A 57,671-nucleotide genomic window follows, 5' to 3' on the forward strand; every position below is an offset into this window, starting at 1 on the left:
GTATTGTAAGTAGAATATATTCATAATAAAAAACTCATAAGTGAACCAATGCGCCCCACTCTCCGCCAAATTGAATGTTTCCAGGCCGTGGTCGAACTAGGCAACTTTTCTCGCGCAGCCGAGCGTGTCAGAACGACCCAGGCTAATCTTTCACATACAATCCGGGATCTAGAGGCCGTGCTGGATGCGCGGCTTTTCGACAGGACGACACGGCGCGTCAGTCTGACGGATGCGGGCCGTGCCTTTGCCGAAGGCGCGCTCGCCGGTCTCGCAGAAATTGATCGCGCCGCCGAAACAGTGCGCGATTTGGGAAAGTTACGGCGGGGCCAGGTCAGTATCGCAGCTCCACCTTTGCTGTGCACAACAGTGCTTCCACGTCTCGTTCGCCGGGTGGCTGATGAATATCCCAATCTCGTTATCAAGATTGACGATGTGGGGCCAGAAACCGTCATAAAACAGGTGCGCAATGGGCGTTGCGATCTTGGCATAGGCACATTTTCTGGTGAAGACTCGGATGTCGAGAGCCAGACTGCGCTTCGGGATCAGTTGATGGTTTTTGTATCTCCAGAGCATGATTTTGCTGGATATAAGCAGGTCGGCTGGTCCGAACTCGACAATCAGCCAATCATCACGCTCACCCAGAAGAGCAATATTCGACTTTTGACCGAACTTGGCTTTGAACAGGCGAAACTGGCACTGCGGCCCCATATAGAAGTCAACCAGATTCATACGGTTCTCTCGCTGGTCGAGGTCAATGCCGGTATCGCCGTTCTGCCCGCCTACGCTTTTACTGCTTTGCGCGGTCGTGGCATTGTAGCTCGCCCTTTGACGGATCCGGCTGTTGTACGTGAAGTTCGTCTCATCGCTCCCCGAGATCGTGAACAATCTGCGGCCACTATCGCAGTTCGTGCGATCTTGCGGAACCTTCTTCGTCAGATGATTCCCGAAATTCCCGGACCTGACTCAAAGACCAAGAAGATTTGACCGAACGGCGGCGCTTTCTAAACCCATTGTGCTGCTGGTCATTCGTTGGACTGTGTCGCTGCAGCTTTGGGCTGAGTAGGGACGGCGAAACTGCCGGGGCGTCGCCGATGGGTCGCAGCGTTCCGTGCTGCTTGCGCAAAAATACCCGTCATCAGTTCCAGCGTGCGCGCCGCGCCTTCCAGGCGCTGACCCAGTTCCGGTACGTGCTGCACCGCATCTATCAGCAGGGCCGACCGCACTTCGGCATATCTGTCGGTAACGTCCTTTCCCAGCGCGGTAGCTTCATAGGTCACGCCCGCGCGACCACTTCCATTGCGCTCGACCAGTCCGCTCTTGATCAGCTTGCGCAGACTATATTGGATGTTCGGGATATCCTCGCGATTGGTCATATATGCAAGATCATGTATGCTCTTGGGCCGGTCGTTCATTCTGATCGTGTGGAGTAGAGCATTCTCCGGCCCGCTCGCTGCAAAATCTATAACCGAGGAAAGGCATTCGGTCTGCCAACGGCCAAAAGCCTCGAATGTGCGCATCAAGGCGTATTCAAATTCTACGACGTCGATTTCCAGTGGGGTATGGGCCAAGTGCCAGGTGCGGTCGAATTTGTCCATGCTCTTGTTCTTGCTTCTGCGCGCCATGTGAATCTCCCTTCCAGGAGGATGCAGCAGCGTTCCTCTTGCGTCTACATAAAATATCAAATAGATTTTCTATTATAAAATTCATCGTAAGGAGGAGAACGATGACAAATTCCCAAAACCGCATGTTTAATTCGGATACGTTCCTACTTGGGACTTTTGCCACCAACTGTTCCAGCGGGTTGACGGTTTCGAAACTACCGGAGCGTTGGAATAATTCCTGGGACAACAATCTGCGATTGGCGCGGATGCTCGATGACGCCGGTATCGACTTTATGCTGCCGATCGCCCGCTGGGTTGGTTACGGCGGTGAAACGAATTTTCATGGCGGCGTTCTTGAAACCATGACCTGGGCAGCGGGATTGCTTGCCATGACGCGCAACATCACGATTTTTGCGACGGTCCACACCACCGCCAACCACCCGATGGTGGTGGCGAAGCAACTCGCCACGATCGACCAAATTGGCAATGGTCGTGTCGGTCTCAACATCGTCGCGGGATGGAACAAGCCCGAATATGAGGCGCTGGGACTGACACTGCCCGACGACCACGCGACCCGGTATGGGTATGCGCAGGAATGGTATGATATCGTCAAGGCGCTCTGGACCCGCACCGAAGCTTTCGACTGGGATGGCACCCATTTCAAATTGAAGAATATTCTGGGCGACCCTCGTCCATCGCGGCAACTGCCGATTCTGAATGCCGCGGGTTCCGGAGAAGGGCGAGCCTTTGCGGTCCGCAATGCCGATTTCCTGTTCACTCCAGCTATAGACCTGTCCCGTTCCGCGGAAGAGATTGCCGCACTGAAGCAGCAAGGCAGTGATGCTGGCCGTGACGTTAATGTGTTGACCTTCTCCCATGTCGTCTGTCGCCCGACTGAAAAAGAAGCTAGGGAGTTTTTGGAATACACCGGTAAGAACAACATTGACTGGGCGGCTGTGGACAACCTCGTGCGACTGTTGTTTAGCCATGCGCAGTCCTTCCCGCATGATCTGCTCGCACTCATTCGCGACCGCATGGCGGCCGGTCACGGAGGGTTTCCTCTCGTCGGTACGCCGGAGCAGGTTGCGGACGGCATCACCGCGCTGCATCAGGCGGGTTTTCGCGGAACCACGCTTTCCTTCTTCGATTACGCTGAAGAGTTTCCTTATTTCCGCGACAACGTCCTGCCGATGCTCGAGGCGCGCGGTATTCGCCCGGCGCACCGTTCGGTCGAAGCGGCTGCGTAACGCGATGGGGAGACATATCATGTCGGATGGACTTACCTTCCACGACATGTCCGGCGAACAGAGTGTGGCTGCGTTTCGCGCTGCCATGCGGCTGGTCGTTGGCAATGTCAGCCTTATCACCGCTGGTGTGGGGACAGACCGGTCGGGCCTTGTCGTCATCTCGATGGTGTCCTTGTCGGCACAACCGCCGAAAGTCATTGCCTGTATCAACCGATCGTCCTCGACATGGCCGATCATCGAGCGCTTCGGTCATTTCGGCGTGAGCGCGCTCGGACCGGAACATCAGGCATTGGCGGAACGTTTTTCGGGCTTCGGCGGCGTCAAGGGCGCTGATCGCTACGAGGGCGCGGAGTGGATGACTATGGCCACCGGCGCGTCGCTGCTCAAGGATGCGGTCGTGGTGTTCGACTGTAAGCTCGATGAAATGATCGATCGCGGTTCACATTCGATCATTATCGGCTCGGTCAAAGCTGTGGGCACCAAAGATGAGGGCGGGACTTTAGCCTATTGGCGGGGCAATTACAGACCGCTGCATGTTGCGGCCTGACGCCGATGTACGGTGCGGTTCTGGCCGCACCGTCCGTTATGGCCGCGCCATGTCTTTCCCACCAGTTTAGTCTCAGCAAAAACCGACGATCATGGAACCCGGTTCATACTTTTGTTGATGCTCTGGTCCGCATTCTACGGGTTGCGGCTGTGCGGGGCACAGGCGAGGCGTTTCCAGGTCCCTCTTGTGGGGAACTTTCGGTAGACGGTTCTTGATCGGCAAAGGTGCGGATGTCGAGATTACTCAGGACACGGCGCAACAAACTGAAGAGTTGCGCCGTTTCTGCTTCGTCAAAATCCGCAGTGATGGCCTTCGCATGGCTAGCCGCTGCCGGAGCGAGCTGGTGGTAGATATGTCGTCCACCTTGGGTCAGTTCGACCTGGACCACGCGGCTGTCGTGATCAGAAATGCGACGGACAACGAGTCCATCCCTCTCCATCTGATCAATCAGCCGGCTGAGGGCCGATTGTGGAATCAAGGTCAGCTGCACAAGTTCGCCCATATTGCGAGCGCCTTTGTTCATGATGACCATCAACACTCGCCAGCGCTGAACGGTTACGCCGAAGGGGCGCAGTCGCTCCAAAAACTGTTGGTTGAGACCCGCCGTTATCAGATTAAAAAGTGAGGGAAGGAACTCTTCCAGTTCCAGCGTGCGCGATACTGGCCGGGCGGAAATCTTGGAGTCTTTCTCAACCATGGTGCCTTGCCTCACTTCCTACTTTCTATGTCTGTTCGTAGCGAAGCCGTCTTTCGTCCGCAACCGATGCATTGCTTCCACCGTCAACAATGGGGCGTCTGTTCCCACAACCAGGGTCTCATGCAAAACGGTCACAATTCCCCGGTCGGGTTTGGAACGCGACAATGTCTTATCTATAACGGTAGCGCGTATTCTCATCGTGTTGCCAGAAAGCAGAGGTTTGTGCCAGCGAATCTTGTCAAGGCCCGGTGAAGGCATGACTGCATTGTCAGCCGTGTGGTTCTGCCACCCGTCTCTATCTACCATGACAAGGAGAAGCTCGAGCAGCGTTGGCCGAACGCAGTGGACTTCATCCGAACGCGCAAGCTCAACGAGTTCCTGGGACCTGCCGACGGTGACGTCGGCATCATCCTGCAGGGAGGCATGTACAACAGTGTCATGCGCGCGCTGCAATTCCTTGTGCTCGCAGACGTTTATGGCGGATCGCTCATTCCGCTCTACGTTATGAATGTCACCTATCCGATGATCGATGACGAAGTGGCCGAATTCTGCGTCGATAAGAAGGCAGTCATCATGATCGAAGAAGGCCATCCCGCTTTCATCGAGCAGGCGCTCATCACCGCGCTCCATCGCAAGGACATCAACACCAAGGTCCACGGTAAGGATATACTGCCACTCGGCGGCGACTACACTGCGTCAGTGATTGAAAAAGGGCTGCGCAGATTCCTCAATACCCACGCGCATAAGCTTTTGGGTAACCGTTCTGAAGCGCCGGACGCAACTCTGATACTCGAAAACGAGAAGGTAAAGGCTCTCCAAGAGATCGTTCCGCCTCGCCCGGCTGGTTTCTGCACCGGTTGCCCCGAACGCCCAATCTTTGCCGCCATGAAGCTGACTGAGCGAGAGCTCGGCCAGCATCATGTGTCAGGCGACATAGGGTGCCATATCTTCTCCGTCCTGCCTCCGTTCAATATAGGCGGCAATACGATGGGTTACGGCCTATCCGGCGCGGGTGCTTCCGCCTTCAATGTTGAGGCGGACAAGTGTTCGATCGCTGTTATGGGTGACGGCGGCTTCTGGCACAACGGTCTCTCGACCAGTATCGGCAACGCCGTCTTCAATAAGCATGATGGCGTCATCCTAATAGTCGACAACCACTATTCAGCGGCCACCGGCGGCCAGGACATCCTGTCGTCGCGCGCTCAAAATCCCGATCGCTCTACCAACAACGCCATCACCGATGCCGTGAAGGGTGTGGGCGTGAAATGGGTGCGCCAGATTGATCGCACTTACGATGTTGCCAAGATGCGCGACACGTTGAAGGAAGCTCTGACGACTGACGAAAAGGGTCCGAAAGTTATTATCGCTTCTTCCGAATGCATGCTGAACAAGCAGCGCCGCGTGAAGCCGCAGTTCAATAAGGCGGTGAAAGACGGCAAGCGCATGGTCAAGGAGCGCTTCGGCGTCGACGAAGATGTGTGCACCGGCGATCACGCCTGTATCCGCCTTTCCGGCTGTCCCTCGCTCTCCGTCAAGCACACTGACGATCCATTGAAGGACGATCCGGTGGCAGCGATCGACAACAGCTGCGTCGGCTGTGGCAATTGCGGCGAGGTTTCCGAAGCCGCTGTGCTTTGCCCCTCCTTCTACCGCGCCGATGTCATTCACAACCCGACCCGTCGCGACCGGTTTATGGCTAAGATTCGGAATGCAGTGATCGGCTTCTTTCAACGTCGCGCCGACCGTCGGCGTGTAACCTTTGCGTGAGATCATCATGATTGACGTAACCTCTCCGAAACTTACTGGAGTTCCATTCAAGCGACCGATCTCGATCGCGATCCTTGCCATGGGCGGTCAAGGCGGGGGCGTACTCGCCGACTGGATCGTCAACATGGCAGAGACCCAAGGCTGGGCGGCGCAATCCACTTCGGTGCCAGGCGTAGCACAGCGCACTGGTGCGACGATCTACTACATCGAAATGCTTCCTGATTTTGAGGGAAAGCGGCCAATCTTCTCGCTGATGCCGACCCCCGGTGACGTCGACGTAGTGCTGGCGTCCGAGTTCATGGAGGCCGGGCGTGCCATGCTCCGTGGCATTGTCACGCCGGATCGCACGACGCTGATAGCTTCGAGCCATCGCTCTTACGCGGTTGTCGAGAAGCAAACTCCTGGCGATGGAACTGGCGATCCGGTCGCCGTCGTCGAAGCAGCCGGTATCGCGGCCAAGAAAATCATTGCGTTCGATATGCAAACACTTGCCGAAAAGAGCGGCAGCGTCGTTTCCTCGGCTATGCTCGGAGCGCTCGCAGCGGCCGAGGTTCTACCGTTTCCGCGCTCGGCTTTCGAAGATACAGTCCGCGCTGGTGGCAAAGGGGTTGAGTCGAGCCTTAAGGCGTTTTCAGCCGCCTACAATCGCGCGCGCGAAGATCGTCGTGATCCGATTACCCGTTCGCCCGAAAAGAATTTCTTGCCGCTACCGGTAACAACCGCAAACACCGAGCTAGACGCTATCGTGGCGCGCATTCGCTGTAGATTCCCAGAGCATGCGCAGGGGATACTGTTTGCGGGCGTATGTCGGCTGGTAGACTATCAGGATCCTGCCTACGCGATGCAATATCTTGATCGGATGGAACAGATTCTTGGCGAGGATATCGCCAATAGCGGATCAGTACAGAATTTTGGCTTCACCTGTGAAGTGGCAAAATATCTCGCGGTCGCGATGACCTATGATGACGTCGTGCGCGTTGCCGATCTTAAGACACGCAGCAGTCGTTTCGAGCGTGTGCGCAAGGAGATCGGTGCCAAGGATGACCAAATCCTTTATATGACGGAATACATGCATCCGCGCATGGAGGAAGTCGCGGGCACCCTGCCAGCCTGGCTCGGCGGGATGATTGAACGCCGACCACGGCTTTATCAGGCGCTGGACCGCATATTCAACAAAGGCCGTCGCGTGCAGACCGGCACCGTCTGGTGGTTCCTGACGCTTTACGCGGTGGCCGCGACGAAGCGCTTTCGTCGCGGCAGCCTGCGATATAAGCGGGAAATGGCGCACATTGATACCTGGTTGGGTGTCGCTCTGCCGCTTCTGTCGATCAACTATCAACTTGCCTGTGAGGCTGTGACATGCCGCCGTCTGGTAAAGGGCTATTCCGACACGCATGCGCGCGGGAACTCCAAATTGGACCGGATTATGGCCTTGGTTCCGCAGCTTGTGCAGAAGCCCGACGGTGCCATTTGGCTTAGCCGCATTAGGCAGGCTGCGATGCTCGACGAAAATGGTGAGGCGCTTGAAGGCGCGATCAAGACTTTCGAGAGCGCCTACGCACCTTGAGAAACGGCGCTGGGCTCGCTTCGGCCCATTCCCAACGAATGGACCCGCACAGCAGACAGCTGGGGCGGGTCTTCCGTTGTGTTCGCGCTTTTCGCCGCGATCCCAATATTTGAGGCATATGCGAAGGAAAAGGGGCGCGGTTTCCACGCCCCTTTCAGGTCGGTCATCCAATTGTTCCCGGAGGACCACTCGCTTACATGTTGACCCCATATCGCTTCAGCGTTTTTGTCGCCACCGCACGCAAGATACGATCGAAGAGAAACCTGAGGCAGCCAAGGACGATGATGCCCACAAAAACCCAGTCCGTCCGTCCATAGTTTCGTGCGTTCCAGATTAGGGCGCCGAGCCCTTCCTGGGCCGCGACGATTTCCGCAGAGACGATGGTGAGGAACGAGTTGCCCATCGCGATCCGCGCACCGGTGATCATAAAGGGCACCGTGGAGGGAACGACGACGGTCAGGAGCGTCTGAACCCTGGTCGCGCCGAGGCTGGCAGCCGCCTTGATGCGCAGATCGGAAACCGCCATAGAGCCCGCGAGCGCATTGAGTGTCACGGTGAAGACGGTCGTGTAGAAGATCAGCGCAATCTTTGAAGCTTCGCCCGGTCCGAGCCAGATCACGCTTAGAGTGACGAATGCAATCGGTGGAATGAAGCGGAAAAATTCGATGTAGGGATCGAATATTTGCCGAACAAGGCGAAAATAGCCCATAGTCATACCGAGGGGGATGCCTACCGCAACGCCTGCCGCCCAGCCGCAGAAAATCCGGAAGCTGGAGGCGGTGATAGAGGTCCACAACGTTCCATCTTCAACCAGCTCCCAGAAGGCGATTGTTGTGAGGGCCGGTGAGGAAAAAAGAGAGGCGACATCCTGAGACTGAGGATTTGCCACACAAGCAGGCCGCCGAGGATCGAAAGAGCAACGATTACTCCATGTGAAAGGCGGGCGCGCGCCGATTGCGCCCCGAGGACCTTGGGGGCCCTGTCGGCCACAGAACGTGAGACTTCGTTCAAGCTCATGCCGCCGCTTCCGTCAAAAATCCTTGCGCGATCAATGTACGGTTGACCTCCGCTGCAATGTCCTGTCTCAAGCTCTCGATAAGTTCAGCCGCGCGGGGATGCGACAGGTCGCGAGGATGCGGGAGATCGATATTCAAGATCGTTTTCACCTTAGCCGCTGGTCCTGCCGTCATTGTCACTACCCGGTCGGCGAGAAGAATGGCCTCGCCAATGTCATGCGTGACAAAGATGATTGTCGCGCCTGTCTCACGCCAGATTTTATCCACTTCCCGTTGCAGCACCTCGCGTGTTTGGGCGTCGAGGGCGCCAAATGGTTCATCCATCAGGATCACCGACGGTTCGTTTGCAAGTACGCGCGCAATCTGGGCGCGTTGTCGCATTCCCCCCGAAAGTTCACTTGGGAATTTTTGTGCAGCATGCGAGAGCCCGACCATGCGGATATAAGCTTCGGCCTTGGCGGCTCGTTCGGTCTTTGATACGCCGCGCAGGCGCGCGCCATATTCGACGTTTTCCTGGACCGTGAGCCAGGGAAAGAGCGCTTCCGAACTCTGAAAGACGACACCCCGATCAATGCCGGGGCCGTGTACAGGTTGACTATCGACGAGCAGCCGACCGGTGACAGGAGCAAAGCCGGCGATAGCGTTCAGCAAGGTCGACTTGCCGCAGCCGGAGGGGCCAAGCAGACAGACGAATTCGCCAGGCTTGATCACGAGGTCGACACCGCTGGTAACAATGTTATCACCGATTTGAATGCCAACGCCCTCGATAGTGACGGAATTTCCTCTCGACATCGCGGTCATTCCTTAAAAAATCCCTTTTGAACGTAGTTTTCGATGTTGACGCGTTGCGGTGTGCGCTTCTGCTCATAAAGGAAATCGGCGATGCCAGCGAAGCTGACGAGGTCGGCTTCGGAGAAGTCTCGCGTCTGGAAGGACAGGCGTTCAATCAGAGGCACCGTGTCAGTAGCGCGCATTCTGGTCGCTTTCTGGAAGTCGATGGCAGCGGCGTTCCGATCAGCGGTGATATCGCGATTGACTTCGGCCACGACAGCCAGGAACTTCTTGGCTTCTTCTTGATGCGTCTTTAGCCACTCGCCCTGAGCACTAAGCCACATAGTATAGACGTATCCTACGTCGCCACTTGTCAGAAGTGTCTTGCCGCCTTGCTGCCTTCCCTGCTCGTTGAAGGGCGGCCAGCCGAAGAATGCGTCCACATCCCCGCGCTGGAGCAGGGCCGGAAGATCGGGAGCGCCGGCGGGCACAAGTGTTACAGCGGAGGGATCGAGTTGATACTTCTTAAGTAACATGACGGCAGCATATTCGCTCACCGTTCCCTTGATCACGCCGAGCTTCTTAATTTGGCTGGGGTCGCCAATGTCAGGACGGCTGATGAGTTCCAGATGGGTCCCTGACTCGCTGACGACAGCGAGCGGCTTGATGTCGGCACGGGCCAGCCGTATCATCACAGTCTGGTCGGCTGCGATCCCAAAGGTCGCCTGACCGGCGACAACGGCGTCCATTGCGTCGCCTAACGCCTTAGCGCTGTGCAAATGGCGATAGACCGGACTATCAGGTGTAAGGCTGTTTTTGTAACGGAGTTGGGTGTTTGGTTCCGTCATGTGATGGTGTGGTTTGACGATAAAGGCCTCTGGCTTTAAGTTGTTTGATAAAGTTTATGGGGTCAGCCAATCACGCACAGGCCGCCCGGAACGATTAAAACTTCGCCGGGACAGGAGCTTCAAAGCGATGTTGAATTTCCAGCTATTCAGATGGACTTTGCGATACTGCGGATGGCCATTGGTTTTCTTCTCCGGGCTGATTGGCGCGAGGTTCGCCTTCGACAGCGAACACCCTATGGCATTGTTCACCGTAGTGTACGCTGTCGCTGTCGCTATGCTGTTTATTATGGAACGCATTATTCCGCATGAAGGTAGCTGGCTTGAGGCGGATGGTGAGACATTCAACGATATCGCTCATACGTTGTTGACTAAGGGACTTGTTCAACTCGCCGCACTTGCTGCGGCGCTGTTCCCTATGATAGCTGCCAGCTTCCTGCAGCCGCTGGCTACGCTTCAGTTCAGCTTTTGGCCGACCACATTGCCTTTTTTTCTACAGGTGGCACTAGCAGTCATAATTGCAGAGCTCGGCCTGTATTGGTCGCATCGGATCGCGCACGAACGGCTGCTCTTTTGGCGCTTCCACGCCCTGCACCACTCCGTCACCCGGCTTTGGGTCGTCAACACCGGGCGGTTTCATGTCATCGATTCCCTGTTCAAGGTCGGGCTAAGTCAAGCTCCGCTTTATTTCTTGGGCGCACCACTAAAGATATTTTGGTGGTTAGGTGCCGTCACCGCCTTTGCAGGCATTCTCACCCATTGCAATGTCGACATGAGGACGGGGATATTTGACTATGTCTTTAGTACGCCTCGCCTCCATCGCTGGCATCACTCAAAGGACATTCGCGAAGGAAACACCAATTACGGCGAGAACATTGTCTTGTTCGACCAGATTTTCAGGACCTATCACAATCCTGATCGCCCCTCATCCGCAGACATCGGCATCAAAGGACAGGTCGCAAAGGGATTCCTTGCTCAATTGGCACAACCTTTTTCGAAGGATGGTGTTCGTCAAATCCTTGGTTTGCCTTCAAAAAATTGATGGCGTGGCATTATTAATGCCGTTCAGGATGGAATATATGTCAGCGTTGCTTGCGGCACGCCAAACTGGCGGCAAATATTGCTTGAATCAACCCCGCCAAGTCAGGAAGCGCTTCTCGATCTGTCCGATGATGAAGTTGACGATCAGTCCCATCACAGAAAGGATTGTGACGCCGGCAAACAGCTTTTCAAGATCATAGAGCGATCCGGCTTCAAGGATATATGAACCGACGCCGAACTGGGCACCGAGCATTTCGGCTGCGACCAGCAGAATGATGGCGATGGAGATCGATACTCGCAATCCGGACAGGATTGCCGGAAAGGCAGCGGGCAGGATGATCTTGCGCACGATAGACCACCATCCAAGTCCGAAGCTTTGCCCCATACGCACAAGCGAACGATCCACATTATCGACTGCGCCGTACGTGGCAACCACGGTTGGCGTAAAGGTGCCAAATGCGATGAGCATATATTTCGACATTTCGTCGATGCCGAACCAGATTACGAAGAGCGGCAAAAGCGCGATCTTCGGGATCGGAAAAAGAGCGGCGACGAGCGGCACGAGGCCTGCGCGTATATAGCTGAATAAGCCGATCATTACGCCCAGACTGACACCGATTGCGATGCCAAGGCTCGCACCGATGACAAGCCGCCGCAGCGATGGCAGCAGATGCTGCCATAGAAGGCCGGTCTGCCAGAGCTGGAAGAAGGTTTCCAGCACAGCAGATGGGCGCGGCAGTGTCAGATTGGATATGAAGCCGCTGCGAGTTCCGATTTCTGCCAGTGCGAGCAGCGTTATGAAGAGGATCAATGCCATATGGCGCACCGGCTGGGGTGCGAAGCCGCCACCCCGGAAGGGAACCGGGCGTACACTTTGGTCGGGCTGCTTTATCTTTGCGACTTCAACCATTGATCAACTCCTGATCCGCTGCCTGCGCTTCAGCCCGCATCAACTCCCAGAGCTGTTTCTGCTTTTCCTCAAGGACGGGATCACCGAGATGGCGCTCCGAAAGGGGGATATCGATATCGACAATCTCTCTTATCCGTCCTGGCCTTCGTGAAAGTACCACGACCCGATGGCCGAGCCGCACCGCCTCGTTAAGATTGTGCGTGACATAAACGGAGGTGAAAGGCTGGCGTGTCCAAAGCGCAACCAAGTCGTCCATCAACAGTTCCCGTGTCTGGCTGTCGAGCGCGGACAAAGGTTCATCCATCAACATGACGGCGGGGCGCACCGATAAGGCGCGTGCAATTGCCACGCGCTGACGCATACCACCCGACAATTGCTTCGGCAAAGCCTGCCAGAAATCTGAAAGCCGGGTGCGTTCCAGTACATTGGTTATGATCCGGTCCATCTCTGCTCGGCCAAGTCCATGGTCCTCCAGCACGAGTTTGATGTTTCCTTCCACGGTGCGCCATGGCAGAAGCGCAAAATGCTGGAAAACATAGGTGAGCGGATTGAGTGAATCCTTCGGCGGCGAACCGATCTGCAGCACCTCACCCGAAGATGGTCGTTCAAGACCGCCCAGAAAACGCAGAAGAGTGGACTTTCCGCAACCTGACGGGCCGATCAGGCAGACGATCTGTCCCTGCGGGATGGTGAGCGAGACATCTTTTAGAACTTCGACCGGACCATAAGAATGGCTGATGTTCTTAAGCTGCAAATCCATTTCAACTCCAGTCGGAAAGTCCGCCCTCCGATAATAGCATCCCGGTTTGAGATGCCTGTCTTCGGGCTTGGTGCCCGACCAACCGCCGGGCACTGAATGTTCGGTCTCGCCCGATCTCAGATCGTCTTGACGTAGGATGTGTCGAACAGCTTTTCCTGCGTGACCGCTTCCTTCACCATGCCTTCAGATCGGAACCAGTCCAACTGCTCCACGCAGCTGTTGAGCGACAGGGCCAAACCCTTGTTGATGCGCATCGCGCCATCGATCAGGTTCTGTTTTGCGGTCTCGAACGGACTGTCGCTTTCGACATATTTGTGCACGATCTTCGCAATATCGTCGCGTGCTGCATCGTCTGCCGTATTGTCTACGAAGGCGGCATTATAATCATCGATTGCCTTGGAATAGGCTTTGACGAAGGCTTCCGTCATGGCGCGCTCGTCACTCGCATTCTTTGTGGATGTGAATGCCGTTGTGACCTGATAATCCGGTGCATAATCGGAGACGAGGCCGATCTGCTTTGCCGCGCCTTCGCGGATGAGCTTTTTGGCGATATTGGGCTGGATTGCCCAGGAATCGATCTGCCCGGTCGACAGAGCACCAACAACAGCGCCGAGCTTCTGCAAGGGGCGGAGCTGGATTTCAGAAAGCGGAATATTGTTGGCCTTGGCGATCTTGTGTGCCATGAAATGGAATGACGATCCCGCCGTGGTGATCCCGAAACTGTGTCCTGCCAGCTTGGACGGTTCAGTCAGTCCGCCTTCGTAGGCCTTGTTGGAGGCCAGAATGACGTTTCCGGTGATGCCTTTTTCTTCTGCAAGCGCGCCGCCGATCACCTTGATCGCGCCTTTGTCGGCGAGACTGATCAGTCCGCCACTCATCGCGGTCACACCGAAATCGGCATCGCCAGATGCGATGGCGACGGCCATCGGCTGCGCGGCTTCGAAGAACTTCAATTCGATATCGAGACCGGCATCTTTAAAATAGCCTCGCTCATACGCGATATAGCTCGGCGCGTGGCTCGCGAGATGGAGCACCGCCAGATTACGTGCCGCGGCGCGGGCAGACGACCCGAAAGCCGTGCTGACGCCCAATGCACCAAGTCCCATCAATGTCTGACGGCGTGTCAGGGTGAAACCCATTCTGGCTCTCCTCCAATGCGAATGTTAGCCCGGCACAATAGATTTCCCGCTAAGCCCGACAAACAAAATTTCATTACGTCTCTACCATGAAAAATATGGAAGATTGCTTCGCATAAAGTCACGTGGGGGGATTTTCAATAATATTAACGACTAACTTCCTTCGCGATAATCGATGCACCGGCATCGATTTTAAGCAGAAATGGAGCTAATCGTGCCAATATGGGAGCCGATGCGGTCTCGGGCAGCAAATGACCGCCCGCCAGAGCTTCGCCGTCAACATCGCTGGCCCAATCCGCCCAGATATCGAGCGGTTCACGCCCGCCGCCATAGCGTCGGCCCTCTTCCCAGAAGACCAGCGCCGGCACGTGAATACGCCGACCTGCTACCCGATCCGCAAGATCGTCGGTTTCATCCACGCCAGCGCCGGCACGGTAGTCCTCGCATATCCAATGCCGGACGTCAGCGTTGTCAAAGGCTTTTCGATAATCTTCAAGTGCAAGTGGATGCAGCTTGTCGAGACCGTGCGCCATTTTCTGTAGGGTGGTATCGATCATAAAGCGCGGATTGCCACACAATAGCATTTCAGGCAGTGGCTCGGGCTGGGCCAACATGAACCAATGCCAGGCACCCATACCGAATGCTTTGCTCGCACCTTCCCACATTTCGGGTGTCGGTACGACCGTGACAGATACGAGCCCAAGCACCTTGCCCGGATGGTCCAGTGCCATACGATAGGCGACCCGACCGCCGCGATCATGCCCGACCACAACAAACCGGTCCTGGCCGAGCGTCTGCATCAACTCGACCAGACTTGCGGCCATGCGTCGCTTGGATCCTCCACCAGTTGGATTGGAAGTGATGCGACTGCGCCCATAGCCCTGCAAATCCGGGACGACGACAGTGTAGGATTGCGCCAATACCGGTGCGATCCGGTGCCATGCGGCCATGGTTTCCGGATAACCGTGCAGCAGCAGGATCGGCATACCTTGTCCGCCTGTCGTGACAGCAAAACAGACCCCGTCCGTTTCAACATATTGCATTTCGAAGCCGGGGAAGAGTTGCTCGATTGCTGGTTTCATTACTCACCATCTTAAGCTTGCCTGAAGCGAATTCAGCCAATCTTATAGACGCCTTGTCTGGCTCCGGACAATCAGGATCAAAATGAGGTACGTAAATCAAAAAATGCTTGCTATTCGTTTTTCTTCACGTATCAATTGTTCTTGAGGATAGGGGGGTATGTCTTTTGCATGCTGTCCGATGGGGTGATCTGGGCGCAAAATGCCTTTGGGAGGATCAGCCATTCAAAGAATAAACAGCTCAAAAGGGGGCTGTTTTGTTGTGCCGAACTCCGGGGGGCAATGTGTTCGGGGGCGCGGTTTGGTATCAGCCGGTCGTAAGCCGGCGTTGTTAGGAGGAGGTTTGCATGAGACGTCGTAATTTTCTGACCGGCGCGCTGGTTGCCGCAGCTTTGGGCATAGGCGCGATGACATCCACGCCGGTTTATGCTTCGCCGGAAAATCCGGTCATCGGCTTTTCCATTGACGATCTTCGCGTCGAGCGCTGGGCGCGTGACCGCGACTATTTCATTGAGGCGGCAGAAAAGCTGGGCGCCAAGGTCAATGTGCAATCTGCTGACGGTAACGAAGAAAAGCAGGTCAAGCAGGTTGAAAACCTGATTGCGCAGGGCGTTGACGCCATCGTCATCGTGCCGATGAATTCGAAGGTTTTCGATGCGGTCGTCGCCGACGCCAAGGCGTCCGGTATCAAGGTTCTTTCCTATGATCGCCTGATCCTCAATGCCGATATTGATGCCTATATCTCGTTTGACAATGAGCGCGTCGGCTTCATGCAGGCGGAAGCCGTCCTGAAGGCGAAGCCCGAAGGCAATTATTATCTCCTCGGCGGCTCGCCGACGGATAACAACGCCAAGCTCCTCCGCGCCGGTCAGGAAAAGGCTCTCAAGGAAGCCATCGATTCCGGCAAGGTGAAGGTGATTGGTTCGCAGTGGGTGAAGGAATGGAGCCCGACGGAAGCACTCTCCATCATGGAAAACGCTCTGACGGCCGCGCAGAACAAGATCGATGCGGTTGTAGCTTCAAACGACGGCACCGCAGGTGGCGCCATCCAGGCACTTGCCGCGCAGGGACTGGCCGGGAAGACTGCTGTTTCGGGACAGGATAGCGACCTTGCCGCCGTCAAGCGCCTGATCGACGGTACGCAGACCGTAACGGTCTACAAACCGCTGAAACTCATTGCTTCCGAAGCAGCCAAGCTGACCGTCCAGATGGTCAAGGGCGAAAAGCCTGAGTTCAATTCCAAACTCGATAATGGCGGCAAGCAGGTCGATACGCTTCTGCTGACGCCAACTGCCGTGACCAAAGACAATATCGACATTTACGTCCAGGATGGCTTCTACACCAAGGAGCAGATATCCGGGAAATAAGTCTTTGTGCTGATCGCCGGAGCCTACTCCGGCGATCAGCACAACAGAATAGTGCGATCAGAAGTTGTGAAACAATGTTCAGCTTCCCCGCCAATGTATCGATGCTGTCTGTGACAGCGTTGTCTGGAGTAATTCCGCCGTGGGAGATGGTGTCGGCGGTCTTCGGATGGCTTATTCTGCTGCAACACTGCAAGGTCGTATGCGATGTCCGAATATCTTCTAGAGATGCGCAATATCGGTAAGGACTTTAACGGCGTGAAAGCGCTAGACGGTATTTACCTGAAGGTGCGTCCGGGCGAGTGCGTCGGCCTTTGCGGCGAGAATGGCGCGGGTAAATCCACGCTGATGAAAGTGCTTTCTGGCGTCTATCCCTATGGCGCCTGGACCGGCGAGATTTTGTGGGAAGGTCAGGAGCTGAAGGCCACAGGTATTCGCGATACAGAAGCGGCTGGCATCGTTATCATCCATCAGGAACTGATGATGGTGCCGCATCTGACGGTTGCGGAGAACATCTTTCTGGGATCGGAGCCGACGAGCGGGGGCTTCATCGATTATGACCAGATGAATGCGCGTGCGACGGAACTTCTGGCGCGCCTCAAGATCCACGACATCAATGTAGCACTTCCAGTCTATCATTATTCAGGTGGCAAGCAGCAGCTGATCGAGATCGCAAAGGCGATCAACAAGAATGCGAAGCTTCTCATTCTGGATGAACCGACATCGGCGCTGACGGCAGCCGAAACACGCGTTCTTCTCGATCTCGTCAAGGACTTCAAGGCGCAGGGAATGGCCTGTGTCTACATTTCCCACAAGCTGGATGAAGTGGCTGAAATTTCCGACACGGTGACGGTCATCCGCGACGGCACGCATATCGCCACCAAACCCATGGCGGAACTCACGACGCCAGCCATCATCACCATGATGGTGGGACGCGAGATGAAAAACCTGTTCCCGCGCGAGCCTCACGATATTGGCGAAGTCATTTTCGAGGCCCGCAACATAAATTGCTGGGAGGTGACTAATCCCGATCGCAAGGTGGTCGACAATGTTTCGTTTGCGCTTAGGCGCGGGGAAATCCTCGGTATTGCCGGGCTCGTGGGCGCGGGGCGGACCGAACTGGTGTCAAGCCTCTTCGGTGTCTGGCCCGGAGCGCATGAGGGGCAGGTCTTTCTGGAAGGCAGGGAACTGAAGATCAGCACGCCGCGCGATGCCGTTCGACAGGGCATCTGCATGGTGCCGGAAGACCGCAAGAAGGACGGCATTCTGCCCATCATGCCGGTGGGCTATAATATGACTGTCTCGGTGCTGGATCGTTTTTCCCTGCGCGGATTGCTCGACAAGGAAGCGGAACTAGCGACGATCCAGCGTGAGATTTTGCGTCTCAAGGTGAAGACTGCCGATCCAATGTTGGAAATCGCGTCCCTGTCCGGTGGTAACCAGCAAAAGGCGGTGCTGTCGAAGATGATGCTGCCGGACCCCAAGGTGCTCATTCTGGATGAGCCGACGCGGGGCGTCGATGTTGGCGCGAAATATGAAATCTACAAACTGATCTTCGCGCTCGCGAAACAGGGGGTTGCGGTGCTGATGGTCTCTTCGGAAATGCCGGAGGTTCTCGGCATTAGCGATCGCGTACTGGTGATCGGCGAGGGCAGGTTGCGCGGCGACTTCGCCAATGAAAATCTCACGCAGGAGCAGGTGCTTGCAGCCGCAATAGGCAACCCCATGAGCAATGTCGCCTGACCCTCGAATAACGATTGGTTATCCCGCATTCTTCGGGCGCCAGTTGTTCAACTCCTTTCTGGAATACTCAAATTTGACCGGTGCATGATATGACATTGACGGGCAAAGGCCTCCGAAAGTTTATCGCGGAATATAAGATCGTAGCTCTCCTGATCGTGGTCGCGCTCATCTGGGCCTTGTTTGCAGTACTCACCTATGATCCGGAGATGGGGCGTTCGCAGTTTCTGACAGCGCGCAATTTTTCTAATCTCCTGCGCCAAATGGCAATCACGGGAATGCTGGCGTCCGCGATGGTTTTCGTCATCGTCGCCGGTGAAATTGATCTTTCGGTCGGGGCGCTTCTGGGGCTTCTAGGCGGCATCGCCGCCGTTCTCGATGTCGTTTACGGATGGCCGCTATGGGCGACGATCAGCACCGTTCTGGTTCTGGGTGTGGCACTTGGCGCTTTCAACGGCTGGCTGACCGCCTATCTTGGCATACCCTCCTTCATTGTTACACTTGGCGGACAGCTCGTCTTTCGCGGTATAGTGCTGGGTATCATGGGCGGCGTCACAATCGCGCCGATCTCGCCAGAATTCAAATATATCGGGCAGGGTTACCTGCCGGGTTGGCTTGGCAATCTCAGCGCAATTGCGCTGTTCGGCGTTCTTATCCTCATGACGCTACGTACGCGGGCCAGCAAGAGCAAGCATAACCTCCAGACACTTTCGCCCGCTATGGAAGTCGCGAGGCTTCTCGGTATCGGTATCCTGATATTGGGCTTCATCCTGATCCTCAACAGCTATCAGGGCGTACCGGTCCCGGTGCTGATCCTGCTGGTGATCCTTGGCGTTTTCACTGTTATCGCAAAACAGACGGTGTTCGGTCGTCACATCTATGCGGTTGGCTCCAATACCGAAGCAACCCGCTTTTCAGGCGTGAATGTAAACTTCGTCAAGATGGCAGTCTTCGCCTTGATGGGACTGATGGCGGCGGTCGCTGGTCTGACAACAACCTCCCGCCTCGCGGCAGGTACGCCATCAGCAGGTATGGGGGGAGAGCTGGATGCCATTGCCTCCTGTTTCATCGGGGGCACTTCCATGCGCGGCGGCGTCGGTTCTGTGCTCGGTGCATTGGTGGGCGCGCTCATCATGTCGAGCCTTGACAACGGTATGTCCATGCTCGGCGTCGATACATTCTGGCAGCAGATCATCAAGGGCAGCATTCTTGTTTTGGCTGTATATCTCGACATCGTATCTTCCGGCACACGGCGCGGATGAGTGTAGTTCGATATACTGGGCGACCAAACATAGCGGGCCTTGCCGCTCGCTATGGTCCGGATTCAATACGGTGGTTTTGAGCACTACAGGACTATGAATTGTTGTCTCTTTGCGAAAGGATGTGATCCAGCATCTGATTTCGTTGAGTGCGCAATGGGCTTCCATTGGACTCTGCTAATAACTTTTGCGCGCGGCAAACCGTCGGGTGCCAAGCGGCATCGTCCATACCTGATGGACTGCATCAATCTTGCCCTTCTTCGAGCAGTGAAAAGTTGTTTCAGGCAAGCGGAATTCTGAATTCCAATCTGAACACGGGGAGTGCCGTTGCCCCAAGATGTCCGTAACCTTGGATCAGAAGAAACCCCTCAAAACGCTGCCCGTGTCCAGAATCTTTAAAATATTCGTATTGACCGTCTAAATACACCAGTTCGCTTAGCTACTCACTGTGCAAGCGGTACAGAGAATGAGTTCTAGCCACCGCTTATAGCGCTGTAATCGCTAACTTGATCTGATCGAAGCTTTCGGTATCGACCGTTCTTGCGGTCGATGAGTTCGGCATGGCTGCCCTGTTCGGCAATTCGTCCGTCTTCGATCACTATGATGCGGTCAGCATTAACGATGGTTGCAAGCCTGTGCGCTATCACAAGCGTCGTGCGGCCCTGCGACAGTTCGGCAAGCGATTGCTGGATGGCCCGCTCCGTCTCGGTGTCGAGCGCGGAGGTCGCTTCATCAAGGATCAGGATCGGCGGGTTTTTCAGGAAAATGCGTGCGATGGCGAGACGCTGCTTCTGTCCGCCCGATAGTTTCACGCCACGCTCGCCAATGACTGTGTCCAGACCATTCGGAAGTGAGGCGATCATCGTGTCGAGCCTTGCACGGCTAGCCGCGCCCAGGATGTCGGCTTCGGTGGCGTCGAGGCGTCCATAGGCGATGTTCTCACGGATCGTGCCGGCGAACAGGAAGACATCCTGTTGCACTATGCCAATGTTAGAGCGCAGGGACCTCAAGCTCACGTCGCGAATATCTGTGCCATCGATGCTGATCGCGCCACCCGTCACCTCATAGAAGCGAGGCAAAAGCGAGCATATCGTTGTCTTGCCCGTGCCCGACGAGCCGACGAAAGCGACAGTTTCTCCGGCGCGGATGGAAAGGTTTAAACCATCGAATAAAGGTGTGTCCGAATTGTAGCCGAAGCGAACATTTTGATAGTCAATGTCACCAGTCAGCCTCTGGATGGAGCGCGCCTGTGGCCGGTCTGCGATATCCGGTATCGTATCCAGGAACTGCGTATATCGCTGAAAGCCCGCAATGCCCTTCGGGTATGTTTCAATGATCGCATTGATCTTGTCGATCGGTCGGAAAAATACACCCACCAGAAGCAGGAAGCCGACGAAGCTGCCCGCCGACAGTTCGCCGCGCATCACGAACCATGCGCCTGTCAGCATCACAACGACCTGCACGAAGCGTGTTGACAGGTAGGACAGTGACACAGACGCCGCCAGAGCCTTGTAGGTTTCCAGCTTGGTCATCAGATAGTTTTGGTTGTTCTCAGCAAACAGTTTCCGTTCATGATCCTCGTTCGTGAAGGCCTGCACCACCCTAATACCGCCGACGTTTTCCTCAATGCGGGCATTGAACTCTGCCACACGTCCGTAAAGCGCGCGCCAGGTCTTGGTCATACGCTTGCTGTAACGAGTGGAAAAGATCGCAGTCACGGGCACGATGGTTGCGGTGATCAGCGCTAGCGGCACATGCACCGACATCATCAAAATAAAAGCTCCGATCAGCGTCATGAGCGCGATGAACAGATCTTCCGGCCCGTGATGGGCGACCTCGCCAATCTCCTCGAGATCCTTGGTCAGTCTTGCGACAAGGTGGCCGGTTTTCTGGTTGTCGAAGAAGCCGAAGGAAAGCTTCTGCAGATGGTCGAAGGCTTTCCTTCGCATTTCGGTCTCGATCTTGAGACCAAGCATATGGCCCCAATAGGTGACGATGACCTGAAGACCGGCATTGACCAGATAGATCAGGAACAAGCCGAGAGACGCCAGTGCGATCATGCCCAGTTGGTTGGTGGGAAGCAGGCGGTCGATGAACAGCGTCACCGCGACCGGAAAGGCCAGTTCCAGTAGTCCGGCGACGACGGCGCTGGAAAAGTCCAGCACGAACAGCCCACGGTGTGGCCTATAATAGGATGTGAAGCGTTTTAACAGGCCAGCCAAACTGGATCCCTTTCGTTTGGTGTCTTTCAGTAAATGTTGCGAACAACGGAATGGTCCGACGAATTTTTCCTGTGGAAGCTGATTAAAAAGCCGGTTTTGGTGTGACCGGAGATCGTGATGCGCTTGTCTTCATGTTCCCTCTCGGCACGATGAGCGGAGTACCAGCGACTGGATCGGGGATGACCATGGCCCGCAGTCCGAAAACGCGTTCGACCAGTTCGGCATCGACGATGTCTGCCGGGGCGCCCTCTGCTAGGACGGCGCCGTCTTTTATGGCGATCAGGTGCGTGGCATAGCGGCAAGCATGATTGAGATCATGCAGCACTGCGATGATTGTTCGCCCCCTCTCATTAAGGTCAGCCAGAAGATCAAGCAGTTCGATCTGGTGGGCGATGTCGAGGAAGGTGGTCGGCTCGTCGAGCAGAAGGATCGGCGTTTCCTGCGCCAGGACCATTGCAACCCATACGCGTTGACGTTGGCCGCCGGAGAGTTCGTCCACCAGTTGACCGGAAAGTTCGGTGACACGGGTTGCCGCCATCGCGGCGAGGACGGCTGCCTTGTCTGCTTACCTTGGGACACCGGCACTCCTTAGGGCCGGTCAGATCAAGAACTGCCGTTACCGCTGGCGGCGACCGCAACCTTGTCATTATTCAGGCTGAAGCTCTCGCGGGTGACAACCAGAATGATGGCCAGAATGATCGCTTCCATGATCGCGAAGGTCAGGAAAGCGCTGACAAAAGACCCACCAGAAACCTTGATGACCACGCCCATGACCCAGGGCGATATGAAGGTCGCAAGAATGGCGAAAATCTCGGCATAGCCAACCGCTGCCGTCGCCAGCTCTTCAGGATATTTTTCGCTGAGGAATGCAAAGATCGCACCGCCGCCGAAAAGGGCCACGCCGCTAAAAAGCGCCATCAGGATGAGCCAGCCGAAGCCAAGCGGTATCGCCATGCCGCCGGTGAACATTACCGCGACGAGGACGGCGAGCACGGTTCCGAACTTGATCATCCCTGTTTTGTTCAGGCGGTCGGCGGCGTAACCGCCGATGACGAGAAACACCACCTGCGACAGTCCCATCAAGGTGCCGATCAGTGCCGCATCTTCCACGGGCATCTGATGCACAGCAATATATCCGGGAATGACCCAGGTGGCGGTTCCGGCAATGGCCATCGTGCAGGCCGAAATGCCCAGGCTGCCGACGATAATCCATTTCGAGCGGAAGATGCTGGCCAGTGACGCCGTCGAGGTCTGCTGCTTTTCCGGTTCCCAGCTGAAACCCTTATAGCCGATATGAGCCGGATTGTTGCGGGTGAAGAGCAGCACGGCAGCCGCCGTCACCAGCGTTCCGATGGCAAGAATGGCGAAGAAGGTGCGCCAGCCATAGGTGATGGAAAGCGGAATGCCAATCGCGAAGTCCAGCGTGATCGCAAGACTATAGGCCGCGAGGATCAAGCCGATCATGCTGCCGCGCCGCTTCTGCGGGAACCAGCCGATGATGAGTTTCATATTACCGAGGAAGATTGCTGCATCAAAGAAACCGATGAACAGGCGGAGGGCAATCAGCTGGGCGTAGGTCTGGACATAGACTTGCGCCACCATGCCGATGGCGGTGCAGAACAGGCCGATCAGCAACAGCGACCGCGCATTCATGCGACGGCTCAATTGCGACCAGACAATCATGCCGAGACCATAGGTCAGCGCGAATATCCCCTGCGCCAGACCGGCCTGCGCGGAATCGAGCTGAAGTGTTTCCGAAATGAACGGTATCACCGCCGCAAAGGCGTACCAGTCGGCGGCGAGAAACATCTCGCATAACAGCGCCAGCGCCAGCATGCCCCATTGCCAGCGCTTTATTCTGGATTGATCGAAGTCCGATAGGCTTTCCCATTGCATGGTCTGGTTCCCCTTATTTTTACCTGCAACTTCTTGATGCTCCCAGGCGGGAGCGTGCGGTGCCCAATGCTTGAAGACGGACCTCAGACCGTCGACAGGAAATCGCGCACAAGTGTCGCCGCCGCTGGCGTCTCTTCAAACAGCAGATGGCCGGTCGCGTCGAGCGTCTCCAGACGTGCGCCACTGATCCCGTGCTTCCATTCTTCGGCATATTGCGCGGGGATAACCCGGTCTTCCTCGCCCCAGAGGATCAGGGTCGGCATATTCAGCCGGTGCAGCCACTGGCCAAGTTTTTTATTGCCGCGCCCATCGGTCGCGTGGACCCGCGCCAGCGCGCCCATTTCGCGGCCGAGCGCTGCATCGAACCGGCTATCGGGCGCAGATGGAAAATAGCGGAGCGCGACTGCCGGATCATGCGTGAGATGGGCAGGGATATCGGCTGGCGCGACTTGAAACAGATCAGGAAGAGGGATTGCCGGAAGATCGAGTCCGGCAGGTGCCGCGAGAAACAGCGCGGTGAGCCTGTCCGGCTGCCTGATCGCGTATTCGGCTGCGATCCAGCCCCCCAGCGAAAAGCCGCCAAGGCCGAACTGATCCAGCCCCAACGCATCGAAGAAATCCATGTAATGGAGCACATAATCGCCGATCTGCACGATATCGGCATCATCGTCGCTTTCACCGAAATTGGGATGAAACGGAATGATGAGCCGGTTTCGCGAAGCAATGTCGGTTAGGCTGTTAAAGCCGGGAAATGTCCCGGTTCCGTGCAGAAAAACGATGTCCTTGCCTTCACCCTTCAAAAGATAAGTGATGGTTTTGCCTCGGATTTCGACCGTGCGCTTTTCAAAACTGCTCGAGTAATTCAACATCTTTCCACCTTATGCCGCTGGCTTGGTGTGACTGGACCAATTGCTTTCTTATCTGGTCGACGGCGCTGTCGATCCGCTCTTCGAGGGCCGGAGGCAACAGCCCGTCCGGTTCCAGTTCCGCCGAACAGGCATAAATACCGGTTGCGACGGTTCCGGCTTCGAAAAAGCCGAATAGCGGACGCAGATGATGCTCGACGACCAATGCGTGACGATGCCCGCCGCCCACCGCGCACAGCACGGTCGGGCGACCGCGCAGCGCAAATGGATGCACGAGATCGAACACATGTTTGAAAAGACCGGGATAGCTTCCCTGATAGACCGGGCAGCCGACGATCAGAGCATCGCAATGCTCGATCTCCGAAATGAGGCTTTCGGACTGCCGGTCCAGTGCCTTGCGATTGACGGTAAACAGGTTCGGCCCGGCATGGGACAGGTCCAGATGCGTGACTGACACATCGTTTTCCGCTTCCAGCTTTGCGGCAATCGCCTGGGTTAGCCGGTGAACTTTCGTCGGGCGATCACACCCGACGAAGCTGACAATATTTCGCGTCATGGCTGGTCTCAGTTTTCGCTGATGCCGAAAACGGTCCATCGCGCATCGGGGCCGGGCAGGCCGAGCAGACCCTTGCCGCATTCCTCCACGATCTGGTCAGCGAGCAGAATATGCTGGGTGCCGGAATGGATATCGCGGTAAAAGCGCTGCATGGCCGTGTTGTGCAGCGATGCACCGCGCGCTGCACGATGCGCGAACGTCGCCACATCGGAAACGATATCATGCATATAGCGCAGCGAGAGCTTCACCATCGTCATCTGGTCGAGCGACGGAACACCGCCGGATGTGGTGGTCTGTGAGACATCTTCCCATGTTTCCATCGCAAGTGCTCGCGCCGCCCGATAGCGGGCTTCCGCATTGGCAAACTGAAACCGCAGACTGGCACTATCCGCACTCTTGCCGAATGGGTCCTGCCGCTGGCGGATGACCTTGGCGAGTTCGTCGAGTATCCGGCGACCAACACCAATAGCCCAGCTCGTATGGGTAAGGGCGCTGTAGCCCGCCAGCCCGAGATGGCCCTGCGTCTGACCGCGTTTCGGCGCGGATTGCGTGAAACTATAGACCATGGAATCCGGCACGAAGAGGTCTTCGTCGGTTGCCAGCGTGTAGTCGAAGCTGCCGGTAGCGCGCAGACCCAGCACATCCCAGTTGCCGAGCAGCTGGATTGTCGTGCGCGGGTGATGTGCGACGATGATCTGCGGTGCGCCGGTTTCGTCTTTCAGCAGCGCCTTGCCGCTCGGGTCCTTGGGATCGAGCAGGAAACAGCCGGAATGAATCCATTCCGCGTGAAAGATGGAGCTTCCATAGGCCCAGTTGCCGCGGATCATGTAGCCGCCATCAACCTTGCGGGCGAAGCCACGCGGCACGCCGTTGCCTGCAATGGTGACATCGACGCCGTCCTTGAATACATTGGCGATCCCCTCGTCGTCGAGGTAGATCGCCATGGTCGTGCCTTCCATATTGTTGACCATGGTGCACCAGCCAGACGATGCATGGGCATAGGAAAGCGCGGACATGATCTTCATGGCATCGATGGGTCGCAATTCTGCGCCGCCGACTTCCTTCGGAAACAGCATCGTGTAGAAGCCGCCCTTGCGCATTGCGTCCACGACGTCATCATGCATCCGCCCGAGTTGTTCCGCTTCTTCCGCCTTTTCTTCAATCAAAGGTAGAATGGCTTGCAGGCGATCGTTGAAGCCCTGAATGACTGCGGAATAGTTGTCGGCGGTGTGAGCCCGGTGCACGCTGGTATCCAAAACGGTTCCCCTTGATTTAGTCGTTGTAAGCGGGAATGATACGAACAAGAGCGGGAACAAACATTCCCCCCGAATGGGGGGCTTGGGAATTCGGGAGATAGAATGCCCAGGGAAATACTATCGATAGACCAACGGGTCTCTGCAGCGCTGTCTGTTGCGGAGAGCCGTAATTATGACGATTTTACAATAGCTTGCGATTATTTTGCCGCGCATGTGCTGCGCGTGCGTTCGCTTGGAATTTATTTGCTGGAGAATAATCGGCCGCGCCTTTTTCACAGCATCAACACGCCCACAGGCTTTCTTCTCGAATATCAGAACGGGCTGGCAGATTCAGATCCGATGATTGCAGCTGTGGTGCAGAATGCCAGCGCGGTTGCGGGCTCGCGATTGCCCCAGAATGCAGCAGGCAATGTGCCGCTGATGCGCACGCTGCTCTATCGATGGAATTACAATGATAACTTGTGCTGCCCGATTTATGTCGGCGGCAATATTCAGGCACTGATTTATGCAGCTGGTTTCGAGATGCATGCAACGCAGCTTGAAGAGCAGGTTTCATTGTTGTGCCGCTCGTCGGCGCTTGCCTTGCGCAACATTCAGGAAGGGCATCCGGCGAAGACGCCCGGCGCCAATCTGACCAGCCTTTCTCCGCGTCTTTCGACAGTCGCCCGGTTGCTGGCGGCTGGCAATACCAACAAGCAGATTGCACGGCATCTGGAACTTTCGCCCCATACGATAAAGGATTATGTCGATGATCTGATCAAACGTTTCGGTGTCCATAACAGAACCGAAGTGGCCGTGATGATCAACCGCATGAACGGCGGGACGAAAGCCGAGCAGGCCAGCTTTGCCTTGTCAGGACATGAACAGCGTGGCCTTCCGATAGAGCATTTCTGAGAACGCTTTTGGCGCTGTCACGGACAGAGAAATTGGAGGGCGCGCTTCAACCCTCCTCAACGAACACCTCGTCGCGTTTCTTGCGTATTGATGGAAGCAGCACGACCACGAGAACCGTTGCGGCTATGGCGAGCAGAATTGCGCTGATTGGCCGGGTGAAGAAGGTTGCCGGGTCGCCGCGTGACAGGATCATGGCGCGACGCAGATGTTCTTCCAGCAACGGTCCGAGCACGAAGCCAAGCAACAGGGGAGCCGGTTCGCAGCGCAGTTTAGCCAGCAGATAGCCGATGAAGCCGAAGAAGGCGACCGCATAGAGGTCGTAGACATTGGAATTGACGCTATAAACCCCGATGGCACAGAAGGTCATGATAATGGGAAACAGCACATAATAGGGCACTGTCAGAAGCTTCACCCACAGCCCGATCAGCGGCAGGTTCAGGACGATAAGCATGAGATTGCCGATCCACATCGACGCGATCACGCCCCAGAACAGGGCGGGCTGTTCTGCTGCAACATTCGGGCCCGGAACGATACCTTGAATGATCATGGCGCCGATCATCAATGCCATCACCGGATTGGCCGGAATGCCGAGCGTGAGCATGGGAATGAAGGATGTCTGTGCACCGGCATTGTTGGCGGATTCCGGTCCTGCAACGCCTGCAATCGCACCCTTGCCGAACTCCTCGGGCGTCTTGGAGATGCGCTTTTCCACGGTGTAGGAAGCAAAGGAAGCGAGAATGGCGCCGCCGCCAGGCAAGATTCCAAGCGCTGAGCCGATGACCGTTCCACGCAGGATCGGGGCTGCCATGCGTTTGAAATCGTCTCGTGTCGGCAACAGTCCCGTGACCTTCGCCATCAGCACTTCGCGCGAATGTTCGCTTTCAAGATTACGCAGAATTTCGGCAATGCCGAACACGCCGACCGCAACGGCCACGAAATTAAGGCCGTCGGCATATTCGGTAATGCCGAGCGTGAAACGTGGTGCGCCGGTGTAGATATCTGTACCAACAAGGCCAAGCAGAAGCCCCAGAACGACCATGGCCAAAGCTTTGATGATCGAACCATGCGCCAGCGCTACGGACGAAACCAGCCCTACGACCATCAGCGAAAAATATTCCGCCGAGCCGAATTTCAAGGCAATTTCAGTCAGCGGCGGAGCGAAGACCGCCACCAGAAAGGTAGAGACTGTACCGGCGAAGAATGACCCGATTGCCGCGATTGCAAGCGCTGCACCGGCGCGCCCACGGCGCGCCATCTGGTAGCCGTCGATGGCGGTCACGGCGGATGAGGATTCGCCGGGCATGTTGATGAGAATAGCGGTCGTTGAACCGCCATATTGGGCACCGTAATAGATGCCAGCAAGCATGATCAGTGCGGAAACCGGGTCGCCGATCTGAAACGTGACCGGAAGCAGCATGGCGATGGTGGCTGTGGCGCCGATGCCGGGCAGGACGCCGATTAGCGTGCCGAGGAGTACGCCGATGAGGCAAAAGCCGAGATTTGCCAACGTCGATGCGGTTGAAAAGCCAAGCGCGAGATTGCTGAAAAGTTCCATGCTCATGCCCCCTTAGAATGGCCACCAGGGCCCGAAACGCTGATAGGGCAGCGCGAGCGCATAGCTGAACACAATGACAGAGAAGACCGTGATCGCAGCAGCGAGAATGATGGCTGCGAGCGGCTTCATGCGCATTGAGGCGAAAGAGGCGATAAGGCAGGTCAGGAATAGCGAAGGGACAAAACCGAGACCACGAACGGTCAGGCCGAAGAATATCGGCGCGGGCAGAATGAAGAAAAGGCCGCGCCATGCGATTGGGCCCATGGGCTCGCCGGAGACCCGTGTAGCCTGGATGAGAATAACCAGTCCAAGCAGGATCAGAACACCGGACAGGACAAGCGGGAAATATCCCGGTCCCATGCGAAGCGATGTCCCTAAGTCAAGACCCAGCGATTGATAGGCAAAAAAAGCGCCGGTCAGTGTGAGAAGGGCACCGCACAATCCGTTGGTCGGATCGATCGATAGTTTCCGCGAAGACTCGTTCATGGGCCAATCATCTTTCGGATTTGCCGTTGAAAGGGCTATGCCGGTGGTTCGGCATGTGAAGTCTGACCTTTATCCCGGTGGCTGCGGTTTTAACGCGCAGATGCGGGAAACGATACTAGTGGTCTGATTCCAACATTTGCATCCTTCGGTTCACGCGCTGAGCAAATGTTGGAATCAAAAAGACCACTAGCAAGTATATGTATCTAGTGGATTTTTCGAATTTGACGTTTGAAACAGCATCTATGTCAGCCGGGATTCAAACGTCAAATTCAATCCACTAGAGGCGCGTTAAAAGGCGCGCCTCTAGTATTTGCCCTATGGTCAGTCTGCGTATTGTCCGGCAGCTTCGATGACCGGCTTCCACCGCGCGACTTCGGACTCGAGTTTGGCCTTCAATGCGGCTGGGGTTGCGTCGGAGTCCGATGACGGCTTCGTGCCCAGTTCCGCGAAACGGGCAACCACATTCTGATCCTTCAGGGCCAGTTGAAGCGATTTCGACAGTCGCTCGGTAATGTCAGTCGGAGTTCCCTTGGGTGCATAAATGCCGTGCCAGATACCAACTTCCATACCGTCCAGACCAGCTTCCTTGGTTGTCGGAAGGTCTTTCAACACGTCCAGACGTTCAGGGGATGTCACAGCATAAGCCTTGATCGTGCCTGCCTGAATCTGCTTCGTGGTGTTGGTCGTCTGATCGCACATGATGTCCACCTGACCGCCGAGCAGATCAGTCATGGCCGGGCCTGTTCCCTTGTAAGGAACTGTGACGAGCGGAGTTTCAATCGCGCTCATGAAAAGCATGCCGCAAAGATGCGATGCTGCGCCGATACCGGCATTGGCCACTGTCACGGTGTCCTTGTTGGCCTTGGCGTAATCGATCAGTCCCTTGAGATCGGTGGGTTCAAGATCCTTGCGCGCAACAATGGTCATCGGAACTTCCGTGACAAGGCCGACATATTCGAAGGCATTCAGCGTGTCATAGGCGAGCTTGCGATAGAGCGTGGCGCTTGTGGCCATGCCAATATGGTGCAGCAGAAGCGTATAACCATCCGGATCGGCGGTTGCGACACGGCCTGCGCCAAGTGTTCCACCTGCGCCGCCGACATTTTCGACAATGACCTGTTGTCCAAGATCCTTGGACATCGATTCCGCGACAAGTCGCGTTACCGTGTCTGTCGGTCCACCGGCAGCGAATGGCACGACCATAGTGATCGTTCGTTCCGGATAATATTGTGCGTGCGCGGTGAAAGCCGCAGTGGAAATAGCGAGTGTTGTCGCCAGAGTGGCGATAAGCTTTATCATAGTGTCCTCCCAGACTATGTTGTGACGGGCGAGCCCGCATTATGAATTTAGTTCCCCACGCCTCTTCGGGCGCTTCGGGTAATCTGATGCGATATTATTCAGTCACTGCAATGAAATGCTTATGCACTGACCTTTCTCTTGAATCGGCGCAACTATCCGTTGCTGTTTAAAGTGAATGTAGATGCATCCCGGCGGATTGCCAATGCCCGGACTTCAATGAAAGCGCTTATACTACCAAAGTCTGGGTAGCCTGTTCCTCGCGCTTGGACATCGCATCCATACATTGTCTTGCAGACGTGCAGGAGAACGACACTGCCTTCTATTCGTCCGCACCGTTGCGAAGCAGTAATGAAAGAAGAGATGGCACCGAGCGGGTTTTCAATGTTAATCACATTGGCGGGTCTGGTATTTGTGTATCTTACGCAAATCTATTGCTCGTCGACGCGATTGCTTCGATCCGCGACAGCGAAAACATGTGCATTCTGATGGTTGAGCAGAACGACCTGCTTGACGATCCTGCCATGCGAAAGCTCTATCTCGGTGCAGAGATAGAAACGGGTGCCTGAAACATACTTTCCAGACAGCTGACCTATTTATCGGAGAAGGGGCTTTGGCCCCTTTTCACATTTGATCAAAGAAACAGCGACAGCGCGCCGTCGTTTTTGATCTCTTCCATAACGGCATAAGTGCGCGTTTCACAAACGCCTGGCCAGGCGAGGACAATCTCCCCCAGAAAGCGCCGATAGGACGCAATATTCGGCAGCCTCGTCTTGACCAGATAGTCGAAGCCGCCAGCAACCATGTGGCACTCCAGCACTTCCGGCGCAAGTCGCACAGCGCTTGCAAATTTCTCGAACACGGGCGTCGCTCGCGATTTAGGTGATGCTAAGCATACTTTTAAAAATAGAATTTAAGAATCTTCTAAAATTAAGGCGCCTATATTTATTAACGAAAGATGTACTAAAAAGCCGAGCTATTAACGGTTACATCCCCTGCTTCCACTGTTGATTATATTTTAGAAATATATAGAAATTTGGAAATTGAGACGACCATTGGAGCGGCCCAAATCGGGGAGAATGGCTGTGCTGAAAAAGCGTTCTTCGGCTTCAATCGGGGTGGAATTATGAAGCTAAAGGGGGACTGTGAATGATCGCACCTACAGCATCTTTGGTGAATCGCCCATCGCATGGGTCTGAGAATTCCTTTGGTACTTTTGATGCAAATTTGAAAGCACGTAGCGTGCTCATCCGTGGTGGCCGAGTGGGTAAGTATAAGGGCATCGTTGGCGGAATAGCGCCTTGTGAAGCAAGTTTTGCGCTGTCTCTATCTGTTTTACCAGCCGTTTCAGCGGCTGTGTTTGCATCACTCTTTGTTTGGTCGTCGCCATCCTTGGCAGGTGACTGCGTCCCATCGGGTTCTGGGACCTGGACTTGTTCTGGCCCTGCTTCTGGCACTGGAAGTGATCCATCGGTTGGTATCTCATCCTCTCCGCCTATAACGATTGTCATGCAGCCGGGATTTGGCCTTTCGACCGGCGCCGACCCGGCCCTTATCGTCGACTCAAGTGGCGGAATAAGCATAACGGACGAGAATGCTTCTTCCATCACGTCCTCTGGTGGCCGCAGCATTGATGTCTACAATGATGTTTCAGGCGACGTCTCGATCACGTCGAATGGCAGCATAACCGGCACTGATGCTATTTATATCGCCAACGCTGGCGCGGGTTCCACTACCGTCACAACTTCGGGTATGGTGACTGGAACAACCAATAACGGCATCTCCATCGTTAATTACAGCGACACAATGGATCTGACCGTAAGGCAGGCGGCCGGAACGATCATTGGTGCTGTAGACGGAATTTATACATCCCAGAACGGAACTGGCGCAACCACGATTACTGTTGCTGGTGATGTGAACGGCACGAGCGCAAACGGCATATCGGCGATAAATGCAGCTACCGCGACAAACATCACTGTTACCCAGACAGCCGGAACTATCACCGGTGGGACGGATGGGATTCACTCAACCAACTACGGAACTGGTGTGACGGTGATCGGTGTCGCCGGTAACGTGAACGGTGGGAGTGACAATGGCATTTGGGCAGAAGCCTTTGGCGCCGCGACAGATATCACGATCACCCAGGCAGCCGGTAGCACGATTACCGGTTATACACATGGCATTCGCGCCGATAATTGGGGCGCCGGCGCTATATCGATAACGACCGCCGGGATTGTAAACCAGACCCAGACGGGCACAGCTAATTACGAGAACTATGGAGTCTATACCTTCAATGCAGCGTCTGCAACGGATATCACCCTTACGCAGACAGGGGGAGCGATCTCCGGCAACTGGTTCGGGGTGTATGCCAACAATCTGGGAACTGGTTCGTCGACAATCGTCAGCTCTGGCGATGTCACGGCAATCGAATTTGCTGGACTTTACGCCCATAATGACACAACTGCAAAGAATATCATTCTCAACCAGATATCTGGAGCGGTCAAAGGTGGTAGCTATGGTGTTTTCGCAGACAACATGGGAACTGGTTCAACCACGGTTACATTGTCCGGCAATGTGACGGCTTCCGGTGGCTATGGTGTCCGTGCAAACAATGGCTCCAATGCCACCGAATTGACGGTAAAACAGACAGCGGGCGCCATTGCTGGCAGAACTGGTATTTTGGCACAGAACAGGGGTACTGGATCGACGTTGGTCAGCGTTGTGGGTACAGTAACCGGCGGTGCGGGCGTGGGTATTCAGACGATAGCAGCAAACGGCTCGACGATCGATATTGCAGCTTCTGCAACAGTCAAAGCAACATCCGGGATCGCCATTCGGGATGGCGGTGTTGCTGGTAATCCAACCGCATCAGACGCGATTGGCGGTAATGTCATCGTCAATAGCGCCGGAATGGTAACCGGTGATGCGATCCTTGGCCTTGGCAACGATACCTTCAATCTGGCTGGTGGAAGCTATGCCGGTAATATTTACGGCGATGACAGGGACGACCCTCAGAGCAACGACGGTATCGCCAACCATGAAGGCAATGATACGTTCAACTGGACGGGCGGCAAACTGACTGGTGGTTTCTACGGTCAGGACGGTTCCGACACTGCAACGGTGAGTGCATCGACCTATGATGGGTCGCAGGTGCTTGACGGTGGCGATGACACCTCCGTCGCCGATGGTATGATTGATACGCTTACGCTCAAGGGTGTGACCGCGACCACGAATGGCGGCAAGATCACCAATTGGGAAGTCGTCAAGCTGGACGGTGCCAATCTGTCCATCGATAATGGTGCATGGCATGTTGGTGAACCGGATGAAGGAACAACCGGTGTGTTCCTGAACAACGGTTCTACACTCGACGGCATGGCGTCGCTTGACTTCGACGGCAATATGACGATTGATTCAAGCTCGACTTTTGTTGGTACGGGCGACGGAGCCGGGGTTTACGCGTTCAGCGGCGATGTGACCAATGCCGGAACTATCACCACGGTCGATGATGCCGTGGGCGATGTTGTGATCATCGGTGGAAATTACAACGGCAATGGCGGACAGATGCTGTTCGATGTTGCGCTCGGTGATGACAACTCCAAGACGGATATGATCATCGTCAATGGCGATACATCGGGCACGACGAATGTTAGCGTCAACAACGTCGGTGGAACCGGCGCGCAGACCAATGAAGGTATCCGTATCATCGAAGTGAACGGCGCTTCCAATGGCTTGTTCTCACTCATCGGCGATTATACGGTTGGTGGCAAGCAGGCGGTCGTTGCGGGCGCCTATGCCTATCAGCTCTATCAGGGTGGCGCTTCAACGCCGACTGATGGCAACTGGTATTTGCGTTCGCAATTGACCGATGTATCCAATCCATCAACAACGCCGACAGCGCCGCTCTATCAGGCCGGTGTTCCGACCTATGAAGCCTACCCGCAGGCATTGCTCGGACTGAATGGCGTGCCCACCTTGCAGCAGCGCGTTGGCAATCGTTTCTGGGCCGGTAATGGCAACAAGGTCGTCGCGCAGGGCGCCGATCCGGTCGGCACACCTTATGCCGCGCCCGAAGAAGCTGGTGTTGCGATTGAAGGCAATGGTGTATGGGGCCGCATCGAAGGCGCCCATAACAGCATCGAACCGCGTTTCTCGACCTCTGGCACCGATTCCGACCAGAATGTCTTCAAGCTCCAGGCCGGGATTGATGGGCTGTTGACTGAAACGGAAAGCGGCAAGCTGATTGGCGGCGTCACAGTCCATTACGCCCATGGCAAAACCGACACCAATTCTGTTTATGGCGATGGTGAGATCAAGACGGACGGGTATGGCTTTGGCGGCACGCTGACCTGGTATGGCGAGAATGGCTTCTATCTGGATGGTCAGGGCCAGGTGACCTGGTACACGAGCGATCTCGACTCTATTCTTGCCCGCAGGAATCTTGCCGATGGCAATGACGGCTTCGGTTATACGCTGTCGCTGGAAAGCGGCAAGCGCATAGCCATCGATCCCGCCTGGTCGGTCACGCCGCAGGCCCAGCTGGTTTATTCCAATGTCGACTTTGATGCGTTCACCGATGCATTCGGCGCACGTGTCAGCCTCGACCGGGGCGAAAGCCTGCAGGGCCGTCTCGGCCTGACGCTTGACCATGAGAACTCATGGCAGAATGACAAGGGCTTGCTCAACCGTACCCACGTCTACGGCATCGCCAATCTCTATTATGAGTTCCTTGAGGGAACCAGGGTCGATGTCCAGGGCGTGAGTTTCGCCAGCCGTAATGATCGCGTATGGGGCGGTCTGGGGATCGGCGGAACCTATAACTGGGATGATGATAAATATTCCATTTATGGCGAGGGTTTGGTCAACACCAGCCTGAATAACTTCGGCGACAGCTATTCTGTCGCGGGACAGGTGGGCCTGCGCGTGAAGTGGTAATAGGGTCGTTTTAGCCGGTCCTGAAAACCCGAACTCTGATAAAGCCGCTGTCGATCCGCGATGTGATTGGCAGCGGCAACTTGTATTCGTTCAGCATCGCCAGCGCTATCAGACCGTCCCTCCGCTCATTGGATCACGGTTGGTCCGAACGTTCGCGGGTGCCCAGCGACAACTCTTTCAAGATGATTGCGCATGAGGTCGCTCCTGAATCTCACACCCCCAACGATCTTTCGCCAAGGGGTCTCGCTTTGCCAACTTTGGCCACGAGATTGCGGAAGCGCGGCCCCTTTCGGCCGCTTCAACGAGGGCCTCAATGGCCGGGACAAGTGTATCCAGCCGAGTCTTGTCGCCGACTTTCGCCGAACCAATGGACTGAGCGCCCTCCAGACCTGCGTGCAGCATGCGGCTGAATCAGTTTGGGTCAATCTTATCGACGCCATCAGGCTTTTCCGCGAATTCGGTGAACATCACACCGTAAAGCGGTCTCATCGAGCCAAGACGATGTGGACCACCGTGAACAACGGGATTAAACTCTTGTAATTTTAAAAATACAGTTGTAAATGTGCCGAAGATCTTAATGTGCGGAGCGAAATTCATGGCGTTTCGCACATCGATTTGCGGGCAGGTGAGGTTGCCTGGCCTGATTTTGCTTAGGGAGGAATCTAATGAAAAAATTCGCTACTTTGCTGGCGCTTGCCGCCTTTGCATTGCCGACTGTCGCAATCGCGCAGGATGCGCCGGGAACGACGAAGAAGGATAGCTATCGCTTCGTCATCGTGCCGAAGGTCGTTCATCCCTGGTTCGACAAGGTTAATGATGGCGCGCAACAGGCCGCGGCAGCGCTCAAGGCGCAGACTGGCGCGAATGTTGAAATCGTTTATTCGGCTCCGCAGAGCGCGGATGTCGTACAGCAAAACCAGATCATCGACAGTGCGCTGGCAACCCGTCCTGACGGTCTGGCGCTGGATCTGCTCGACCCGTCCGGCAATCGCGCATCCCTCGAAGAAGCGCAGGGACAGAAGATTCCGCTCGTCCTGTTCGATTCCGTGCCGCCGGAAGGCATGGCTATTACCCATATTGGTTCCGACTTCTGCGAGCAGGCAAAGATCGCCGCGCGCCGTCTGGTCGGGGTGCTTGGCGGTGAAGGCGAAGTCGCGATCATGATGGGCGTGCCGACGGCGCCTAATCACTCCATCCGCGCCGATTGCCATCGTCAGGTATTCGCCGAGCATCCGGGCATCAAGGTTGTTGCTGAAGGCATCGACAATGACAGTATCGAAACCGCTCAGCAGCAGGCAGCCGCAATCATGCAGGCCAACCCAAATCTGAAGGGCTGGGTCGCATCGGATGCCGCAGGTCCGATCGGCATCGGTCAGGCTATTGTCGAAGCTGGCAAGCAGGGCAAGGTCACGCTCGTCGGTCTCGATAACCTGCCGGAAATGCTCGACATGATCCGCAACGGCGTTGCTGACAGTTCTTCGGCATCGCAACCGGAATTGCAGGGCTACTGGTCGGTGATGGTGCTCTGGGCCCAGGCAACCGGCGCTCCGGTGCCGGGTTATATCGATACCGGCAACGCATTCCTGACCAAGGAAAACGTGGGTAACTAATCCCACCGATCACGCTACAGGAGCGCGGGGTTTCTCCGCGCTTCCTTTGTCCAATGCTGTCCAGGATGTCCCTCTATGGCTTATCTTGAAATGCGCGGCCTCGGCAGGGATTTTCCCGGTGTGACCGCTCTGGATGGGGTCGATCTCCAGATTGAGCTCGGACGCACCCATATTCTTGCTGGCGAGAACGGCGCGGGTAAATCCACCCTCGTGAAAATTCTGACCGGGACCGATCACGCATCGCGCGGTCAGGTTCTGATCGATGGGCGCGATCCTGCGTCCGATCCGACGCTCTATAAGAATGTGGCCTATGTCCCGCAGGAACTGACTCTGTTTCCGCAGATGAGCGTAGCCGAAAACCTGTTCATGCCATTCAGCCGGACAGGTCATGGCGGTTTTTTGGTCAATCGCACGGCGTTGATGGAAGAGGCCAAGACATATCTCGACCGGTTCGGTATCGAGGCGCATCCGCATCAGCTGGTTGCCAATATATCGGTATCCGACCAGCAGCTTTTGCAAATTGCGCGGGCCTGCACCAATTCTCAGATGAAGGTTCTCATTCTGGACGAACCGACATCGTCACTGACGCGTGTCGAGGTGGAGCGCGTTTTCAAGGTTATTCGAAGCCTGCTCGATCGTGACCATGCGATTGTCTTCATCAGTCACAAGATGGATGAAGTCTTCCAGATCGGTGATGATTACACGGTCCTTCGCAATGGCACAAAGATTGAGAGCGGCAAGATCAGCGACGTGACGGAGGCGGATCTCATCCGCGCCATGTCTGGTTGCGATCTCGCGCTGGACGAGCATTTCCGACCGACGGGCGAGATCGCCGCGCCGTTCATGGAAGTTCGTGCACTTTCGGGCCCACCATTTGATGACGTCTGCTTCGATCTGCGTTAGGGCGAAGTTCTCGGTCTTGCCGGACTGGTCGGCGCTGGGCGTTCGGAAGTCATGCAAACCATCTTCGGATTTCTCAAGGCGCGCGCCGGAAGCGTGACGGTCGAAGGCAAGGATTGGGCATTGAACGACACGTCGCGTTCCGTGGCCGGCGGCATGCTCTATCTTTCGGAAGAGCGCAAGCATCACGGGATTTTCCCGCTGCTGTCGCTGCGCGAGAATATCGGTCTGTCCGTGCTTTCACTGACCAGCGGCTCGCTCGGCATCAATGACCGCCGCGAACGTAACATTGTTCAAAAAATCATCGACGATTACGGTATTCGCACCTCCGGCATGGGCAAGCGCATATCGCAACTTTCAGGCGGTAATCAGCAAAAGGCGATTATCGGGCGCGCCATGGCAACGCGGCCGCGCGTGCTGATCTTCGATGAACCGACCAAGGGCATCGATATCCGCACCAAAACCGAAATCTATCGCATCATGAAGAATCTGGCCGAGGAAGGCGTGGGCGTCATCCTGGTTTCCTCGGAACTGAACGAACTCAAGAAATGCGCAAGCCGTATCATCACGATGCACAACGGGCGCATTACCGGCGAGTACGACGCCACCGAAACCAACAACGAAACACTCGTAGGCGCGATCTTTGGAACAGAGGTAAAAGCCGATGCAAACTAAACCGCTTTCCAACTTGATACGCACGCCGCTTGCAGGCGTCTTCTTTGCCCTGCTGGTGATTTTCGTCCTGTCGGCGGTGATTTCACCTTACTTCCTCACGCCATATAACCTTTCCGTCGTGGCACGCGGATTGGCCTTTGTGGGGCTCATTACCATTGCCCAGTCCATGCTCATGGTGTTGGGAGAACTTGATCTGTCGCTTGGCGTCATTGGCGGCCTGTGCGGCGTCGTCTCCGGTATTCTGATGGTCAAATTGGGAATCGAACCATATACCGCCATGCTTTTGGCGCTGTGTTTGGGCGCTTGCCTCGGCCTGCTCAACGGCTTGCTGGTTACCGTTCTCGGCTTGCATTCGCTGGTTCTCACTATCGGTACGGCGGGTATTTTCGGCGGCGCTAATCTGGTGCTGACGCGTGGTGTCGCGATTACCGGCATACCGCGTGAGGTACAGTTTTTGGGACGTGGCGACCTCTTCGGCGTTCCGGTGCCGTTTCTGGTGATGATCGCCGCACTTCTGGTTGCAACCTTCGTAATGCTGAAAACGCCGTTCGGTCGCTATATGTATGCCATTGGCAACAACCGCGACGGTGCACGTATGCTGGGTATCCGCGTCAACAAGGTACGCCTTCTGGTGTTCGTCGTGGCGGGCGCCATCGCGGCACTGGCCGGCGTGTTGATGGTGGCGCGTCTGGGAACGGCGCAACCGTCCATCGGCGATAGCTGGGTTCTGGCCCCGATTGCAGCCTCTGTCATTGGTGGTGTCGCCACCACGGGTGGCATCGGCAGCCCGATTGGAGCGATCCTTGGCGCGGGTATCATCGCCATCATCGAAAACATCATCGTGCTGTTTGGCGTCTCGCCGTACTGGCAGGGGATTGTGTCCGGTGCGATTGTGGTTCTCGCTATTTCCTTTGATGCAATCTCGCGCCGCTATCTGCGACGCGATGTCAACTAAATCCGCCGCTGAAGTTTGATGAGAGATACGAAAATGAATGAACAGGTCAGAACCAAAAAGCTGATTAATGCGCCGGAAAACATCATTGCGGAATTGATTGAAGGCATGGTTGGCGCTCATCCGGATATGCTGCGTGTCGAAGGCGAGACCGGTCGGGCCGTGGTGGCCGTTGATGGGCCTCGCGACGGCAAAGTTGGTATTGTTGTGGGTGGGGGCTCGGGACATGAGCCTGCCTTTGCCGGGTACGTCGGTCGCGGACTGGCCGATGCCGCAGCGGTTGGCAATATTTTTGCCTCGCCATCGCCATCGCATATTGCTGAAGCGGCGCGCGCGGCAGATGGCGGTGTAGGCGTTCTCATGCTTTACGGCAATTACACCGGCGATGTGCTCAACTTCACAATGGCTGCGGAAGAGCTGGCGCAAAACGGGATGGATGTGCGCCATGTGGCTGTTGCCGACGACGTGGCCTCCGCACCGCTTGACCGGAAGACGGAACGGCGCGGCATTGCAGGCGATTTCTTCGTCTTCAAGGTTGCCGGTGCCGCCGCGGATCTCGGTGAACCTCTGGCGCGCGTTGAAGCATTTGCGCAGGCGGCGAACGAAGCGACACGCTCGATGGGTGTTGCGCTGAGCCCATGTTCCTTGCCACAGACCGGCAAGCCGAATTTCACCATCGGCGACGAGGATATGGAAATCGGCATGGGGCTGCATGGCGAGCCGGGTATCCGTCGCGAAAAACTTGCGCCTGCCGATGCTGTTACTGACGAATTGATGGCGTCCATACTGGAGGAACTGGCTCTCAAGCGTGGTGACCGTGTTGCGGTTCTGGTCAACGGACTTGGTGCGACATCGCAGATCGAGCTCTATCTGGTTTTCCGCCGCGTCAAGCAGTTGCTGGATGGCAAGGGCGTGAGCATCCACGCGTCCTGGGTGGGCGAATATGCAACATCGCTCGAAATGGCTGGCGCTTCCATTACGCTGATGAAGCTCGACGATACATTGCAGGCGCTGCTCGACCATCCGTGTCATACGCCTGCGCTGACGGTCGGTGCCGTGCAGCCCAAGGAGCGTCTGGCCAGTCGCAGCCAAAAGGTGGAGCATGCCGCAGAAACTCGCGATCCTGCCCAAGACGCGCCGCGTGAGTTGATCAAGGATGGTGATGTGACGCCAGCCATTTTCAAGATCATGATGGCCAATGTCGGCGAGCAAATCATCGCCGAGAAAAACTGGCTATCGGAGCTGGACGGCGTTATCGGCGACGGCGATCATGGCATCACGATGGAAATCGGCTGGAAGGCAGTGCAGCACGCGCTGGAAGACGCGCCGGAAGACGAAACCATCGAAGCCATCTGCAAGCGCATGGCCAAGGCGTTTCTCGATGCAGTGGGCGCATCCTCGGGGCCGCTCTACGCGACGGCATTCCTGCGCGCTGGAACTGCGGTCAGCAACCGGTTGAACCTTGATGGTGCGGGCATGGCCGATTGGCTGGCAGCGGCGTGTCAGGGCATTCGCGATCGTGGTCGCGCGGAACCGGGCGACAAGACCATGATCGATGCATGGGTTCCGGCTGTCGCTGCCGCTGCGGAGGCCGTAAAGCAGGGCCGCTCGACGCTGGATGTCCTCCTTGCGGCCCGCAAGGGTGCAGAGGCTGGTATGCAATCGACGGCTGCCATGGAATCGCGTCGCGGTCGTTCCGCAAAACTCGGTGAGCGTTCCGTTGGCCATATCGACCCCGGCGCAGCATCGACATTTGTGACGCTGCGCGCCATGACGGAAGCCTTGCAGAGCACCGCGAAGAAATAAGCAATTGCTTGCAGGGGTTGCTTAACGCGGCCCCTGCAACAAAGCCCGGGCGACGCCTTCATTGGTGACGAGGCGATTGACATATCCGCCGCGCAATATGGCGCGGATGATTGGAATTTTATTGAGACCACCAGAAACAAGAACCGAGACGGGTTTGAGTTTCAGCTTGTCCGGCGGCAGAGCGATAATTGAATCATTGAGAAAATGTTCGATCGGTCGTCCCCGAGCGTCGAGAAAGCAGCCCATGAATTCTCCGACTGCGCCAAGTTTCAGCACCGTATCGAGATTATCTTTGACAACCCGGATATGTGTCAGCGACGTTTCTTGCGTCAGCGGGCCGCACGAAACAAGCCCGATATCGGCAATCTCAGTTCTGGCCAGAACATCGGTCAGCTCATCATTGAGCAGCAGCGCATTGCGGCTTTCCGGGTTTGCGCAATAGATCGGCGCGGTCAGGTAGTGACATTCCACGCCCAATGCGCGGGCAAAATCCGTTGCCACTTCGAACGTGTTTGTCGCTGAACCGCTGGTGACGCCGCCTGTTAATCCGACAACCCAGCTCTCGGGCTTGGGACGCAGATGGAGCCTGCGAACCGCAAAGCTCAAGGTTCTGCCAGAGCCGATCCCGACGCCCATGTCGCGCCCTTCAATCAGTTCCGACGCCATTGTGCCTGCGGCTTCGCCGATAACCCGCTTCTGCTCGATATAATCGTTGAGATCGGGCACGACGACCGCCTCGACCAGATCGTATCGCGCCGCAACCTTCTCAGCCAGTTCAATGCAGTCGGTCAATGGCAGGTTGACGTTGACCTGCACCTGTCCCGACTCGCGCACATGCCCGATGATCTTGTTGACCTTGAGCCGGGTTATGTTCATCCGCTGTGCAATTTCTTGCTGCGTCTGCCCACCGATAAAATAGAGCCAGGCAACGCGCGCGCGTTCCAGCTCGTCATCCAGCGATCCGAAATCCTCGTTCATTTCCGTGCCTTGCACATTGCGCGCGCCTTCAGCTGCCATCCGTCTCGAAACAGTATCTCCACTCATAGCAGGCATATCAATGCTGGCAACCGGCCAGTTTCGCAAAGGCAGGACGCTTGTTCAGGCATGGAATGGAACATGACTTCTTTCAAAGGCGGTATCGGGCACAATGAGGCGGCGAATCGCTTTGCAACATGATGCGGCCCGGAATCTCCGGAAAGGAGCGGTGTCGCCGAAACATAATGATTACAAGGAGATGGCTAATTGCCAACGATCACGAAATAAAAAAATTGAACACAAAATCACATTTAAATCGTTATAATGTTATAGCCACGTTGTTAATATCTCAGGATGATGTTAGTGGGCTCAGGCCTGCTGACCTTTCTCACGAATATGCGTGCGGCAGGCAAAAAATCAGTGATTGGCAAGGAGGTTGCCGCCATGAATTTCGCCTCGCCCTTATCCGACATGCTGCAACTGGCAAACTGCATCGGAGAGAAAGTGATTGGCACGAACTGCTTCGGCGCTTCCGCGTCGATGCACGGCGAAATTTCTTCTGGAGCAAGGTGAATAATAATGGCTGGCAATTTTGCGCCGCTGGTTCTGGCTGGCGATAATGACTGCATCGAGGCTGATACCGTTGGAGACTATCTCGATGGCTGGGCAGGGCAAGATGTTCTGCGACTGGCGACAGCCAATGCGATCAAGGCCATTCTGGCCGGATCGAGCAGGCTTGCCGGGCGCATTGCACGCGGTTCGTTGCCGGGTGATCCGGGCAAGCTCGTCGGTGTCAACAGCGATCAGGATCAGCAGAAAAGCATTGATGTCGGTTCGCACAATCTGTTTGTTGATTTGCTGATCGAAGCGGGTGCGGCCTCCGTTTTATCGGAAGAAGCCGATCTGCCCGTGGCAGGCAAGGCTGATGGTCTGATTGCGGTTGCCATCGACCCGCTGGACGGTTCCGGCAATGTTGGTCTCGGCGCGCCGCTTGGCACGATTTTCTCGTTCTTCCCCGCTGATACGGACGAACCCTTCCTGCAGCCGGGCAACAGGCAGATTGCAGCAGGCTATGTATCCTACGGCAATTCTGTCGATCTCTGCTTTTCGGTTGGCGATGGCGTGATTTTCGCCACCTTCGATCCGGCGAGCGAACTATTCCAGATTACGCGCCGCAACGTGACCCTGCCAGAACGCGCGTCGGATATTGCGTTCAATGCATCCGTTCAGCGGCATCTTTCTGCGGGCATGCAGGCCTATGTGAATGACGTCTTCCTCGGTAAGGACGGGCCGCGCGGTCGCAATTTCAACATGCGCTGGCTCGGCGCGGCCGTTGGCGACATGCATCGCATCATGCAGCGCGGCGGCCTCTTCTTCTATGTGGATGATCGCCGTGCGGGCTACGAAAAGGGCCGCCTGCGGCTCGTTTATGAAGCAAATCCGATCGCTTTCCTTTGCCGGGAAGCAGGCGGAAAAGCAACCAACGGTTCGACCGCTATTCTTGATATTCTGCCGCAATCCTACCATGAGCGAAGCGCGCTCGTGTTTGGCGTTGCTGAAGAGGTGGATGTTCTGGGTGAATATTACGCGCGTGAGCGCATCTGACCGCGACTGGTAGGGAGACTGAAAAATGGCACGCATCACACTGCGTCAATTGCTCGATCATGCAGCCGAAAAAGGCTATGGCGTTCCGGCATTCAACATCAACAATATGGAGCAGGCGCTGGCGATCATGGAAGCGGCAAATGCCGTCGATGCGCCGGTTATCTTGCAGGCATCCCGCGGTGCGCGTTCTTATGCCAATGATATCATGCTCCGCCACATGATGGATGCAGTGACGGAAATCTATCCGCATATTCCGGTTTGCGTCCATCTCGATCACGGCAATGAAGCTGCTACCTGCATGACGGCCATCCAGGCCGGGTTCACCTCGGTGATGATGGACGGCTCGCTTAAAGCTGACGGCAAGACGCCTGCCGATTGGGACTATAACGTCTCGGTCACCCGCCGCGTCAGCGAAATGTCGCATCTCGGCGGTATTTCGGTGGAAGGTGAACTGGGCGTTCTCGGTTCGCTGGAAACCGGCATGGGTGATGCGGAAGACGGCCACGGCGCGGAAGGCAAGCTCTCGCACGATCAGCTTCTGACCGATCCGGATGAAGCGGTGAAATTCGTCCGCGAAACCAAGGTCGATGCACTGGCAATTGCCATGGGCACCTCGCACGGCGCATATAAGTTCAGCCGCAAGCCGGACGGTTCCGTGCTGGCCATGAATGTGATCGAAGAAATTCATCGCAAGCTGCCGAACACGCATCTTGTCATGCATGGTTCGTCGTCTGTGCCGGAAGACCTTCAGGAAATCATCAACAAGTTCGGCGGCAAGATGAAGCCGACCTGGGGTGTGCCGGTCGAGGAAATCCAGCGCGGCATCAAGCACGGTGTGCGCAAGATCAATATCGACACGGATAACCGCATGGCAATGACCGGCCAGATCCGCCGCATCCTGCAGGAAGACCCAAGCGAGTTCGACCCGCGCAAATATCTGAAGCCAGCGATGGCCGCGATGACCAAGCTTTGCAAGGATCGTTTCGAGCAGTTCGGCACCGCCGGACATGCATCTTCGATCCGTCCGATCCCGCTAGCCGATATGGCGAAGCGCTATCTTGATGGTTCTCTCGATCCGAAATTCAGCTAAGCTTTTTAGCTTGCTGTAAAAATAAAAGCGGACGGTTTCCCGTCCGCTTTTTTTGTCATGTCCTGACGAATAAATCAGCACTTGTTGTACTTGGCGTCGACATCGTTGATGGCGTTCACGTTTCCAGCCGAGCGACCGTTTTCGTCAAAGGTCTGGGCGAGGAATGCATCGGCGATGGTCTTGGCGACTTCCGATCCGATCACGCGCGCGCCCATGGTGATGATCTGGGCGTTGTTCGACAAGGCGGCGCGTTCAGCCGAATAGGTGTCATGCGTCAGCGCTGCGCGAATGCCGGGAACCTTGTTGGCCGCGATGCAGACGCCGATACCGGTGCCACAGACGAGAATGGCGCGGTCATAGGTGCCGTCCAGAACAGCCGATGCAACGCGGTCGGAAAGATTGGCGTAGAACGCGTCGGCGCCAGCCTCGGTGCGCGAGATTTCCGAAACCTCGAAACGGTCCTTGAGGTGGTCGGCGAGAACCTTGGCCAGACCTTCGCCAGCGCTGTCTCCTGCTACTGCAATTTTCATGATCTCACTCCTTAACTAGTCTGAATTCTCAATTCACTTGAATCTTGGCTGCGCATTTGGCCAGAATGTCGAGATAGCCCTCGACGTTCCAGGCGGAGCGTCCGATGAAGAGGCCATCAATATGCGGGCAGGCGATCAGTTCTTCGCAGTTGCCGGGATTGACTGAGCCGCCGTAAAGGCAGGGAACGCGGCGGCCGAGAATGCCTTCAGCGACGGCGATAATTTCTGCCTGTCGGGCATCGGCATAGTCGGCGGAAGCGGGAATGCCGTTTTCGCCGATGGCCCAGACGGGCTCATAAGCGAACAGGATTTCGGGCTGCTTTTGCTCGTCCGACAATTTGGACAGCGCGCCGCGCACTTCTTCCGCGAGAACCTCTGCCGCCCGACCGCTTTCACGGTCCTCCAAGGTCTCGCCGATGCAGATCAGCGGGATCAGCCCGTGGCGCACCGCAGCTTCAACCTTGAGGCCAACAGTCTCGTTGGTCTCGCCGAAATGCTCGCGCCGCTCGGAATGGCCGAGTTCCACAATGTCGAGATTGCAGTCTTTGAGCATCAGCGGAGAAATTTCACCGGTCCATGCGCCTTTATCAGCCCAATGCATGTTTTGTGCGCCGACCTTTACGGATGTGTCGGACAGGATTTCCTTCACTTCGCGCACAGCCGTGAACGGTGGAATGATGAAACGCTGAATATCAGCTGATCGTTCGCCGTCAGCGGCCTTCAGCGCGTCGGCAAAGGCCCGCGCTTCCGCCAGCGTCTTGTTCATTTTCCAGCTCGTTCCAACCCAAAATCTGGCCATGCCCAAATGCTCTTTCCTAGTCTGCTATTGTCAGTTTGATCCCAGCCTGTTCGAGCTCGGCTGTGATTTCGCGGCCAGGGGATGTATCGGTGATGATGGCATCGAAATCGGCGAGGTCGGCCATGACATGTAACGCGGGACGCCCGAAGCGCTGATGATTGACCAGAAGGCAGGTGCGTGTCGCCGAAGCGGTCATTGCGCGTTTGGTGCGCACAACATTTTCGTCCATATGGTAGACGAGCCTGCCATTGACGGCGGGTGTCGAAATGAACGCGATGTCGGCACTCAGATGCGACAGTGCCTCTTCCGTCAGCAGGCCGAAAAAAGCGTTGAACTTGGGCGAGAAAACACCGCCGAGAGCAATGAGATTGATCCCGCTTTCGCCTTTCAGCTCATCGATGATGACCGCGTTATTGGTGATGACGGTCAGCGGCCGCTTTTCGGGAAAAAGCCCGCCCAGAACCGCAGCCGTGGAACCGTCATTGATCATGACGGTCATGCCCGGCTCGATCAGTTCCAGTGCCGCTCTGGCCATCTGAAGCTTGGCTTCATTGTCCTGGCGCACGCGAAATCGAAAATCGCTTTCGAATTGCGAGCCTGCATCCATTGTCGCGCCGCCACGAACCTTGCGCAAAACACCAGATTCTTCCAGCGAATCCAGATCGCGATGGATTGTCATTTTGGACACGGCAAAGCGATCCGACAGATCGTCAAGATCGACGGACTGATTTTCAATCAGTAAATTTATGATCGCCTGTCTTCTGTCGTCGCGCTTCACGCTTGTGTCCGATCTGTCTCGCGAAACATTCAACGACGATAAATCACAAAATCACAAAAAAATCTACAATAAATGTGATTTTGTGACATTTTCACGTTCGCTATTCGACGAGGAATTTGGCTGTGCGCTCATCGGTAATCAGGCCGTAAAGACGCCCGCTTTTCAGGACTGCTCGAATGGCTTCGGCTTTCGGCAAGCCGCCCGCAAGGGCGATAATGCGGCTCATATCCGCGTTTTCAACCGACGCGGCGATGGTGCGTGCGGTGAGACCGGTTACCAGTCGCTTGCCATTAGCATCGAAGAAATGTCCGAGCATTTCGCCGACGCCACCGAGATAGGCGATTTCTTCGACTTCGGCGAGTTCGATCATGCCGGATGTCACGAGTTGCGCCTGCGAATCCACAGTGCCGATCCCGACTATTTTCAATTCTGCCCGGCATCCCATATCGAAAACAGTGGTGACGCCGCGCTGGGCAAGCAGCACTTCGCGATCTTCAGCCGTGTTGGCGAAGAACGGCACCGGCATCACATAAGCGGGCATGCCGGTTTTTTCCGCGATGCGATGCATCACGTCATGGGGATTGGCGGCGAAATTGCGTGTAAGGCCGCCGAGAAGCGAGACAAAGCGCAAATCATTTGCCACAACGCGCGGCATATAGTTGACCGCAGCCGACAGGGTGCGGCCATGGCCGATACCGATTACCTCATGGTCGCCATGTTCGATTTCGCGGCGAAGAAAATCCGCGCCCGCGTGGCCAAGCGCGGTGAGGGGCAGGCCTTCCTCACCGATATCGGGTACGACTTCGCAATAATCGAGATCGTATCGATCTGCGAGACGGTTCTCCAGATCGATACACTCGGTAATGTCGCCGTCGATGGTGACCTTGACGGCACCATCCGCAACCGCCTTGGCGATGAGACGATGCGCCTTCACGGAAGGTAGCCCGAGGCGCTTGGCAACAGCCGACTGGGTCATGCCTGCAACAAAGTGGAGCCAGGCTGCACGAAGGGCGAGGGAATCGTCTGCATCTGCCATTTCGAGCTGTCCGGTCCCTTCGCAGGTCAGGCGCGTTTTAATCTGATCTTATCAGAGGCGCGCGCCTTAAGGTCTTTCACTTGAAGCATTATCCTGTCGAACGTCGTGGTGCTTCGGTCGGATTCTGCCGTTCTTTATATCTTCAAATCCTTGACGCCGGTGTCAATGTGCGGGGCCCAGAAAGCCACACTTTCCGCAATCTGCGGAATGACTTCGCGGTCGTTCGGTTCGCGTTCCTTGAATGAAAGTTCAAGGCAGATTTCATTGTCTTGGGCACCGCCCTCGGCGAAAGCCTTCAGCAAAGGTTCCGGCTGAATGCGACCCTTGGCGTTGAAGGCCGCGGTGAACGGACGATGGCCGCCCTTATCCATCAGGCTCTGCTTGATGTGGATGATCGGCGAAACTTTTGGCACCGCGCGTGCCCAGGCATAGGGGTCAAAGTCGTCCGGATTGGCCGATGTGACATCGCCGTGGTCGATATCCGCCATCATCCACATCGGGATCGTCATATGTGCAGCGGTCAGGCGATCCTGAAGTTGCATGCATTCGGCGATGGTTTCGCCGAATTCCCGACCGATACTCATCGGCTCCCAGAACACATAATCCAAACCGGTACCGGCTGCATGGTCGGCCACTTCCGCCCAGCAGTCGATTGCAATGTCTATAAGCTCCTCGCGACGCGCGGGATTGTCAAAGTCTTTATAGGTGAAGATCGCAAACTGTGTGCCGACCGATTTGCCGCCAAGGTCGCCGATAATATCGGCAAAGGTCTTGAACCAATCGACATAATAGCGACGCACTTCGCTGTCGGGATGGCCGAAGTGATTGAGGCGACCATAGGGCCCTGTCATGCCCGATGTTACGCGAACGCCTGTTCGCTGCAGGGCTTTGTCCATCGTGCGCGTCAGGCGACGGATCGTGGAGGCCTGCCAGCTGGGATTGATGAATTCATGGGTCAGCTGAAGATCGCGCAGGCGGAGATCGCGGGCCACTGTTTCGATTAGATCATCAGGCTCGGCAAAGCGATTGACCAGCGGGTTGGTGTTCAAAGAGAGCGTAAGGGCCATGTCGTCCTCAGGCAGCAATATGTGTGTTGTCGAACCACTCCGTGACGGCAGCGCGTTCGGCTTCAGTCAGATGCAGGTAGTGCTTGGTGCGGCGGTAGAGAATATCTTGTGCCGTCTTCGCCCATTCCTTTGCGATCAGATAGCGAATTTCGGCCTCGTAAAGATTGCCGCCAAAATGGCGGCCAAGACCTGAAAGTCCAGCCGCACCGGCGACGACATCCTTGGTCCGCGCGCCATAAAGGCGACCGTAATGGTGCACAAGCTGACGGGGCATCCAAGGATAGCTGTCGCGCAAACTATTGGCGAAGGTTTCGTAATCGGCGTTGGGTATTTCACCGCCGGGTAGCGGCGCGCCATGAGTCCAGTCGCCCCCCATATTGGGGAAAATATGCCTCAGGCGATGCATGCCCCGCTCGGCCAATTCTCGGAATGTCGTGATTTTACCGCCGAACACGTTCAGAAGGGGCGCATCGTTGGTTTCATCCAGGTCGAAGACATAGTCGCGTGTGACAGCCGAAGGGTTGCCCTTGCCGTCATCGAACAATGGGCGCACGCCTGAGAATGCGTGCAACACATCTTCCCGGCGCAGCTTTTCCTTGAAATAGCGGTTCACCGCGGCGAGCAGATAATCGATTTCCTTTTCATCTGCGGCAACGTCTTCCGCGCGGCCCTCATAGGCAATGTCTGTGGTGCCGATCAGCGCCTTGTCGCCTTCATAAGGGTTGATGAAAATCACGCGCTTGTCGTGGTTCTGAACGAGATAGGCATTCGAACCGGCCCAGAATTTGGGCACGATGATATGGCTACCCTTGACCAGACGCACATTCCGGCTTGAGTTCGATCCGGCCACATTGTGGATAACATCCGTTACCCAGGGGCCTGCGCAATTGACGATGCAGCGGGCGCGGAAGCTGCGGTTTTTGCCTGTATCGCGGTTGCGCGTTTCAACGATCCAGCCGCCTTTTTCGCGGCGCGCCGACACAACCGGCGTGCGGGTGAGGATGGTCGCTCCTTTTTCAGCGGCGCCCAGCGCATTGAGCGCGACAAGCCGGGCGTCATCGACCCAACAGTCTGAATATTCGAAGCCCTTGGTATATTGGTCGAGGATCGGTGTGCCTTCCGGGTCGCGCCTGAGATCGAGCGTGCGGGTGCCGGGAAGTTTCTTGCGTCCGCCGAGATGATCGTAGAGAAACAAGCCAAGCCGCACGAGCCAAGCCGGACGATCCTGCGGGCTGTGGGGCAAAACGAAACGCATCGGCCAGATGATGTGCGGCGCCGCGTTGAGCAGCACTTCGCGTTCGATCAGCGCTTCCCGAACAAGACGGAATTCGTAATATTCCAGATAGCGCAGGCCGCCATGGACAAGTTTACCGGAACGTGACGAAGTGCCTTCCGCCAGATCGTCCTTTTCGGCCAGAACGACCTTGAGACCGCGCCCGGCAGCATCGCGCGCAACGCCTGCGCCATTGATGCCGCCGCCAATCACAAACAGGTCACAAGTTTCCGTCTCAGCCATTGCATGCTCCTTGGAATGCCGATGTTTCGGCACGTCTCATCATATTGCGCCAATCCGCCCGGCCTTACCTGTCGGCGGCCAGTTGGTCCCAAACCGGCGCCAGCGCCAGCCGGGATTCCCGATAGGCGAGATAAAGCTCTTCATAATGCCGTGCGCGAGAAGCGTCGGGTGCTTCCGGGGTTCCGAGCAGAGGCTCCACCCATTCGGCGATACAATCATCCATCGTCGCATAGGCCCCAATGGCGACAGCAGCCATCATTGCTGCACCGGCTGCGCCAGCTTCCTCGCGGGAGGAAACGCGAACCGGCGCATTGACGGAAGCGCTGAGTGTGCTGCGCAAAGCGCGTGATCGCGCGGCGCCGCCCGTGATGCGCAGTTCGGCTGGCATGTCGCCCATGGCGGCATAACAGTCGCGCGTTGCCATGCCCAGTCCTTCGACCACGGATCGCACCAGTTCGGGGAAACGATCACGGCTCGAAAGACCGATGAGGCTTGCGCGCGCGCTGGCATTGACGAAAGGTCCGCGTTCTCCTGCCTCTGAAATATACGGATGATAGAGGATTGCACCCGGGCGGCTTGCATTGAACCATACGTCGAGGCGCGGGATAAGGTCATTCAGCGAAACAGGCTTGTCCGGTGTGGACATGAGGTCGGCGGCCACCTGCAATATCCAGTCGATATTGATCGTCGCGCCCATATTGGTCTGAACTTGCGTCACAATGCCGGGAATTGGCAATGCGATAACATAGCCGGTGCCTTCCCGATTGAGGTGAATGTCTGCGACCCGCTTTGCGCGCATATGCACGCCTGTGGAGCCAATGGTGGAGCAGCCAGCATCAGAGGCTCCGCCACGAACGCCAGCACCGAGTGCAGTCATGGCCATGTCCACATAGCCGAGGCTGACGGGCGTTCCGGCCAGCAAGCCGGTTGCGGCTGCCGCCTCTGCACTCAACGGATGCATGGTCTGTGTGCCGTCGATGATTTCAGGCAGAAGCTTGCGGCGTTTTTGCAGGCCCAGTGCTTCAATGACGACATCGTCATATTGGCGGTTGCGAAAATTGCCGAAGGTGAAGCTTGCTTCCGATGGGTCGGTGGCCCGAATGCCGGTGAGGTTCAGATAGAGCCAGTCCTTGCAGTGAAGCGCGACCTCGGTCTGGTCGAGCAGTTCTGGCGCAACGCTATCCATATGCGCCATCTGCGAGCCTTGTTGGCATGTATTGAGCCCCGTGCCTGTCGCTTCGAAGCGCGCACGGTTCATGGGGCCAGCGGCAAGCCGCGTCACCGTTGTGGCGGCGCGCGCGTCGAGCCATATCCAGGCGTCAGTTACGGGCTGGTTGTTCTTGCCGACCAGCCAAGTGCCGTCGCCCTGGCCGGTGACGGCGATCGCCGCCGCGCGCTCGCGCAGGTTGGGAACTTTTTCTGCAAGGCCGAGCAGGGCGCTGGCGCAATCTTTCCAGGTTTGTGACAGGGACTGGGTCACTGCACCGTGATCGCCGGTATCGTATTTGTTGCGTACGGCGGCAGACTCGATCTGGTGTCCGTTGAAATCAAACGCGACTGCTTTGAGAACGGATGTGCCAGCATCGATCCCGATGATGAGATCACCTTTATGACGCATGGCCGCTACACGTATTTATCGACATCTGGATTCCTCCCGCGACTGAAATGCGTCGCCGCAACCCTGTTTTTAATGAAATCGGGCATTCGCGTTTAACTGAGATAACATAGCAGTTCGGCAATGTCTGTAAAATTTTTATGTATACGAATTATTTTTCACAAACTTGTTAGCCGAAGGGAAACCACTTCGAGAAGTGAGACGATTTTCGACCCTTTGGCAGCAGGAAAGCGTTCGCGTAGGATGAAATAATATATTGAAATATAATAGTATTTTGATGAATCGATCTGAGCGAAGCTTAAGCCTAGATCCGGACGTCAACAGCCGCGATGGCTTTTAAATATGTGGATTGAGACAGTCGTTTCTGGTGCCATAACGGGCGGATTTCTCGCCGAAACACGAACTTCCTCTGCCTGTTCCAAAACATCGGATTGACAGTTATCTATGTTTATAACATCATAATTGGAGTTAATAACACGTCGCTATCATAATGCATGGGGCGATGCCTGTTTCCAGTAGGCACGGAGGAGCGGAGCCCTGGGACCGCGTGGAGGATGTCATGATTTTGTCCGTTGTCCCGGTTGCCGCGCGAGTGGAGAATTTCGCTGGCCCGATCTGACCGCAGGGCTATTCGCAAACAGGTGAGTGTTCACGGCGGCCAGAACTGGCCGCGATCCGTTCCGACAATTCGGCAGGTTTGAATAATGAGTGCACAGACTAATCAAGTTTCGCGAGCTTCGCCCAAGCAAATCCGCGCCATTCTTTGGAGTGTGATTGCGGCTGTGGTCGTTATAGGCGCGATTGGCTTCGATACGAAGATCGTCAAGATCGGTTCTGATTCCGATGTGCGTCAGCAGGCATTTTCGCCTGAGGCTTATGGCGCTTCAGAGTTTCCGAAGGTGAAGTCGAGCATTATCGAACGTGCCGCCGATGCAGCCGAAGTTGGAACGGCGCTTGCAGCCGACAAGACTGCGGCAGGTAAAAAATATGGTGTTGGCAGCGTCAATCCAGTCATTCCTGTGAAGTTCACCGGCGTCGTTGAAGAGCGCAAATCGAACTATAATGTGATCAAGGTTGATGGCTTGCCAGAAGGTATGGCGATCCGGGTCCAGACCGGTCCCGCCGTCAATGGCACGGATTTGCGCGATGCGACCGGCACAATCGAATTTGGTCAGTTCAAGAACCAGATCGAGTTCCAGAATGCAGGTTCTGCGCTCAACAACGAAATGAAGAAGCAGGTTCTGCAAGGCGTGGATGCCGACAATCTCGTCGGCAAGACGGTTTCGGTGACCGGCGTGTTCAAGCTCGTCAATCCAAAGAACTGGCTCGTGACGCCGGTAGAGTTCGCAGTCAAATGAGCGCGGCACCAACAATCGAAAATCCCGGAATTGAAGGCAAGAACGGTGATGTCGTTCTGGCCGCGCAGAATGTCGCCAAATCCTATGGCCGCATTCACGCTCTCAAGGGTGTGAATTTCGAGATACGTCGCGGCCAGGTCACCACGCTTTTCGGCGAAAACGGCGCCGGCAAGTCGACTTTGATGAAGGTGCTGTCGGGAGTTATTCAGCCGACATCCGGCACGATTGTGCTGGACGGCGAACCGGTGACATTCAATTCGTCGACGGAAGCGCGTGACCGAGGCATCTCGATCATCCATCAGGAACTGAGCCTCGCACCCAACATGAATGTGCGTGACAATATCTTCATGGGGCGTGAAATCCGCACGCCCACCGGCGTAAATTTCGCCGAAGAAGAACGCCTCACGCGCGAACTCATGAAGGAACTGGAAGAAGATATCGACCCGCTGACACCGGTAGAAGAGTTGCGTCTCGGCCAGCAGCAGATTGTGGAAATCGCCCGGGCTCTTTCGGTCAATTCCCGCATTCTCATCATGGATGAACCGACCTCCGCATTGAGTGCATCTGAAGTCGAGGTGCTGTTCAAGGTCATCCGCGATCTGACATCGCGTGGCGTTGCGATTGTCTATATCTCGCACCATCTCGAAGAAGCGCTACAGATCACCAATCATGCCGTCGTGCTGCGCGATGGAACGATGACGGCCTATGCGCCGCGCAACGAAATCGATCTGGAATGGATCGTTCGTAACATGGTGGGTGAGAATTTCGATCTTGGGTCTCCTCCAACCGGATATGAATGGGGGGACGTTGCTCTTTCCGTAGAGAACCTGACGGTTCCAGATCCTGCTGGTGCGGATTTCGCGCTGGTCGATCGGCTGTCGCTCGATGTGCGGGCAGGCGAAATCGTTTGCATCTATGGGCTGATGGGTGCGGGCCGCACCGAGCTTCTGGAAACGGTTGCCGGTCGTTTGAAGGCCAGTGACGGTCGTGTGCTTCTCAAGGGCATCGACGTCTCGGGACTTTCCATCGCCCAACGCATCGAAAAGGGGCTGGTTCTGGTTCCGGAAGATCGCCAGCGTGATGGTCTGGTCCAGACGATGACTGTCGGAAAGAACCTGTCACTGGCCAGCATAGCCGAGATCACCAAAGGCCTCTTCACGTCCCGAAAGAGCGAGAAGAACATCATCGATCAGTCGATCAAGAATGTTCATATCAAGACCGATGGCGGTGATGCGGCGATTGGCTCGCTGTCCGGCGGCAATCAGCAGAAGGTCGTGATCGGCAAGATGCTGGCCACCGAGCCCGAAGTGATCCTGCTGGATGAACCGAGCCGGGGCATCGACATCGGCGCGAAGGCCGAGGTGTTCAAGTTGCTGGCCGAGAAAGCCAAGCAGGGGCTGGCGGTCATTTATACGACTTCCGAAGTTGGTGAATGCCTCAGCATTGCTCATCGCATCATCGTCATGCATCGCGGGCGCATCTCAGCCGAATTTGGTTCGGATGTCTCCAAGGAGAAGATCATGGCCGCCTCGGGCGAAGCCATGGTTGGTCATTGAGAAACTGCTGCATGTCTTCGGTTTTCGAGCGGGCATGCGCAAGTCGAAAAGTTCGAGCACCTGATCTGATGTTACCAGATCGCTGGAATGCTTTAGTTATGGAGCACTGATAGAATGTCAGTCACGAGCACAAAAGACAAAGCGGCAACCCCAGGCGGGGCAAAGCGGAAAACCAATATCGTGCATCTGCTGCTCGAAGGTCGTGCATTTTTTGCTTTGATCGCAATCATCGCTGCCTTTTCGTTCCTATCGCCCTATTATTTCACGGTCGACAATTTCCTCATCATGTCTTCGCATGTGGCCATTTTCGGGTTGCTGGCGATTGGCATGTTGCTGGTGATCCTGAATGGCGGCATCGATCTTTCCGTCGGTTCCACACTGGGGCTTGCAGGCGTCGTTGCGGGTTTCCTGATGCAGGGCGTGACGCTGCAGGAATTCGGCATCATTCTGTATTTCCCTGTCTGGGCCGTGGTCATCATCACCTGTGCATTGGGGGCGTTTGTCGGCGCTGTTAATGGCGTGCTGATTGCCTATCTGCGGGTTCCAGCCTTCGTGGCCACGCTTGGCGTGCTCTATTGTGCTCGCGGTGTCGCCTTGCTGATGACGAATGGTCTGACCTACAACAATCTTGGTGGCCGTCCGGAACTGGGGAATACCGGCTTTGATTGGCTCGGTTTCAACACGCTTTTCGGCGTTCCGATTGGCGTTCTGGTTCTGGCTGTGCTGGCGATCATCTGCGCGGTCGTTCTCAATCGCACTGCGTTCGGTCGCTGGCTCTATGCTTCGGGCGGAAACGAGCGGGCGGCAGAACTTTCAGGTGTTCCGGTCAAGCGGGTCAAGATTTCCGTTTATGTGATTTCGGGCATCTGCGCTGCCATTGCCGGTCTCGTCCTGTCGTCGCAGCTGACCTCTGCTGGTCCAACCGCCGGTACAACCTACGAATTGACGGCAATCGCGGCTGTCGTCATCGGCGGCGCGGCGCTGACAGGCGGACGCGGCACCATTCAGGGTACGCTGCTCGGCGCCTTCGTTATCGGCTTCCTCTCCGACGGTCTGGTGATCATCGGCGTATCCTCCTATTGGCAGACCGTCTTTACCGGCGCGGTGATCGTGCTCGCGGTTCTGCTCAACAGCATTCAATACTCCCGACGATAGGAATAGGGCCAGGTCCGATTTCGGATGGGCCGTATTCGAAGGGCGTATCGAAAGGTTCCAAGACGGCGATCAACCTCAAAAGCCTCGCCCAATGGAAATGATACCCGCCGGGCAACCGGCACAACACAAACAATAATGTTACGGGAGTGAGACATGTTTAAGAAGGGTATGCGCGTTCTGTTCGCTGCTGCAGCGGCACTGCCGCTTATCGCCAGCGCTGCCTGGGCTGAAGGTCTGATGACGATCATCGTCAACGACCCTTCGAACCCATACTGGTACACCGAAGGTGAAATCGCCAAGAAGACGGCTGAAGGCCTGGGCTATTCGGCTGTCGTTGGCGGTCACAAGGGCGACACCAACACCGAAAGCAACCTGATCGACACCGCGATAACCAACAAGTCGGTTGCGATCATTCTTGATCCGGCAAATGCTGACGGCTCGGTTGGGGCGGTCAAGCGCGCTGTCGCAGCAGGCATTCCGGTGTTCCTCGTCAACGCCGAAATCAATCAGGAAGGTCTTGCCAAGGCACAGCTCGTTTCCAACAACGCGCAGGGCGCTGCAATCGGCGCAACCCAGTGGGTTGAAAGCGTTGGCGACAAGGGCAAATATGTCGAATTGTTCGGTGCACCATCGGACAACAATGCGGCAACCCGCTCGAATGGTTACGAAACGGTCCTGTCGCAGTATCCGGATCTGGTGAAGGCCGGTAAAGATGTTGCCAACTGGAACCGCACCCAGGGCCACGACAAGATGCAGGCCCTGTTGCAGGCCAATCCCGACATTATCGGTGTCATCTCCGGTAACGACGAAATGGCTCTTGGCGCAATCGCTGCTCTGAAGAAGGCTGGCAAGCTGGAACAGGTCAAGGTCGGCGGTTTCGACGGTTCGCCGGATGCGGTCGCTGCGATCAAGGCCGGTGAGCTTCAGTACACCGTGCTGCAGCCGGTTGCCATTTTCTCGGAAGCTGCCGTCAAGCAGGCTGACAGCTTCATCAAGACCGGCAAGACCGGTGTTGATCAGGAAAAGCAGCTTTTCGATTGCTTCCTGATCACCAAGGATAATGTCGACAAATATACGGCTCCGTTCGTTCTCGAGCAGTAAGAGCATAGACCGGAGCGCCGGCTCTAACCGGCGCTCTGGATATCGTTCCCCTTTTTGTCTGGCGTAGTCCGCCAGAACCTGTCAGTGACAACGAAATAATGGCTGGGAACGGATGGCAGGCATGACGGTGAGCAACAAGGCAAGCATTGACAATCTGATGACAGATCAAGTGCCGAACGACAGTCGGCATGCGCGTCAGCTGGTGCGCCGCCAGCAGATCGCGGAGACTGTGATGGCCGAG

At 56.1% G+C, this 57,671-nt stretch carries 48 protein-coding genes and 5 pseudogenes (1 of these 53 running past the window's edge); 25 read left to right on the forward strand and 28 right to left on the reverse strand.

Features of this window, described 5'->3' with window-relative positions; translation table 11 throughout:
- Positions 1 to 48 precede the first annotated feature (48 nt).
- On the forward strand, positions 49 to 984 hold the full coding sequence (locus HWD97_RS18330; protein WP_121539615.1) for a LysR family transcriptional regulator: 936 nt from the start codon (positions 49 to 51) through the stop codon (positions 982 to 984).
- 38 nt (positions 985 to 1,022) lie between these two features.
- On the opposite strand, the gene HWD97_RS18335 is transcribed toward HWD97_RS18330, so the two are convergent.
- Positions 1,023 to 1,622 (reverse strand): winged helix DNA-binding protein, encoded by a 600-nt coding sequence (locus HWD97_RS18335; RefSeq protein ID WP_121539616.1) that lies wholly within the window; start codon positions 1,620 to 1,622, stop codon positions 1,023 to 1,025.
- 101 nt (positions 1,623 to 1,723) lie between these two features.
- Here HWD97_RS18335 and HWD97_RS18340 point away from each other — a divergent pair, with 101 nt between their 5' ends.
- Together HWD97_RS18340 and HWD97_RS18345 are read left to right on the forward strand one after the other, a co-directional pair.
- Positions 1,724 to 2,848 carry an LLM class flavin-dependent oxidoreductase gene (locus HWD97_RS18340; protein ID WP_371835391.1) on the forward strand — a complete coding sequence of 375 codons (1,125 nt, stop codon included), beginning with the start codon at positions 1,724 to 1,726 and terminating at the stop codon, positions 2,846 to 2,848.
- A gap of 19 nt (positions 2,849 to 2,867) precedes the next feature.
- Positions 2,868 to 3,395, forward strand: a complete 528-nt coding sequence (locus HWD97_RS18345) for a flavin reductase family protein (protein ID WP_371835392.1) — start codon at positions 2,868 to 2,870, stop codon at positions 3,393 to 3,395.
- 103 nt (positions 3,396 to 3,498) lie between these two features.
- Here the strand turns inward: HWD97_RS18345 and HWD97_RS18350 are convergent, their stop codons facing one another.
- Positions 3,499 to 4,092 carry a MarR family winged helix-turn-helix transcriptional regulator gene (locus tag HWD97_RS18350; RefSeq protein WP_124916042.1) on the reverse strand — a complete coding sequence of 198 codons (594 nt, stop codon included), beginning with the start codon at positions 4,090 to 4,092 and terminating at the stop codon, positions 3,499 to 3,501.
- A gap of 267 nt (positions 4,093 to 4,359) precedes the next feature.
- Here HWD97_RS18350 and HWD97_RS18355 point away from each other — a divergent pair.
- Positions 4,360 to 5,859 (forward strand): annotated as a pseudogene (locus HWD97_RS18355) (thiamine pyrophosphate-dependent enzyme); the annotation flags it as partial.
- Positions 5,860 to 5,866: 7 nt separating this feature from the next.
- Entirely contained in the window at positions 5,867 to 7,426 is a 1,560-nt protein-coding gene (locus HWD97_RS18360; protein WP_371835393.1) for an indolepyruvate oxidoreductase subunit beta family protein, read from the forward strand.
- 193 nt (positions 7,427 to 7,619) lie between these two features.
- Here the strand turns inward: HWD97_RS18360 and HWD97_RS18365 are convergent, their stop codons facing one another.
- From HWD97_RS18365 to HWD97_RS18375, 3 genes are all read right to left on the reverse strand, one after another.
- A complete protein-coding gene (locus HWD97_RS18365; RefSeq protein WP_371835394.1) occupies positions 7,620 to 8,315 on the reverse strand; it encodes an ABC transporter permease in 696 nt (231 codons plus the stop codon).
- Positions 8,316 to 8,439: 124 nt separating this feature from the next.
- Positions 8,440 to 9,243: an ABC transporter ATP-binding protein gene (locus HWD97_RS18370; protein WP_371835395.1), complete on the reverse strand. Its 804-nt coding sequence runs from the start codon at positions 9,241 to 9,243 to the stop codon at positions 8,440 to 8,442.
- Positions 9,240 to 9,962, reverse strand: coding sequence for an ABC transporter substrate-binding protein (locus HWD97_RS18375; RefSeq protein WP_371835396.1), 723 nt, complete (start codon positions 9,960 to 9,962; stop codon positions 9,240 to 9,242). Before HWD97_RS18375 ends, HWD97_RS18370 begins: the two co-directional genes overlap by 4 nt.
- Before the next feature lie 226 nt (positions 9,963 to 10,188).
- Between HWD97_RS18375 and HWD97_RS18380 the strand changes: the two genes are divergently transcribed.
- Positions 10,189 to 11,100 (forward strand): sterol desaturase family protein, encoded by a 912-nt coding sequence (locus tag HWD97_RS18380; protein WP_371835397.1) that lies wholly within the window; start codon positions 10,189 to 10,191, stop codon positions 11,098 to 11,100.
- Positions 11,101 to 11,187: 87 nt separating this feature from the next.
- On the opposite strand, the gene HWD97_RS18385 is transcribed toward HWD97_RS18380, so the two are convergent.
- From HWD97_RS18385 to HWD97_RS18400, 4 genes are all read right to left on the reverse strand, one after another.
- The gene (locus HWD97_RS18385) at positions 11,188 to 12,009 is read right to left on the reverse strand and encodes an ABC transporter permease (RefSeq protein WP_371835398.1); all 822 of its coding nucleotides are present in this window, start codon (positions 12,007 to 12,009) and stop codon (positions 11,188 to 11,190) included.
- Positions 12,002 to 12,769: an ABC transporter ATP-binding protein gene (locus tag HWD97_RS18390; RefSeq protein WP_371835399.1), complete on the reverse strand. Its 768-nt coding sequence runs from the start codon at positions 12,767 to 12,769 to the stop codon at positions 12,002 to 12,004. The genes HWD97_RS18385 and HWD97_RS18390 overlap by 8 nt, the downstream gene beginning before the upstream one ends.
- A gap of 116 nt (positions 12,770 to 12,885) precedes the next feature.
- Positions 12,886 to 13,908, reverse strand: a complete 1,023-nt coding sequence (locus tag HWD97_RS18395; RefSeq protein ID WP_371835400.1) for an ABC transporter substrate-binding protein — start codon at positions 13,906 to 13,908, stop codon at positions 12,886 to 12,888.
- Between the two features lie 143 nt (positions 13,909 to 14,051).
- Positions 14,052 to 14,987, reverse strand: coding sequence for an alpha/beta fold hydrolase (locus tag HWD97_RS18400; RefSeq protein WP_371835401.1), 936 nt, complete (start codon positions 14,985 to 14,987; stop codon positions 14,052 to 14,054).
- Positions 14,988 to 15,331: 344 nt separating this feature from the next.
- Here HWD97_RS18400 and xylF point away from each other — a divergent pair, with 344 nt between their 5' ends.
- The 3 genes from xylF to HWD97_RS18415 all read left to right on the forward strand — a co-directional run bounded on the left by xylF (position 15,332) and on the right by HWD97_RS18415 (position 19,350).
- On the forward strand, positions 15,332 to 16,351 hold the full coding sequence (gene xylF / locus HWD97_RS18405) for a D-xylose ABC transporter substrate-binding protein (RefSeq protein WP_371835402.1): 1,020 nt from the start codon (positions 15,332 to 15,334) through the stop codon (positions 16,349 to 16,351).
- A gap of 204 nt (positions 16,352 to 16,555) precedes the next feature.
- The gene (locus HWD97_RS18410) at positions 16,556 to 18,091 is read left to right on the forward strand and encodes a xylose ABC transporter ATP-binding protein (protein ID WP_371835403.1); all 1,536 of its coding nucleotides are present in this window, start codon (positions 16,556 to 16,558) and stop codon (positions 18,089 to 18,091) included.
- Between the two features lie 89 nt (positions 18,092 to 18,180).
- A complete protein-coding gene (locus HWD97_RS18415; RefSeq protein WP_371835404.1) occupies positions 18,181 to 19,350 on the forward strand; it encodes a sugar ABC transporter permease in 1,170 nt (389 codons plus the stop codon).
- A 470-nt stretch (positions 19,351 to 19,820) separates the two neighbouring features.
- Here the strand turns inward: HWD97_RS18415 and HWD97_RS18420 are convergent, their stop codons facing one another.
- The 6 genes and pseudogenes from HWD97_RS18420 to HWD97_RS18445 form a co-directional block, all read right to left on the reverse strand.
- The gene (locus tag HWD97_RS18420) at positions 19,821 to 21,569 is read right to left on the reverse strand and encodes an ABC transporter ATP-binding protein (RefSeq protein WP_371835405.1); all 1,749 of its coding nucleotides are present in this window, start codon (positions 21,567 to 21,569) and stop codon (positions 19,821 to 19,823) included.
- Positions 21,570 to 21,651: 82 nt separating this feature from the next.
- Positions 21,652 to 22,131: pseudogene (locus HWD97_RS18425) on the reverse strand (ABC transporter ATP-binding protein); the annotation flags it as partial.
- 41 nt (positions 22,132 to 22,172) lie between these two features.
- Positions 22,173 to 23,465, reverse strand: coding sequence for a nitrate/nitrite transporter (locus HWD97_RS18430; protein ID WP_371835406.1), 1,293 nt, complete (start codon positions 23,463 to 23,465; stop codon positions 22,173 to 22,175).
- Between the two features lie 83 nt (positions 23,466 to 23,548).
- Positions 23,549 to 24,334 (reverse strand): alpha/beta fold hydrolase, encoded by a 786-nt coding sequence (locus HWD97_RS18435; RefSeq protein WP_371835407.1) that lies wholly within the window; start codon positions 24,332 to 24,334, stop codon positions 23,549 to 23,551.
- Positions 24,309 to 24,887 carry an NAD(P)H-dependent oxidoreductase gene (locus HWD97_RS18440; protein ID WP_121538994.1) on the reverse strand — a complete coding sequence of 193 codons (579 nt, stop codon included), beginning with the start codon at positions 24,885 to 24,887 and terminating at the stop codon, positions 24,309 to 24,311. The genes HWD97_RS18435 and HWD97_RS18440 overlap by 26 nt, the downstream gene beginning before the upstream one ends.
- Before the next feature lie 8 nt (positions 24,888 to 24,895).
- Entirely contained in the window at positions 24,896 to 26,131 is a 1,236-nt protein-coding gene (locus HWD97_RS18445) for an acyl-CoA dehydrogenase family protein (protein ID WP_235859010.1), read from the reverse strand.
- Positions 26,132 to 26,245: 114 nt separating this feature from the next.
- On the opposite strand from HWD97_RS18445, the gene HWD97_RS18450 reads away from it, so the two are divergent.
- Positions 26,246 to 27,037, forward strand: coding sequence for a LuxR family transcriptional regulator (locus tag HWD97_RS18450; protein WP_210261492.1), 792 nt, complete (start codon positions 26,246 to 26,248; stop codon positions 27,035 to 27,037).
- Positions 27,038 to 27,083: 46 nt separating this feature from the next.
- On the opposite strand, the gene HWD97_RS18455 is transcribed toward HWD97_RS18450, so the two are convergent.
- From HWD97_RS18455 to HWD97_RS18465, 3 genes are all read right to left on the reverse strand, one after another.
- Positions 27,084 to 28,592, reverse strand: a complete 1,509-nt coding sequence (locus HWD97_RS18455) for a tripartite tricarboxylate transporter permease (protein ID WP_371835408.1) — start codon at positions 28,590 to 28,592, stop codon at positions 27,084 to 27,086.
- Between the two features lie 12 nt (positions 28,593 to 28,604).
- The gene (locus tag HWD97_RS18460) at positions 28,605 to 29,078 is read right to left on the reverse strand and encodes a tripartite tricarboxylate transporter TctB family protein (RefSeq protein ID WP_109365834.1); all 474 of its coding nucleotides are present in this window, start codon (positions 29,076 to 29,078) and stop codon (positions 28,605 to 28,607) included.
- A 321-nt stretch (positions 29,079 to 29,399) separates the two neighbouring features.
- On the reverse strand, positions 29,400 to 30,377 hold the full coding sequence (locus tag HWD97_RS18465; protein WP_371835409.1) for a tripartite tricarboxylate transporter substrate-binding protein: 978 nt from the start codon (positions 30,375 to 30,377) through the stop codon (positions 29,400 to 29,402).
- Positions 30,378 to 30,808: 431 nt separating this feature from the next.
- On the opposite strand from HWD97_RS18465, the gene HWD97_RS18470 reads away from it, so the two are divergent.
- Positions 30,809 to 30,943: a hypothetical protein gene (locus tag HWD97_RS18470; RefSeq protein WP_371835410.1), complete on the forward strand. Its 135-nt coding sequence runs from the start codon at positions 30,809 to 30,811 to the stop codon at positions 30,941 to 30,943.
- Between the two features lie 65 nt (positions 30,944 to 31,008).
- Here HWD97_RS18470 and HWD97_RS18475 read toward each other — a convergent pair.
- A pseudogene (locus HWD97_RS18475) lies at positions 31,009 to 31,287 on the reverse strand (Lrp/AsnC ligand binding domain-containing protein); the annotation flags it as partial.
- A 596-nt stretch (positions 31,288 to 31,883) separates the two neighbouring features.
- Here HWD97_RS18475 and HWD97_RS18480 point away from each other — a divergent pair.
- Positions 31,884 to 35,306 (forward strand): autotransporter outer membrane beta-barrel domain-containing protein, encoded by a 3,423-nt coding sequence (locus HWD97_RS18480; RefSeq protein WP_371835411.1) that lies wholly within the window; start codon positions 31,884 to 31,886, stop codon positions 35,304 to 35,306.
- A 133-nt stretch (positions 35,307 to 35,439) separates the two neighbouring features.
- Here the strand turns inward: HWD97_RS18480 and HWD97_RS18485 are convergent.
- Positions 35,440 to 35,801 (reverse strand): annotated as a pseudogene (locus tag HWD97_RS18485) (dihydroxyacetone kinase subunit L); the annotation flags it as partial.
- Positions 35,802 to 35,971: 170 nt separating this feature from the next.
- Between HWD97_RS18485 and HWD97_RS18490 the strand changes: the two are divergent.
- The 5 genes and pseudogenes from HWD97_RS18490 (at position 35,972) to dhaL (ending at position 41,249) form a co-directional block, all read left to right on the forward strand.
- Positions 35,972 to 36,916 carry a substrate-binding domain-containing protein gene (locus tag HWD97_RS18490; RefSeq protein ID WP_371835412.1) on the forward strand — a complete coding sequence of 315 codons (945 nt, stop codon included), beginning with the start codon at positions 35,972 to 35,974 and terminating at the stop codon, positions 36,914 to 36,916.
- A 75-nt stretch (positions 36,917 to 36,991) separates the two neighbouring features.
- Positions 36,992 to 37,819: an ATP-binding cassette domain-containing protein gene (locus HWD97_RS18495; protein ID WP_371835413.1), complete on the forward strand. Its 828-nt coding sequence runs from the start codon at positions 36,992 to 36,994 to the stop codon at positions 37,817 to 37,819.
- A gap of 12 nt (positions 37,820 to 37,831) precedes the next feature.
- Positions 37,832 to 38,491: pseudogene (locus HWD97_RS18500) on the forward strand (ATP-binding cassette domain-containing protein); the annotation flags it as partial.
- Positions 38,481 to 39,446, forward strand: coding sequence for an ABC transporter permease (locus HWD97_RS18505; RefSeq protein ID WP_371835414.1), 966 nt, complete (start codon positions 38,481 to 38,483; stop codon positions 39,444 to 39,446). The pseudogene HWD97_RS18500 and the gene HWD97_RS18505, both read left to right, overlap by 11 nt.
- A 33-nt stretch (positions 39,447 to 39,479) precedes the next feature.
- Entirely contained in the window at positions 39,480 to 41,249 is a 1,770-nt protein-coding gene (gene dhaL, locus HWD97_RS18510; protein WP_371835415.1) for a dihydroxyacetone kinase subunit DhaL, read from the forward strand.
- Positions 41,250 to 41,270: 21 nt separating this feature from the next.
- Here the strand turns inward: dhaL and HWD97_RS18515 are convergent, their stop codons facing one another.
- Complete coding sequence (locus tag HWD97_RS18515; RefSeq protein WP_244597034.1) at positions 41,271 to 42,266, reverse strand: sugar-binding transcriptional regulator; 996 nt, start codon at positions 42,264 to 42,266, stop codon at positions 41,271 to 41,273.
- 321 nt (positions 42,267 to 42,587) lie between these two features.
- Between HWD97_RS18515 and HWD97_RS18520 the strand changes: the two genes are divergently transcribed.
- From HWD97_RS18520 to fba, 3 genes are read left to right on the forward strand one after another with little or no spacing between them, the layout of a single operon-like run.
- Positions 42,588 to 42,797, forward strand: coding sequence for a hypothetical protein (locus HWD97_RS18520; protein ID WP_371835416.1), 210 nt, complete (start codon positions 42,588 to 42,590; stop codon positions 42,795 to 42,797).
- Positions 42,798 to 43,829: a class 1 fructose-bisphosphatase gene (locus HWD97_RS18525; RefSeq protein WP_371835445.1), complete on the forward strand. Its 1,032-nt coding sequence runs from the start codon at positions 42,798 to 42,800 to the stop codon at positions 43,827 to 43,829. It abuts the gene before it with no gap.
- Between the two features lie 25 nt (positions 43,830 to 43,854).
- Positions 43,855 to 44,919 carry a class II fructose-bisphosphate aldolase gene (gene fba, locus HWD97_RS18530; RefSeq protein WP_109365861.1) on the forward strand — a complete coding sequence of 355 codons (1,065 nt, stop codon included), beginning with the start codon at positions 43,855 to 43,857 and terminating at the stop codon, positions 44,917 to 44,919.
- A gap of 74 nt (positions 44,920 to 44,993) precedes the next feature.
- On the opposite strand, the gene HWD97_RS18535 is transcribed toward fba, so the two are convergent.
- The 7 genes from HWD97_RS18535 to HWD97_RS18565 form a co-directional block, all read right to left on the reverse strand.
- On the reverse strand, positions 44,994 to 45,449 hold the full coding sequence (locus tag HWD97_RS18535; protein WP_109365862.1) for an RpiB/LacA/LacB family sugar-phosphate isomerase: 456 nt from the start codon (positions 45,447 to 45,449) through the stop codon (positions 44,994 to 44,996).
- 28 nt (positions 45,450 to 45,477) lie between these two features.
- Positions 45,478 to 46,248, reverse strand: coding sequence for a triose-phosphate isomerase (locus HWD97_RS18540; protein WP_371835417.1), 771 nt, complete (start codon positions 46,246 to 46,248; stop codon positions 45,478 to 45,480).
- A 16-nt stretch (positions 46,249 to 46,264) separates the two neighbouring features.
- On the reverse strand, positions 46,265 to 47,026 hold the full coding sequence (locus HWD97_RS18545) for a DeoR/GlpR family DNA-binding transcription regulator (RefSeq protein ID WP_109365864.1): 762 nt from the start codon (positions 47,024 to 47,026) through the stop codon (positions 46,265 to 46,267).
- A gap of 100 nt (positions 47,027 to 47,126) precedes the next feature.
- The gene (locus tag HWD97_RS18550; protein ID WP_371835418.1) at positions 47,127 to 48,062 is read right to left on the reverse strand and encodes a sugar-binding transcriptional regulator; all 936 of its coding nucleotides are present in this window, start codon (positions 48,060 to 48,062) and stop codon (positions 47,127 to 47,129) included.
- Between the two features lie 134 nt (positions 48,063 to 48,196).
- Complete coding sequence (locus HWD97_RS18555) at positions 48,197 to 49,129, reverse strand: TIM barrel protein (RefSeq protein WP_371835419.1); 933 nt, start codon at positions 49,127 to 49,129, stop codon at positions 48,197 to 48,199.
- A gap of 7 nt (positions 49,130 to 49,136) precedes the next feature.
- Positions 49,137 to 50,645 (reverse strand): glycerol-3-phosphate dehydrogenase, encoded by a 1,509-nt coding sequence (locus HWD97_RS18560; protein WP_371835420.1) that lies wholly within the window; start codon positions 50,643 to 50,645, stop codon positions 49,137 to 49,139.
- A gap of 64 nt (positions 50,646 to 50,709) precedes the next feature.
- On the reverse strand, positions 50,710 to 52,263 hold the full coding sequence (locus tag HWD97_RS18565) for an FGGY-family carbohydrate kinase (protein WP_371835421.1): 1,554 nt from the start codon (positions 52,261 to 52,263) through the stop codon (positions 50,710 to 50,712).
- Positions 52,264 to 52,964: 701 nt separating this feature from the next.
- Between HWD97_RS18565 and HWD97_RS18570 the strand changes: the two genes are divergently transcribed.
- The 5 genes from HWD97_RS18570 to HWD97_RS18590 all read left to right on the forward strand — a co-directional run.
- Positions 52,965 to 53,618 carry a DUF2291 family protein gene (locus HWD97_RS18570; RefSeq protein WP_371835422.1) on the forward strand — a complete coding sequence of 218 codons (654 nt, stop codon included), beginning with the start codon at positions 52,965 to 52,967 and terminating at the stop codon, positions 53,616 to 53,618.
- Positions 53,615 to 55,174 (forward strand): sugar ABC transporter ATP-binding protein, encoded by a 1,560-nt coding sequence (locus tag HWD97_RS18575; protein WP_371835423.1) that lies wholly within the window; start codon positions 53,615 to 53,617, stop codon positions 55,172 to 55,174. The genes HWD97_RS18570 and HWD97_RS18575 overlap by 4 nt, the downstream gene beginning before the upstream one ends.
- Positions 55,175 to 55,288: 114 nt before the next feature.
- Positions 55,289 to 56,329 carry an ABC transporter permease gene (locus tag HWD97_RS18580; RefSeq protein ID WP_109365871.1) on the forward strand — a complete coding sequence of 347 codons (1,041 nt, stop codon included), beginning with the start codon at positions 55,289 to 55,291 and terminating at the stop codon, positions 56,327 to 56,329.
- Between the two features lie 153 nt (positions 56,330 to 56,482).
- Positions 56,483 to 57,430 carry a D-ribose ABC transporter substrate-binding protein gene (locus HWD97_RS18585; protein WP_109365872.1) on the forward strand — a complete coding sequence of 316 codons (948 nt, stop codon included), beginning with the start codon at positions 56,483 to 56,485 and terminating at the stop codon, positions 57,428 to 57,430.
- A 121-nt stretch (positions 57,431 to 57,551) separates the two neighbouring features.
- Positions 57,552 to 57,671: the start of a DeoR/GlpR family DNA-binding transcription regulator gene (locus tag HWD97_RS18590; RefSeq protein ID WP_121538992.1), read on the forward strand. It continues 729 nt past the right edge of the window; only the first 120 of its 849 coding nucleotides appear in the window; the start codon lies at positions 57,552 to 57,554; its stop codon lies beyond the right edge, outside the window.

This window comes from Ochrobactrum sp. C6C9, from assembly GCF_022627935.1.
GTDB lineage: Bacteria > Pseudomonadota > Alphaproteobacteria > Rhizobiales > Rhizobiaceae > Brucella > Brucella teleogrylli.

Coding starts and splice junctions, on each gene's coding strand:
- HWD97_RS18330 (WP_121539615.1), top strand. CDS start 49: ATGCGCCCCACTCTCCGCCAAATTGAATGTTTCCAGGCCGTGGTCGAA.
- HWD97_RS18335 (WP_121539616.1), bottom strand. CDS start 1,622: ATGGCGCGCAGAAGCAAGAACAAGAGCATGGACAAATTCGACCGCACC.
- HWD97_RS18340 (WP_371835391.1), top strand. CDS start 1,724: ATGACAAATTCCCAAAACCGCATGTTTAATTCGGATACGTTCCTACTT.
- HWD97_RS18345 (WP_371835392.1), top strand. CDS start 2,868: ATGTCGGATGGACTTACCTTCCACGACATGTCCGGCGAACAGAGTGTG.
- HWD97_RS18350 (WP_124916042.1), bottom strand. CDS start 4,092: ATGGTTGAGAAAGACTCCAAGATTTCCGCCCGGCCAGTATCGCGCACG.
- HWD97_RS18360 (WP_371835393.1), top strand. CDS start 5,867: ATGATTGACGTAACCTCTCCGAAACTTACTGGAGTTCCATTCAAGCGA.
- HWD97_RS18370 (WP_371835395.1), bottom strand. CDS start 9,243: ATGACCGCGATGTCGAGAGGAAATTCCGTCACTATCGAGGGCGTTGGC.
- HWD97_RS18375 (WP_371835396.1), bottom strand. CDS start 9,962: ATGGACGCCGTTGTCGCCGGTCAGGCGACCTTTGGGATCGCAGCCGAC.
- HWD97_RS18380 (WP_371835397.1), top strand. CDS start 10,189: ATGTTGAATTTCCAGCTATTCAGATGGACTTTGCGATACTGCGGATGG.
- HWD97_RS18385 (WP_371835398.1), bottom strand. CDS start 12,009: ATGGTTGAAGTCGCAAAGATAAAGCAGCCCGACCAAAGTGTACGCCCG.
- HWD97_RS18390 (WP_371835399.1), bottom strand. CDS start 12,769: ATGGATTTGCAGCTTAAGAACATCAGCCATTCTTATGGTCCGGTCGAA.
- HWD97_RS18395 (WP_371835400.1), bottom strand. CDS start 13,908: ATGGGTTTCACCCTGACACGCCGTCAGACATTGATGGGACTTGGTGCA.
- HWD97_RS18400 (WP_371835401.1), bottom strand. CDS start 14,987: ATGAAACCAGCAATCGAGCAACTCTTCCCCGGCTTCGAAATGCAATAT.
- xylF (WP_371835402.1), top strand. CDS start 15,332: ATGAGACGTCGTAATTTTCTGACCGGCGCGCTGGTTGCCGCAGCTTTG.
- HWD97_RS18410 (WP_371835403.1), top strand. CDS start 16,556: ATGTCCGAATATCTTCTAGAGATGCGCAATATCGGTAAGGACTTTAAC.
- HWD97_RS18415 (WP_371835404.1), top strand. CDS start 18,181: ATGACATTGACGGGCAAAGGCCTCCGAAAGTTTATCGCGGAATATAAG.
- HWD97_RS18430 (WP_371835406.1), bottom strand. CDS start 23,465: ATGCAATGGGAAAGCCTATCGGACTTCGATCAATCCAGAATAAAGCGC.
- HWD97_RS18435 (WP_371835407.1), bottom strand. CDS start 24,334: ATGTTGAATTACTCGAGCAGTTTTGAAAAGCGCACGGTCGAAATCCGA.
- HWD97_RS18440 (WP_121538994.1), bottom strand. CDS start 24,887: ATGACGCGAAATATTGTCAGCTTCGTCGGGTGTGATCGCCCGACGAAA.
- HWD97_RS18450 (WP_210261492.1), top strand. CDS start 26,246: ATGCCCAGGGAAATACTATCGATAGACCAACGGGTCTCTGCAGCGCTG.
- HWD97_RS18455 (WP_371835408.1), bottom strand. CDS start 28,592: ATGGAACTTTTCAGCAATCTCGCGCTTGGCTTTTCAACCGCATCGACG.
- HWD97_RS18460 (WP_109365834.1), bottom strand. CDS start 29,078: ATGAACGAGTCTTCGCGGAAACTATCGATCGATCCGACCAACGGATTG.
- HWD97_RS18465 (WP_371835409.1), bottom strand. CDS start 30,377: ATGATAAAGCTTATCGCCACTCTGGCGACAACACTCGCTATTTCCACT.
- HWD97_RS18480 (WP_371835411.1), top strand. CDS start 31,884: ATGCAGCCGGGATTTGGCCTTTCGACCGGCGCCGACCCGGCCCTTATC.
- HWD97_RS18490 (WP_371835412.1), top strand. CDS start 35,972: ATGAAAAAATTCGCTACTTTGCTGGCGCTTGCCGCCTTTGCATTGCCG.
- HWD97_RS18495 (WP_371835413.1), top strand. CDS start 36,992: ATGGCTTATCTTGAAATGCGCGGCCTCGGCAGGGATTTTCCCGGTGTG.
- HWD97_RS18505 (WP_371835414.1), top strand. CDS start 38,481: ATGCAAACTAAACCGCTTTCCAACTTGATACGCACGCCGCTTGCAGGC.
- dhaL (WP_371835415.1), top strand. CDS start 39,480: ATGAATGAACAGGTCAGAACCAAAAAGCTGATTAATGCGCCGGAAAAC.
- HWD97_RS18515 (WP_244597034.1), bottom strand. CDS start 42,266: ATGGCAGCTGAAGGCGCGCGCAATGTGCAAGGCACGGAAATGAACGAG.
- fba (WP_109365861.1), top strand. CDS start 43,855: ATGGCACGCATCACACTGCGTCAATTGCTCGATCATGCAGCCGAAAAA.
- HWD97_RS18535 (WP_109365862.1), bottom strand. CDS start 45,449: ATGAAAATTGCAGTAGCAGGAGACAGCGCTGGCGAAGGTCTGGCCAAG.
- HWD97_RS18540 (WP_371835417.1), bottom strand. CDS start 46,248: ATGGCCAGATTTTGGGTTGGAACGAGCTGGAAAATGAACAAGACGCTG.
- HWD97_RS18550 (WP_371835418.1), bottom strand. CDS start 48,062: ATGGCAGATGCAGACGATTCCCTCGCCCTTCGTGCAGCCTGGCTCCAC.
- HWD97_RS18555 (WP_371835419.1), bottom strand. CDS start 49,129: ATGGCCCTTACGCTCTCTTTGAACACCAACCCGCTGGTCAATCGCTTT.
- HWD97_RS18560 (WP_371835420.1), bottom strand. CDS start 50,645: ATGGCTGAGACGGAAACTTGTGACCTGTTTGTGATTGGCGGCGGCATC.
- HWD97_RS18565 (WP_371835421.1), bottom strand. CDS start 52,263: ATGCGTCATAAAGGTGATCTCATCATCGGGATCGATGCTGGCACATCC.
- HWD97_RS18570 (WP_371835422.1), top strand. CDS start 52,965: ATGAGTGCACAGACTAATCAAGTTTCGCGAGCTTCGCCCAAGCAAATC.
- HWD97_RS18575 (WP_371835423.1), top strand. CDS start 53,615: ATGAGCGCGGCACCAACAATCGAAAATCCCGGAATTGAAGGCAAGAAC.
- HWD97_RS18580 (WP_109365871.1), top strand. CDS start 55,289: ATGTCAGTCACGAGCACAAAAGACAAAGCGGCAACCCCAGGCGGGGCA.
- HWD97_RS18585 (WP_109365872.1), top strand. CDS start 56,483: ATGTTTAAGAAGGGTATGCGCGTTCTGTTCGCTGCTGCAGCGGCACTG.